We start from the raw sequence: 57,671 nt of genomic DNA, 5'->3' as shown, positions 1-57,671 counted from the left end.
CAGGAGTGGAGTCGCCAGTGGCCGGCGCAGGCGTCGCAGGCATGCCGCCCCCGCCTGCTCGCCTACGCTTACCTCCTGGGCGCGCCCGTGGACGAAGCTCTGTTCCTCCGCTTTGAACGGCTGCGTCTGGCCCGGACGGTCTTCGGCCCCGAGATCGTGGACCGTGAGGTCGATACCGTCTACCAGCTGCTGCGCGGCTGGGGCTACTGCTTGGACACGGCGGGCAACCGCTCGGTGCGCACCCTGATCGTGCATGCAATGCTCCTCAATCGCAGCCCGTTGTTGGCGGATATGGACGCGGCGTTGCTGGATCGGTTGCGTCAGGCGGTGCGTTCGACCGGGAGGGCTTCCGGTGATCTGCACTCGCTGCAGCGGGCGTTGGCGGCGCTGGGCCGGTGCGAGCCGCCCGTCGCGCGCAATGAGACGCTGCTGGCGGGGCTGCGGGCCCAGCGGTGGACGGATGTGCCGGCGCCGTGGGCCGAGATGGTCTGCCGGTGGTTCGACACCTCCACGCTGAGTCGCAACGTTCGCATGGCCTACCGCCAGGATCTCGCCCGTATCGGCCGGTGGCTGGCCGCCGAACATCCGCAGATCAGCGAGCCCACCCAGTGGACGAGGGCGACCTGCGCGGCCTGGGTGGCGACGGTGGACCGGATGCAGATCGGCGACTACGTCGAACGCACCGCCACCCGTGGTGTGTTCGGAGATCCGATGTCCCCCTCCACCAAGGACAGTGCGCTCACCGCCAGTCGCGCCTTCTTCCGCGACCTTCAGGAATGGGAGTGGATCCCGCGCCGGTTCGATCCAGGACGTGCGTTGGAGACGCCCCGCAGCATTCGCGCACTGCTGGGTCCCAACCCCCGCGTGATCGCAGACGAGGTGTGGGCCAAGCTGCTGTGGGCTGGCATCAACCTCGCCTCCGAGGACCTGCCCACTACCAGCAGCGGCCCGCGCTATCCCCTCGAACTCTCCCGAGCCGTGGCGCTGACCTGGCTGTTCAGCGGCCAACGCAGCGACGAGATCCGTCGCCTGCGCACCGGCTGCGTCCGCTGGCAGCACGACGGCACGGACGTCAGCCCGGACGCCGCCAACGTCCTCGCCCGCGACGCCATCTGCCTGCTGGACGTTCCCACCCACAAGACCGGTATCAGCTTCACGAAGCCCGTCGACCCGCTCCTCGGGCAGGCCGTCGAGGTCTGGCAGGCCATCCGCCCCGAGCAGCCGGTGATGCTGGACACCAAGACCGGTGAGCGCGTGCATTTCCTGTTCGCCCACCGCGCCAACCGCGTCTCCAAGGACTACATCAACCGCACGATCATCCCGGCGCTGTGCACGAAGGCCGGGGTCCCCACCAGCGACGTCCGCGGCAAAATCACCAGCCACCGGGCCCGCAGCACCATCGCCAGCCAGCTCTACAACGCCAAGGAACCGATGAGCCTGTTCGAACTGCAGGCATGGCTCGGACACCGGTCACCCACCTCCACCCAGTTCTACGCGAAGATCACCCCCAAGACGCTGGCCAAGGCATACAGCGAGGCCGGCTACTTCGCACGGAACGTGCGCACCATCGAGGTCCTCGTCGACCGCGACGCCGTCGCCTCCGGGAGGGCGGCCACCGGCGAGCCTTGGCAGTACTACGACCTGGGCCACGGCTGGTGCACCTACTCATTTTTCGAACAGTGCCAGCACCGGATGGCCTGCGCCCGCTGCGACTTCTACACCCCCAAAGGCTCCAGCAAGGCCCAACTCCTCGAAGCCAAGGAGAACCTCCAGAGCATGCTCGCCTCCATCCCCCTGACTGAGGACGAACGCGCCGCGGTCGACGACGGCCAAGCCGCCATCGATGCACTCCTGGCCAGGCTCACCGACATCCCCACACCCGCAGGCCCCACACCACGGGAACTCGGCCTCCCCGCCACCGTCACCATGCTGCCCGTCGTGGAGGTCCGCCACGGCAAACAGAACTGAATGCTTCGGCGGTGTACCGGCAGGGAGGCAGCGCGTCGCGGGCTTAGCCAGCGACAGCGACCAGTTCGTCGGCGTGCACGATGAGGTAGGCAGCGCATGCCTCGATGGCGGCCTGAATGAGGATGCTCCACCTTGCTGCTGGTCCCGGGCAGCTGCTGCGGCGTGCTGATGGAGCGGTCGGTCGGTCCCGTGTGGCGCCGAGTATGGTCTCCGCTGCGCCAGTAGAAGACAGCCATCGGGCGGGAGGTACTTGGTTCACAACGGTCCAACTGTGCCGCGCTGCAGAGATGGTTGTTGTTACTCCTGCAGGTCCGTGTGCAGGTCAATCAGTTTGTTGATGTCGGCGCGCAGCTGATCCGCCCTCTCGCGGTAGGTGTTCACCGTTTCCATGGTCAACTGGTAGCTAGGCGGGCTGCTTCCGCCGGGGACTTGGGCTGCGTAGGGGTCGGCGGCAGTCCAGGGAGCGTATCCCTTTTTGCGATCTTCGAGGACTTTGATGGATTCGGCGATGACCATCCATCGGGAGTCACCGGTGTTTTGGTGCAGCCAGGTCGCGATGCTTGAAGGCGAGCGGACATGGAACGGTACTTGTAGGCGGCGGCGGACCGTTTTGAACTCCTTCTTCAGGTCCGCCCAAGCCTTATCCAACAGATAAAGGTGCGCCCGCTGTTGCTTGAAGTATGCATCGCCGGGATAGCGAGGTTCCTTTTCGGGGCGCCATCGTCCGACCGGAGCAGGTCGCCAGTCCGACTCGGGCACGCTGGCCAGGACGACAGACGACCCACCTTCACTATTTTTCTGAGTCTGATCGATTTTGGTCGAGATGCCAGGCAATTTGGTGCTGTAGCGCTCGGCTTCCCCGCTCACTTCAGCAGGCGCCGCCGTAGTGGCGGCACGGTTCGGGAAACAGAGGGAGTCCGCCACCGTATTTTGGGCGAACTGTTGGGGCGCCGGGCTTCCCCTTTCCAGCAGCCGCTTACGCACCCGCTGCCACGCATGGGTGACGCTCAACTCCGGCCCTACGCCAGGGATTCCGTTTTCAAGGATCTTGATCAGTTCGCCCGTGGCCTCCGGATAGGTGGCACCGGGCAGTGCGAAGGACTGCCGGTTGTGCGGGGCGGACGTAAGTACTACGTCCCCGTAGTCCTCCGACGGGTCGCTGCCCGGAGTGGCCGGTTCGCCTAAGGCTCGGGCCAGTTCGTCACGCGTGGCCTGGCCATGAGGACTCATCGCGCCGGCCAAGCCGCTGTAGCAGCAGTCCAGCACGGTCAGACGGTAACGTGCCGACGCGCCGGCTGTCCGGAGGACGCGACGCAGGTCCCGGTATGCAACCGTTCCGACTTGCGGGTAGTTGGGGTCGGCGCCCGCCAGGCACAGGTAGAGGTTCTCCCCTTCTTGGTCCCGGAGGCCGTGTCCGGCGAAGTAGACGACCAGAGTGTCCCTCGTCGCTTCCGCGGCGTCGCGGACCGCGCTCAAGATGCCGTCTGCGGACGCTTGGGCATCGAGCACTGTGATATGGCTTTTAGGAAGGCCCCAGAGGTCGCGCAGCAGCTTGGAGAGCCGCCTGGTTCCGTGGGATGCGGCGGGTAGTGATGTCATGCCGGTGTAGGTGTCCAGTCCGACTAGCACTGCCCGGCTTGCCCGCGGATCAGGAATCACCGTCAGCTCCGCTGTTGGAAAGAGTTCCCCCCGCGGGCCCTGGCGCCTGACCGGAGAGACCGGTGCCCATTAGCAGGTGTGTGATCTGGGCTGCTTCCTCGGCGGATCCCGCCTCGACCACCATTCGCGAGTCGCCGTGTTCGACGACCAACCGCACCGCCGACTGAACACGGGGAGGCAGCGAAGCTCGGAACGTTTTGTGTGAGTACACCAGCGATGCCGCAGAGAACCCACTGTTCAATACCAGAGCGAGCCACTCGACCAGGCCGGCGGACATCGCGCCGTCATCTGCTTCTGAGCGGATCCGACTGATCTCCACGTGCGGGCCCACCGAGCGGTCCTGGACAAGCCACCGCGCGAAGGCTTCCGTTAATTGCGGTGCATCCTCATTTTGCACGCTGCCTGCAACTTCAACACGAATGCGCACACTCACCCCCACGTCGGGCTTCCGTCAAGCGGATGCCGTTTGAACTGTACTGGCTGATCAGTGCACGTTCCACCAGATGACGCATGGCATTTCCGTCGGCAAGGGGGTGAGGAGCGAAGGTGGGGCGGATCGGGCAAGTCGACGTGGGCGGCAGGGAGTCGAGAGCAGCGTCGGTGGTGGACTGAGTCCACCTCACAGGGGGGCACCTCCATTTCCCATCTCGACCGTACAAGCTTCGATCACGTGGCTGACCACCACCGCCACGCGCCTTGGCCTGTGACGAAGGGCGAGCCGTCCTTCGTGAACATGGTCGCCCTGCTCCGCTGAGTCATGATCGCGAGCTGGCTTTCCGCCGCCGACCTGGCTCCGCCCACCGCAGACGAGAGGTCTCACACCGGGGCCGAAGCCAGTGCCGCGCACCCAACCGCATGACCTACGAAACCCGCGAGAGTCGAAGTTCCAGATTTCACGCACACACCCGAGTGGCCCTTGACAAACCTGATTCCACATGATGCCGAGGTCGTCGTGGTGCAGATCCCAGCCGAGGTCGCGTAGCGGGTCGAGGCCGGGGTCACCGACCGCGGTGGAGCGGGCCAGGTGGCGTGAGGCGACGTAGACGTCGCCGTCGATGGTGTCGTGGTCGTCGTGAGGCACTGAATCCTGGGGAGGAGGCGGGTCAGTTGGGGGGCTGCAGGGTGGCGGTGAGGTCGGTGGGCCGGCCGGTGTAGTGCAGGGTGCGCAGGCCCAGGTGGCGGGCGGCGTGGCAGTTGTCGGCCCGGTCGTCCACGAAGAGGACGCGGTGGGGGTCGGCGCCGGTGGCGTTCATCGCGTGCTGGTAGGCGGCCGGGTCCGGTTTGCAGACCTGGAGCCGGGCCGAGTAGAAGGCGTGGGTCATCAGGCGGCGCCACGGGTGGCGGTCGAGGACGTCGCTGAGGTGGCGGGGTGCGTTCGACAGCAGGACCAGCGGCAAACCGGACTCGTGGGTGTGGTGGAGAACATCGACGACGCGTTCGTCGGTGGACGTCCACATGTCGGTGTCGGCGTCGCGGAGTTCGCGCAGCCGGCGGGCGCCGGGGTGGTGGCCGAGGACCGTGGCCCAGTACGCGAGGTCGCTGAGCTGGCCGGCGTCGTAGGCGGAGCGGGCGTTCCAGAAGGCGTTCTGGAAGGCGGGGAGGTCGTCGGGCCACAAGGCGGTGTGGGCCAGGCGGAGCCACTGGTCGGTGGTGGGTTGCAGGCCGATGACGCCGTTGTAGTCGAGGATGACGGCGTCCAGGCCCGTCTGGGCGGCGGCAGGGGTCAAGGGGTGGTGTTCTCCAGGGCGCGATGGGCGAGGGCGGCGACGGCGGCTGCGAGGAGGGCAGGCAGCAGCAGGGCCGTGGGCAGGGTTGTGGCGCTGGCCAGGGCACCGATGAGGGCCGGTCCGGCGAGGAGGCCGAGGTAGCCGGTGGCGGTGACCGTGGCCACGGCCCTGGGGCCTCCGGCTCCGGCCGCGGTGATGAGCGAGGGGACGGTGGTGGACAGGCCGAGTCCGAAGACCGCCCACCCGGCCAGCGCCAGCGGGGTACTGCTCCCGATGACGCCGATGGTCAGTCCGGCCGTGGCGAGAACGGCACCGGCCCGTACCACCGTCGGGGCGCCGAAGGCGGCAGTGAGCCGATCACCGGTCAGCCGTCCCGCGGCCATAGCCGCGCTGTACAGAGCGAACGCTGTGGCGCTCGCGGCCGTCGGGGCGCCCAGGGTGTGCAAGTGCACGGCGGCCCAGTCGGCGGCGGCTCCCTCCCCCAGCAGGCTCGCAGCGGCCAGCGCGGCCAGAAGCCAGAGCTTTCCCGGCGACGGAACCAGGGGCAGCTTCCCGGCGTCGGCGCGCATTGCGGGGCGGTCTGCGCCGCTCAGGCGTCGGGTGACCGGCACCGCAGCGACCGCGACGACGGCCAGGAGGGCGCCTGTTGCGGTGAAGAGAGTGCTGTGCGGGGCCCGGGCGGTGAGGGCGGCCAGGGCGGCGCCTGCCAGGGCGCCGAGGGAGTAGGCAGCATGAAGACCAGACATGATGGGCCGGCCGAAGGCGTTCTGGCAGCGCACAGCCGCGGTGTTGGCGGCAACATCCAGGATGCCGTGTGCGAGACCGAAGGCGGGAGCCGCCGCCAGCAACGCGGACAGGCTCTCGCCTTGGCCCACCAGGACGAGGCATCCGGTCAGGGCAAGGGATCCAGTGGTGAGCAGCGTCGGGAGCCGCTCTGGGCGGGCGTAGCGGCCTCCGAGCTGAAGTCCGGCGACCATGCCGACGGCGGCGGCCAGCAGGACCAGGGCCAGCCCTGCGGTGCTGAGGTGGGCAGCCTGCTGCACGGCGGGCATCCGTGCGCCCCACACCGCCATGATGGCCCCGAGGCCGAGGAAGTACCCGGTCAGCAGCACCCGGCTGTGCCGGTCGGCCGCAGACACCACGCTCACGCCGCGGTGCTGCGAGTGCCGGGGGTCCGGTCGAGGACCGCGGTGACGCCACGAGCGGCCCGCTCGGCGCGTGCACGCGCCTCCTTGCCGGTGGTGGCGGTGGCGACGAGGTAACCGAGCCGCCCCGTGTACAGGTTTCCTCCGTCGGTGGGGAGGAGGAGCTGGTCGCCGGGGCGGCGCTGGAACTGCAGCCGGTCCAGCCACGTCGGTCGGGGCCGGTCGTAAGTGAGGTGGGTGAGGGTCCCGGAGGTGTCCGGGTAGAGGAGCCGGATGGCGGCGGCCGAGGACCTGGTGGGCGTGAGGTCGGGGGCACGGCCGCAGGCAATGTCGGCTGCGGCACCGACCAGGTCGATGCCGGTGGCGAGACGCACGAGGTGGCCGATCATGTCTCCGGCCAGGCGGGCGTTGACCTCGATGAGACGGGGTCTGCCGTCGACGAGGCGCATCTCTATGTGGCTGACGCCGTCGGTGATGCCGAGGGCGTTGATCGCCGCCAGGGCGGCCGGCGCGACGGTCTCCAGGAGCGGGTCGGCGGCGTCCACGCTGTGGGCCAGCTGCTCGAAGTGCGGCGGAGGGCTGAGGGTCTTGCGGTTGACCGCGACCACCGTGGTGTTGCCGCGGTAGGTGACGCACTCGACGGAGATCTCCGGCCCGTCGAGGAACTCCTCGACGAGGACGCTGGTGCTCTCGGTCCCCTGACCGGCCGTCCGTTCGGCTGCCCGGTAAGCGGCCGTGAGCTGATCACGGTCGTCGACGCGGCGCACGCCGATGGCACCCGCGTGTGAGGCAGGCTTCAGCACCACGGGGTAGCCGATCCGTTCGGCGGCGGCTTCGGCCTCCTGGCGGGTGCGCACGCTCACCGAGGCGGCCGAGGGCACGCCGTGGCGGGCGAACAGCGACCGAGCGGTGGCCTTGTTGCGACACCCCTGCATCACTTCGGGTGCGGTGGTGGGCAGGCCGAGCTGGCGGGCGAGGCGGGCGGTCGGGACCACGTTCCACTCGTCCCAGGTCATGACACCGGAGAGGTCGTGGCGTCCGGCCAGGGCCCGGCCCCCTGCCAGCAGTGCGGCAGGATCGCTGAGGTCCACGACGGCGTGATCGGTGATGTGCGGCTTCTCCCACGACGGTTCGGTGCCGGTGAGCAGCACGACGTCGTAGGCGGCGGCGACCTGCTCCAGGCAGTAGCCGCGGTAGTTCTTGTCTCCGGGAGCGACGACGAGCACGACGGGACGAGCGGACAAGGGGGGGTTCTCCGTATCGGGGGACGGCAGGGCAGGAATAGGGGGTGTCTCAGGCGGCGCGGCGACGGCGCAGCTCGAACGCGCTGGCCCAGTGGGGGTGGTCGTCGATCAGACGGCGGGCGTAGAGAGCGGTGAAGTTGTTGTTCAGTCTGGCGACGCCGTACGGGAGTTGGCGTCGCAGGTCCTCGAAGAGGTCCTTGAGGCTGATCCGAGCGGCTCCGGCGGCCAGGCGGCGAGCGGCCATGCGTTCCAGAACGCGGTATACGTGCGGGTTGCGGGCGTCGAAGGCGTGGAACTGCTCGGTGATGGTGCGGCCGGTCGCTCGGTGCGACCCGAGGGCGGCGATGGTCATAAGGGTTCTCCACGGGCTGGGGACACCTGGGTCAGGTGCGCAGGGCGGGGTCGGTGCGCAGGCGGGCGAAGGCGCAGAACAGGCCGAGGGTTTGCAGGGCGGCGCAGGCGGTGATGAGGTGGCCCAGCGCGTCGGGCGGGGTGAGCGCGGTGAGCACGCCGGCGACCGGGAAGGGCAGCAGGAGGATGAGGATGGTGGCCGACAGAGTGCTGCCGAACGCCTCTGGGGGGATCAGTCGGGAGCGCAGGGTGCGCAGGACGACCGCTAGGCCGCCATCGGCGGCCATCAGGACCGCGACCATGACCAGGTAGGACAGGTAGTCGGGGGCCAGGGCGGCGGCGAGACAGGCGAGCGAAGCAATGGCGGAGCAGGCGACTCCCACGGGCCACAGGCCCAGGCGGTCCAACGCGAACCGGCAGATGGTCACGGCCACCAGGGTGGCCGCCGCTGCGGCGGACCACACCAGGCCAACGGCTGTGGTGGACTGCCCGAAGTGCTGGACGACAATCACGGGACCGGCGGCTTGGAGAAGGCCGATCGACAGGTTGGACAAGGTCAGCCCGGCCACCAGCCAGCCGAGCGCGGGGAGCGCGCGGATGGTGCGCCACCCCGTGACGAGCCCGGCGCCGGGCCGCCCCTTGGGTGCGCGGGCCGGGGCGACGGGCGAGGGCGGTGTGTGCAGGGCGAGCAGCGCGGCGAGCAGCGAGAGCACGGTGACCACTGCGAGCATCGATGGCGGCCCGGTGAGCAGCAGCACGCCGGCGAGCGCCGGTCCGGCCAGGGTCGCGGTCTGGTCGATGCCGAGCAGGACGGCCTGGACACGGTGGGCCTGGGGTCCGGCTCGGCGGCCGGCGGCGGCTCCGGCGGTCTCGGTCGCGATGTAGCTGAACTCGGTGAGCACGCCGGTCGCCGCCGCCAGCACCATCACGGTCACGCTCGCCATGGCACCGGACGGGTAGAGGTACAGCAGGACCGCGCCGACGGCGAGAACCATCGCCCGTCCCAGGGAGGCGAGGTGGAAGACCACCGCGGCGCCGCGCCGGTCGACGATCGATCCGGCCCACCCGAACGCTGCCAGGCGCGGGATCCACTCCAGCGCGAAGGTCGCCCCTGTCAGCGCGGCGGAGCCAGTCGTGGCCAGAACGAGCAACGGGATGCCGTAGGTGGACATCGCGAACGCCAACGCGTCGGCCGTGCGTGGCAGGTAGATGCTGCTTATCAGCCCGGCCGTGTGGCGTGCGTGGCGGGGTGTGACCGCTGCGCTCACGCGGCCCGCTCAGACTCGGGCACCCTGGGCACCTGGGGGTGGTCGGCCAGCCACTGGATCAGGAGCGTGCGGGCACTGGCCAGGTCCGCCTCAGTGTCCGCATTGGGGCCCATGTCGGGCAGGGGTCCGGGGCGGTCGGCGTTCTCGGGGGTGAGCGATGGTGTCAGCAGGCCGAGGGCATGGTGGACACGGCTGCTGAAGTCGCAGACGGCGGCGGGGACCGAGTGGCGCCGCGCCCACCGGGCTAGCGCGTCGTACAGGTCGGCCAGCTCCGTTCCGGAGTCTGTGAGTTCCAGACCGGCGCCGGGCGCGACCCGGACGAGGCCGTGGGCGCGGGCCGTGTCGGATGCACTGCGCAGTTGGTGCGCGGAAAGGTCGGGCAGGGTGCCGGCGAGCCGTCGCGGCGGTATGGCGCCGTTGTCGTCGATCTCGGTGACCAGGCGGATCAGGGAGGGCGAGGCCAGCAGGTCGACTGCGTGACGTGCTTCGGCAGGGGTGAAGGAGGTGCTCATCGGCGCGGGCCTCCCGCCGGGAGGGCCGCGGTCGGGCGGCCGGCGGCGTGCGAGAAGAGGTCGCGGTGGTGCCACGCCGGGGGCGACCCCACCGCCCGAGCGGGTGGCAGCGCCGGGCGTGACTGGCTGCTGACCCACGGCCTCGGCTTGCTCTTGGCCTGCGCTTGCCCCCAGACGGGGTGGTGGGCCGCCTGGTCGAGGGGCTGTCCGGCGGCCCAGGCGGACAGTGTGCCGAGGACGGGGCCCAGGGCGTCGCCGGCGGCGGACAGCCGGTAGGGCCGGCCGTTTCCCTCGGTGTCGGCCAGGCCGTCGGCAACGAGCTGGCGCAGCGGTGGATAGATGTTCGTCCAGTCGCTGCTGGGCATCACGATCCGGGCCAGCACCCGGCCGCTGACCTCGTTGCGTGACTTGAGCACCCACAGGATGGCGGCGGCGTGGCGCCGGGTGAGCAGGGTGAGGCTGTCCTCGATCTGCTCGATCGCGGGGAGCGGGCGGTCGGCCTTTTCCAGGTGTTCCTCGGCCCAGGTGACGATCATCGGCAGGACCGGCAGCAGGGCAGTGGCTCGCTCGGTGTGGCCGTAGGTCACGTGCCGTGCGGTGTGTTCGGTGCGTTCGACGAGTCCGGCGTCGCACAGCGCCTTGAGCTTGGGGTGGAGCTGGCCGTTCTGCAGCCAGGACACCTTGGCCGCTAGCTCGCTGTAGCGCAGCGGCGGTCCGGAAAGGGCCAGCAGGATCCTGACGTTCCAGCGCGGGGTGATCATGGCGAGGGCCTCAGTGACCCGGGCGATGTCGGCGTCGGTGTCCGGGGGCAGAGCGGTGGTGGCCAAGGGAGAAACTCCTGGGTGAATGAAGAAGGGGGTCGCCGCGGGTCAGCGGCTGCGCGCCGGACTCGGGGGCACAAGAGGGGGCGCCGGAGCAGGCGGCGAGGAAGTCGGCGGCGTCGGGGCTGGAACGCGGGCCAGGCTCTGCAGGACGGCGGTAACCGATGTGGCCTGGGCCTCGCGGACGGCGACGGCTTCGGCGAGCCGGCGGGTGCCGTCGAGGAGGTGGGAGACCTCCTGCGGGCCGATCTGCCGCTCAGGGTCGAGGGCCCGGGTGAGGTGGTCGCGGTGGAAGTCGATGCTGCGCTCGGCCAGGGCGAGGCTGTCGTGCATGCCGAGCAGGGCGGAGAGCATGCCGGGTGGCTGCTCCTGTGCGTGGGCTTCGAGGTCGGCGAGCGGTGCGCCGTACAGGTCCTCGATCCGCCCGGCTATGTCGGTGGACGTCAGGCGGGGCAATCGGGGGCTTTCACGGTCGGCGGCTCCAGGCCGCCCCGGCACGCTGGGGTGCCGGGGCGGCAGACGGGGGCAGGGTGGCGGTGGCCCTGAGCTGCGCCGTGCGGACAGGCCGGGCCTGCCGGTCAGGTGGCGACATGGTGCGCAGCAGCTCGCCCAGGGCGGCGCGGTAGCCGTCGCGGGCCTCCAGTGCCGCTTCCAGCCATTGCGCGTCGAAGCGGAGCGTGTCCGCCGACAGTTCGCCCATGTCGCGGGCGGGGTCCATGTCGGCGTGGACGCGGTCGCGTACGCGGGCGACCTGCTCCTCGGTGAGCGCCAGGAACGAGCGCAGCTCCAGAGCGCGGGCGAGCGCGGGTGGAGCATCGTGGCTGGACGCCACCTCGTACAGCTCGGGTACCGGGTTCCCGAAGACCTTCTGCAGGTCGGTGTCCATGGTGCTGGCCTTGTCCCGGCTCATCGGGCGGACCGTGCCGGCCGCCACGCCGACGCCGGCGCGGGTGTCCCTGCCGGGCGGTGGGGGGCGCTGGTCTGCACCGCCGGGCCGCTTCGGGCCCGGAGGCGGGCCAGGCGCTCAGCAGCGAGGTCCTTCTTCCCCGGAGCGGCCGGGCCGAGGAGCCAACGTACGACCATGGCCCGGCCGTCGCGGGCGGTGACGGCGGCGTTCACCCGGAGGGCGAGGCCCATCGTCGGGTCGTCGACCTCGCTGGGCTGGGTCTCAAGGGCTGCGAGGAGGTCGTCCTCCGTGCGCTCCAGCACGGACTGGGCCTCGACGAGAAGGCCGTGCCACTTGACGACGTCGGTGGCGTCGGGGTTCGCGGTCGGAGCGGCGGCGACCACGGCCTTCAACTGGTCCATGCCCATGTCGAAGCGGGCCTCGATCCGTTCAGTGAGCACGCCCACGACATCCGCAGACTCATCGGATATGCCGTCGGTCAAAAGGGATCTCCTACTCTGGAAAGGCCGATGCCTGGGAATGCGAGGGGCGGCTGTACTCGGCACCCCCGCCACTGAGCGAGACGTGCTGGATCCGGTCAGTCCAGGCACATGCGGACATCTCGGTAGACGTAGGTGCCGGAGACCCAGCCCTTTACGCCGGTCGTCTTGTCTGTGATGTAGAGCCAGTTGCCGCTCTTCTTGGCCACGCTGAACTTGTGGCTCTTGTAGAGCACGCCGAGTGCGGTGGACTTCGAGCTGGCCTTGGACCGGATGGTCACGGCCTTGGCGTGCACCGTGTACGGGAGCGGCGGGAGGTTGTGGCAGCTCACGGCGGGGATGGCGGTTGCTGCGGTGGGTACGGTCGCGGCGCTGGCCGAGGTGGCGGACAGCGCCGGCAGAGCGAGCGCGCCGAGCATCGCCGCGGATATAACAATTCGGGTGGAGCGCATGCGGAAGAAACCTCCGTGAAGGCACAGGGAATGCGGGGAAGGCGCCGCGGGAGTCGTCCCGGCGGCTGTATAAGAGTCCGGAGAGTCGCCGGTTTGGCTAACCGGCGATCGTCGGCTATGTTGCGCCGCCCGCGACTGGAATAGCGCTCAGCGCGAACGGCCTGGCGGGCGCGGGGCAGGGGCCTTCGCCACACCTGCCGGGCGGCTGGCGGCGGCTGCTGAGCGGGACGGTGGGAGTGGGCCGGCCTTGCCGGTGAGGCGGTCCTCGCACCACTGCAGGGCTTCGCCCACCGTGTCGAAGCCGCTCTCGCGCAGGGTGTGTGTCCAGGCGTCGGTGTCGACCTCCTCGACCACGACGCGAAACGGTGACGGGGCGCGCTCGTCCATGGCGCGCAGGACCACGACGACGACCATGTCTTCCGGGTCGTCACGGGTGTAGGAGTAGCCCATGGCGTAGTGGTCGCCGTCTTCGGCGAGGCGTCGCTCCAGTGCTCGCGTGGCCTCGTCCGCCGGTGGCGGGCCCAACTCGGGGTCGAGGCCGATGGCATCGTGCGGGCAGCCGCGGTGGATGAGCCAGGACTGCGCCATCGCGGGCAGCGGCAGCGGTGCCTGCTCGAAGTTGAAGGTCTGCTGTTCGTAGTCCCGTTGCAGATGCACGGCGAGCAGCTGGGGTGTGCCGGGGTGTCCCCAGGTGGCAGTGCGGTCGAACATAACGTAGTAGCTGTGCGGCCCGTCGTGGTGCTGGGCGAGAGGGACAAGCATGTCCTCGCGGACGGCGACCTTGCGGTAGAAGTCGAGGTACCTCTCCTCGTCGGAGTCGAGGTCGTCCAATGCGAAGTCGACGTGGGAGATGGTTTTCCGGGCCGGCGCCGGTTCGGTGGGGGACAACAAGAGCCTTTCGGGAAGGGTCGAGTTCAGCGCCGCTTCGCGGGAGTGGACGCCGAGGCGCCGGGGCGAGCCGGACTCTTCGGCGCATGGATCGTGGGCGTCCGGCGGGCATCGAGCAGGGCGGCTCGTCCGGCGTCGGTGAGGGAGACGGACTGGCCGGCGTGCACCGGGTGGCTGGTGTCCCGGACGATCAGCCCGGCGCGTTCCAGCTTCTGCATCTGGGGATAGGGGATGCGAGTGCCGGAGGAGGCGGTCACGGACAGTCGGCCTGTCAGCAGATGTTCGTGGAGCTTGGCACCGCCGGCGATGGCGAGCAGTGCCGCCCGGTCGTCGGTCGAGAGCCGTCCTCCGTCGGGTGTCGATGCTGCGGCGGCGGCCTCGATGGGCTCCACGGCGGCGAGCACCTTTTGGGCTGCGGTATCGCGCGCGTCGGCGGCTTCCTCCAGCTGGTCCACGGTGCGGTCGATACGTACGAAGAGGGCGCCGTCGACAGGGAACTCACCACTCGTGAGGCGGTTGAGCAGCTTGAGGTAGAAGGTGACGCCGATCTGCGCGTTGGCCAGCGTGCGGTGCCGGTCGACCAGCTGGGCGTGCGGTTCGTCGAGGACGCCGCGGTCGCGGTAGGCCCACAGGGTGTCGATGTCGTGGCCGGTGACCGCTTCGATGCGGTGATCGAGCTGCGTGACCGCACGCCGGGCGGACGGCGCGGGTTGAGGGGGCAAGGGTGACGCTCCGTGCGTTCAGCGGGTGGGATGGTGCGCGGGGTTGAGTGCGGGACGGGGCAGACCCGGCAGTCCGGTAGGCGGCGGACCGGGCCGGGGCACGGGAGCACGGGTGGTCAGCTGCGGGGAACGCGAGCGGGCCGCGTGCGTCCGCGCGCTCAGCGGCCGGCGGGTCATCCCCAGGCGGCGGCCGACCTCGTCGTAGACGTCGTTGCCCGCACGCGGCCGGATCGCGACCACGTGGATCTCCTTGGGGTGGGCGGATTCCGCAGGCGCCGGGCGGACGCCGTAGACGACGCGCCAGTCCTTGCGGCGGTCCACGAACAGCTTCCGGTACCCCTCCAGGTCACCGTCGAGGCGCTGTCCGAAGCGCTGTGCGTTCACGACTTCCTGCAGGTAGGCGAGGGTGAGGTCACGGATATCGCTGGGGGCCTGGAGGAGATCGGTCAGCGCGCGAGGGTCGAAGCTCAGGGCGAAGGCGGGCTGTCCCGTTCCCGCGGTCATGACGTTGGCTCGTCCGGCTCGGTGGCTTCCTCCGTGGCCGTCGTCTCGGTGCGCACGGACGGCGGCGGGCCGGGCAGGAGACGGTGCGCAGGCCGGTCGGGGGAGGTCATGCAGGCCGACAGCGGTCCGCCCGGCGCGCGAATCGCGGCGACGGCGTGGGTGAGGAAGTCGCGGTGCCACACGAACAGCCCGGAGAGCCCGGCTTCGGGGTCCTTGTGCTGCTGGTAGGCGAGCCACAGGGCGTGGAGCCAAGCCACGACGTCGTCGTGTTCCTGCCACTGCAGGCACCAGGGCGCCGCGGTGGTGACCTCCGCCCCGTAGACGGGGAGGAAGAAGTCATCGACCCAGTCCGAGAGGGCGTCGAGTTCGTCTTCCCGTTCCTCCCCGTCGAGTTCCAGGATCGGGCGGGGCTCGGGCGGAGCGGCGGCCGGAGGCCCGCCGAGTCCCGGCATGCCGAACGCGGCAAACGGTGATCCGCCCGGTGCCGGGGCGGATGCGAGGTGGTCGAGCTGCTGAGCCTGTTGCGCCGACTGCTCCATGAGCCGCCGCACGCTCGCTTCGATTCCCTCCAACTGCGGATCCGGAATGCGAACCGGCTCCAACCCTCCTTCGTCAGAGGGCTTTGCGGTTTCGGACATTGAAAGTTCGGCCTCCTACGAAACACGGGATAAGAGAAGGGCGAAAGCGTCCTTGAACGGACCGAGCAGCGAATCGCACGTCCGCTGCGGCGGTGCTCCGCCAGCGGCTCAGCAGGGAGCCGGTTGCGCTGGCGGCAGGAGAGGACGCGGCTCAGGTTGCGAGAACCACGTCATCCTTGCTGAGGGTGGCGCGGATCGTCTCGGTGAGCCGGTCGGCCGCGATCGACGCGTAGTGCTCGGTCTTCTCCACGCCGATGAAGTCCCGGCCTTCCAGCAGGGCGGCGACGCCCGTGGAGCCGGAGCCGGCGCAGAAGTCGAGGATTGTGCCGCCTTCGGGGCTGATCTTGACCAGCTCGCGCATCATCTCGACCGGCTTCTGCGTGATGTGCTGGCGCTTGGACCCCGAGGGCTGCGAGGCCGAGTACATACCCGGCAGGTAGACCGGGTTGCGGGAGCCGTCGATCGGCCCCTTGGACGCCCAGACGATGAATTCGCAGTTCTGCGTGAACCGGCCCTTCTGGGGCCTGGCCTGCGGCTTGTGCCAGGCCAGCACACCCCGCCACAGCCACCCGGCCGCCTGGATCGCGTCCGTGGTCGTGGGGAGCTGGCGCCAGTCGGTGAACAGCAGCGCGGTCCCGCCGGTCTTCGTCAGCCGGTGGGCCTCGGTCATGATCTGGGTGAGCCAGAAGCCGTAGGAGCGCTGGTCCATGTTCTCGCCGGTGAAGTCGGCGAGGTCGTTCTTGGAATCGGCGGAGGTGTACTTCTGCTTCGCGGAGCGCGTGGTGCGCTCCTTCGCGGTCCGGCCGCCGCTGTTGTACGGCGGGTCGGTGATGACGGAGTCGACGCAGCCGTCCGGCAGGCCGGAGAGAACGGCCAGAGCGTCGCCCTGGTGCAGGGAAAAAGGCAAAGAGGAACCCCTATTCGGGTGCGAAAACACGGAGGGAAACCCCGCCTCGCGCAGAAGTCCTCACGGGCCGGAAATGGGCATGCAGAAGCCCAGGGCCGCAAACCGAGGAAGGCGAGGGGAGTCCAAAAACTGTAGAGGCGAAAGCGCCGACGACCAAGAAGCGCCCGGCCGGGGTATCGGTTTCCGGCACCTTACGCCGACTTTTTGGTCAACCGCCGAACCGGGCCTACTGTTTTTGAACCGCCCGGCGCATACCGCCGCTGGTTACTCCCCTGCCGCACGTCATGGAGGTACCCCCTGCCCCGGCACACCTAGCTCACGGCACGGCCACACGGCGCGAGCGGCAACTCGCCCGCATTGGCCCGTCTCCGATCGCCCACCCCGGCCGCCGCGCCCTTCCACCACACGCCTCGCGCACGCGGCACGCCGGACACCGCACCCCAAGGACATGTTCATGACGTCTCGCTGCCCGCCCATGCCCGAAACCGCTGACCGGCGAGCGGTCCGCTCGCGTTGAAGGGGCTCGCCGCCGGCATCGGCGTCGTCTTCCTCTCCCCGATCCTGATCGCCGGCACCGGCATGATGCTGGCTTCCTCCGCCGACGCTGTGCAGAGCAACGGTTCCTTCAGCGGCTGCCTGACCGGCATCGACAGCAACAAGGTCGCCGAACAGGTCACCAAGATCCTCGACGGCGCCTCCGGCAAGGACATGCACGTTGAGGGATTGGACCTGCCCGCCGAGCAGGTCCCCAACGCCCAGACGATCGTGGCCACCGGCATCTCCCTCAACGTCCCCAAGAAGGGACAGATCATCGCGCTCGCCACGGCGATGCAGGAGAGCCGGCTGCGCAACCTGGGCTACGGCGACCGTGACTCCCTCGGCCTGTTCCAGCAGCGGCCCTCCCAGGGCTGGGGCAGCGCCCAGCAGATCCGCGATCCGGTCTACGCCTCCGAGCAGTTCTACAAGCACTTGCTCAAGGTGGACGGCTGGCAGCAGATGACTGTCACCCAGGCCGCGCAAGCCGTGCAGAAGTCTGGTCTTCCGGACGCGTACGCGCAGTGGGAGAACCTGGCCACCGCGCTGCAGAGCGCCATCGCCAAGACCTTCCCCGGCGCCGGCGACGCGGACGGCAAGGACACGACCCAGGGCGAGAAGCCGTCGACGAGCACGACCGGCTGTGCGCCGGGCCAGGACGGTTCCGGCTTCGGCCGCATCCCCGAAGGGAGCGTCCCCAAGGGCTACTCGATCCCCAAGGACGCCGACCCCAAGGCCCGCAAGGCCATCGAGTGGGCGATGCACCAACTCGGCACGCTCTACCAGTGGGGCGGATCCTGCACCAACGCGCACGGCCCCGACCCCATGGGCCGCTGCGACTGCTCCAGCCTGATGCAGCAGGCGTACGCCCATGCCGGCATCACGCTCACCCGCACCACGTACACGCAGGTGGGCGAAGGCAAGGCGGTCTCCCTCGCTCACCTCAAGCCCGGCGACCTGATCTTCAGCCGCGGCACCGCCGCACGGCCCGAACACGTCGGCATGTACATGGGCGAGGGCCTCGTCATCGAGGCGCCGCGCACCACCAAACCGGTCCGGATCACCCCGATCAAGGACTGGGACATTCTCGCCGCCCGCCGCGTCCTCTGACCCCGGTCAGCCCCCAGGCCCGCGAGCCGCCGTCGCCAGGACCTCGCCAATGGCCCGCCCGATAGCCGGGCGCGGAGGCCAACCCCCTCCGCGCCCGCCGTCTCGCCCGACGAACCGCCCAGCAGGACGAGTCGAACGGCCCACTCCCTATCTCCCCACCTCCCGGAGCATCCACGTGACCATCCCCTCCCGCGTCCGGCGCGCCCTCGCGGCCAGCTCGATCGGCCTCGCAGTTGCCGCCGGCGGCCTGGCCAGCGCATCCACAGCCCAGGCGTACGACACCGGCCACACGACGATCTCGTGCAAGGCGGTCAAGGTCCACAAGGATCCGTCGAAGAAGTCCGCCGTCGTGGGCATCGCCTACCGGCAGGACAAGGTCGCCTATAACCAGTTCGCGTAAAAGCGCGCAGAGAAGACCTGGTACACCCGCGGCACGGTGACCCGGAAGTCCGACGGCAAGAAGATCCACGGATACATGATCTACGACTGCGCCAACCCGTACGAGTCGAACCCGGCACCAAAGCCGCCGATTCCGAAGTAGCGCACCCCGGCAGCCCTCCCTGGCCCCGAGCGGAGAAGGCGGCTTCGAAGCCGCGCCCCGGCCCGAGGAGTGGACTCTTCCCGCCTCTGCCCGCCCCAGGTCCGGGCAAGCCGCCGCCGCGGCCAATCTCGCGCCCCGAGCGCATGTCCCCCTCCGCTTCGCTTTTCCCGCCGGCCCTCACCTGGCCCGCGTATGCAAGGAGCCCGCCTCACCTATGTCCGTCCCTCTCACAGACCGCGTCATACAGCTCGCCTACGACCCAGGAATCTCGCCCAAGGGCGGCGGGTTGCCTGGCCTCGCCGTGCTGAAGAACGTGGTCAATTCGATCAATATGTTCGGGATCATCGCCGTCGTCGGCGCCCTCGCCGTCTCGCTCGGCGTATGGGCCTGGGGCCACCACACTGGCGGCCACCAGGCCGAGGCCAACGGAAAGAAGGGCGCCGTCGTCGCCGCGGGCGCCGCCCTCGGTCTGGGTGCCGCCAACGGCATCGTGGCCTTCTTCTCCGGCCTGGGGTCGCAGGTCCACTGATGCGAAACCGCTTCCCTTCCCTTTCGCTGTCCTCATACGGCACGGGATGGTCTGCCACCCGTCGCATCGCAATCGTCGCTGTTGCCGTCGCCGGCCTGCTCGCCCTCGCCGTGATCGTCGCCCTGATGACCGGCGGCGGCAACGGCCACCATGCGCCGGACAGTGCCGCGCCCGCCCCGACCGGCAGCCCGTCCTCCTCCGAGGCCGCCCCGAAGCCTTCCTCCGGATCCGGATCGGTGCCCCAGCCTCCGCAGATCGCCGAACCGGTCGCCTACGCAAAGGCGGCGGCCCAGATGCTGTGGTCCTACGACACCCGAGACACCAGCCGCGCCGAGCAGCTCGCCGGCATGCGGGCTTGGATGACCACCGAGACCAAGTACGCCGACTGGGCCTCGGTCGCCGGCCAGGTCCCCGACCCGGTGCTGTGGTCGCGGATGGCCGACCAGGACCAGCACGCCACCGCTCACATCACCGAGGGCCACTACCCCTCCGCGTTCAAGCAGGCGCTGGCCGAGGACCCGTCGGCGATCACCGAGGCGTACGTCTACGTGGTCACCGTCAACGGCAAGCAGACCCTCAGCTGGAAGAAGGGCGGTGGCGGAGCCGAGGAACGAGCCGTGACCCTCGCCGTCCAGTGCCGCCCAAACCACGACTGCACCCTGGCCGCCTTCGCCCCCAGCGTCACGCAGTGACCCGCACCTGAGACAAGAAAGGAGGCGTAAGTCCCCGTGGGTTTCTGTGACATCCCCCTGGCCGGCAAGCTGTGTGCCGTCGGCGACGCCGTCGATTTCGCCTCGGACCCCGGCAAGGCCATCGGTGACTGGATGGCGAAGTCGGCCGGTGAACTGGCAGCGGCTTCAGCTGATCTGGCCGCCGAGGCGGTCAACACCACCACGAGGGTGGACCTCAACGCCGGATGGTTCCGCGACAACTACGAGATGTTGCTGCCGCTGGGCCTGGTTCTGCTGGTCGCCACTTTCTGCGCGCAACTCGTCCGGGCCGCCATACGCCGCGACGGACAAGCACTGACACAAGCATTCACCGGCACCATGAGCGGTGTCCTGTTCGCCTTCTGCGCCATCGCCCTGACCACAGTCGCCATCGAAGTGGTCGATGCGCTCTCCGACGGACTGTTCCGCGCCGCGAAGCTGGATATCGCCTCCGCCGTACGGCGCATCGTGAAGGTCAACCAGATCCCCGGTCTGGCCGGCCTCGGCTGGCTCGTGGCGGTCGTCGCCGGTCTGGGTGCCGCCATCGGCGCCGTCCTGTACTGGTGCGTAATGATGGTCCGCAAGGTCGGCATCCTCGTCATGGTCACGTTGGCCGTCTTCGCCTCCGCCGGCGGCGGCTGGGAAGTCGCCCGACGTTGGCGCAAGGGCTGGATCGAAGCCACCGCCACCCTCGTCGTCTCCAAGCTCCTGATGACCGTCATCTTCGTCCTCGGTATCGCCGCCATGGGCAAGACCGAAGCCAATGACGGTATCGCCGCGCTCGCCGACGTCATGTCCGGCATCGTGATCATGGTCCTGGTGCTGCTGTGCCCGTACGCCGTCTTCAAATTCGTGCACTGGGCAGCCGACGGCACCGACGGCGAGTCCATCCACCGTGCCGGTGGCGCCGGGGCCCAGATCGCCAAGGCCCACGCCGGGAAGGCCGCCCGCAAGGCCGCCGCAGCCGCGGCCACCGCCGGAACCGGAGGCGCCGCAGCCGGAGCAGGTGGCGCTGCCGCCATGGGGAGTGCCGCACCGCAAGGCCCCGACGGCGGCGGATTCCCCGGCGACGTCGCCACCAACCCGACTGGCGGCGGCGAAGGCAAGGACGGTTCGCAGGGCGGTGGTACGGGAGGCTCGCCCGGCGGCGATGCCGTCAAGTCCGGCCTGGAGAAGGCCGTCCAGCCCGCGCCGACCAGCGTGTCCGACGACACCAGCGGCCAGGTGGGAGGCGCCCCAGGTTCTGGCGGATCCGGCGCGAATGCCGCGTCGGGCCAGGGCGGCGGGTGGCAGGCCACTCCGCCGACGACGACACCTCCTCCGCAGGGCGCGCCCCCGTCCTCCGGCTCGCAGGATGCCGCGTCGAGCGGGTCTGCTCCGCCGCCTCCGACCGGTCTCTGATCCCTGTCCGACGCCCGGGGGCGGGACGTGCACGCCACCTCCCGCCCCCGGACTCCACCCGCGCCTCCAGGACCGCCCCCATGACTGATCTTTCTGTCGCTCCGGTCACGGTGAAGTTCCCGCACCGGAGCCGCCGCGGCATTCTCCTCGGCCTCTCCCTGCCCCAGCTCGTCCTCGTCTCCTGCACGCTGGCCCTGCTGCTGATGACGGTGATCTCCACCGGACTGCTCGGCGCCGTTGCCCTGGCGCCGCTGTGGGCGGCATCCGGTGCACTGGTCGCGATCCGCCGGCACGGCCGCTCCCTGATCGACTGGGCGCCCATCGTCACCCGGTACGCGCACCGCCGCCGTACCGGCCAGATACTCTGGCTCGCCCGGCCAGTTACCCGGCCCCGGCAGGACGGCGTCCTGCACCTTCCCGGCACCGCCGCTTCCCTCAAGGTCGTCACCCCCGGCGATTCCGCCAACGGAGCTGCGGCCGTCCACGACCCGCACCAGCAGACCCTGACCGCCATCGCCCGCGTCACCTCCCGGGCTTTCGCTCTTCTCGACCCGGCCACCCAGAACCACAACGTGAGCAGCTGGGGGCGCGCGCTGGCGGGTATCGCCCGCACCGGGCACGTCGCCACTGTGCAGGTGCTGGAGCGCACCGTGCCCGACAGCGGTGACACGCTCACCCGCCATTGGACCCAGAACGGGCAGCCCCAGGCCCCCGTCGCCGGACAGGTCTACTCCGAACTGGTCGCCTCGGCCGGACCGGCCGCCGCACCGCACGAGACCTACCTCGCCATCTCCCTCGACCTCAAGGCCGCCCGGCGCCTAATCAACCAGGCCGGCGGAGGGCTGCCCGGGGCGTTCACCGTCATGCAGCAGACCACCGCGTCCATCGCCCAGGCCGCCCGCAACGCCGGCCTGATGGTCACCGGATGGCTGAGCGCGCGGGAGATCGCCGCCGTCATCCGCACCGCCTACGACCCCAAGGCGCTCGCCGCGCTCCAGCAGTGGTCCGAGACCGGCCGTGCCGCGGCCGACCCTGCAGCAGCCGGTCCCGTCGTGCAGTTCGAGGAGTACGACCGCCTCGCCACCGACAGCGCGCGGCACGCAACGTACTGGGTGGAGAACTGGCCAAGGACCGAGATGGGGGCCGGGTTCCTGCACGGGATCATGTTCACGGCCGGCGTGCGCCGCACACTGTCCCTTATCTACGTGCCGCAAGGGCTCGAGTCGGCACTGCGGGACGTCCAGCGCAAAAAGGCGGCAATCATCGCCGACGCCAACGAGCGCGCCCGCCGCGGCCAGGTCGACTCCGAAGAAGACTCCGTCGAGTACGCCGACGTCAAGATCCGCGAGCGCCAGCTCATCGCCGGGCACGCCGACGTGGCCCTGACCGGCCTGGTCACTGTCACCGCCGAGACCGACGCCCTCCTGGACGCCGCCTGCGCTCAGATCGAGACGCACGCCGTCACCTCCGGAGTCGATCTCCGCAGGCTCAACTACCAGCAGCCGGACGCCTTCGCCCTCTCCGCGCTCCCGCTCGCCCGCACCGCCCTGTGAACCACCAGCGCCCGGGCGCACCCTGGGCCACTGCCCCTGGCTCACCAGCGACGGCCCCCCTCACCACCCTGCCGACCGGCAGGAAGGACCACCACCTTTGACCTCCTCCACGCGTCCCGACGACGCGCACCCCTACCTCCGCGCCGCGAGCGCCGGCATCCGCCACCACGCGCGAGCCCTGGCGCCGTCGGACGCTGACCCGCCCAGGCCCGTGGACCGTGCGCACCTCGACGTCCTGCACGCCCACCTCGCCGCTCTGCTCCAGCTTCTGGACCGGCTCGCCGACCGCGCCCGGCCCCCGCACCCAGCCGCCGGACGTCACCTGGCCACCGCCCACACCAGGCTCTGGCAAGCCACCACCGAAGTCCACGCCGCCTTCCACCTGCTGCCCGGCATGACCGAGGCCACTGCCAGGACGAGCGCCTGTCATCCGGAGCGGCTTCCCGAGAGCCCGCCCGTGCTGACGATCTGCCAACGCCACCTCGCCGCCGGACACGTCGTCCGCCGCAAGACCACCCCCACCGACCTCCGCCCGCACACCACGGCCTGCGTGCGATGAGCACCACCCGCAGAATCGAGGGCCCCCGATGAGCCACCGCCCCGCCCGCCGCGCGTCCGCCAGCCCGCTGTTCACCCCCCACGGCACTGACCGCGCCAGCCGCAAGGCTGCCCGCCGCCAGCTCGCCGAGGCCGCCGCCAAGGCCCGCGCGGAAGCCAGCGCCCACCAGAGCGAAAGCACACGCGCTGAGCAGGAGATGCCCGCCCCGCTCTACCCACCGGGCGGGCGCCCAGGGCCCGCCTCCGCCCGCGGGAACCGGCTGAAACTTCCCGCCCACCGCATGACCACCGCCGTCGCGGCCGGCGCCTATCCCTTCCTCGCCGAAGGCGGACTCGGCGCCGAAGGCATCTACATCGGCCGCGACGTCCACGCCGAAGCATCCTTCGTCTTCGACCCGTTCGCCCTGTACGGCAAGGTCGAGGGCTTCACCAACCCCAACCTGCTCCTCGCCGGCGTGATCGGCCAGGGCAAGAGCGCGCTGGCCAAATCCTTCGCGCTGCGCTCGGTCGCCTTCGGATACCGCGTCTACGTCCCGTGCGACCCGAAGGGCGAGTGGACTCCGGTGGCCGAAGCCCTCGGCGGCCGGTCCGTCGCCCTCGGGCCCGGACTGCCCGGACGCCTGAACCCCCTGGACGCAGCCCCGCGCCCGGACAGCGTGGCCGAGGCCGACTGGGTCGGCGAGATCCGCAAGCGGCGCCTGCTCCTGCTCGGCTCCCTGGCCCGGACTGTACTGGGCCGGGACCTGATGCCCATGGAGCACACCGCCCTGGACGTCGCCCTCGACGCCGCCGTCACCCGCGCCGCCGACACACACCGCACCCCGCTCCTCGGCGACATCGCCGCCACCCTCAACAACCCTCACGCGCTCGACGAGGCCGCCGGGATGATGTCGGGGCAACTCGGTGACGCAGCCCGCGACCTGGCCCACGCTATGCGGCGCCTGGTCCACGGCGACCTGGCCGGCATGTTCGACGCCCCCTCCACCGTCGCCTTCGACCCCAACGCGCCGATGCTCACTATCGACCTGTCCCGCCTCGGCGGCAGCGGAGACGACACCGCCCTCGTCCTCGCGATGACCTGCGCGAGCGCCTGGATGGAATCCGCGCTCTCCGACCCGAACGGCGGCCGGCGCTGGATCGTGTACGACGAGGCATGGCGCCTGATGCGGCACGTCGGCCTCCTCCAGCGCATGCAGGCCCAGTGGAAGCTCTCCCGCGGCCTCGGCATCGCCAACCTCATGGTGATCCACCGGCTGTCCGACCTGCTCACCGCCGGCGACGCCGGATCACAGGGCCGCGCCCTGGCCGAGGGCCTCCTGGCGGACTGCTCCACCCGGATCATCTACCGCCAGGAGACCGACCAGCTCCACGCCGCGGCCTCCCTGCTCGGCCTGACCTCCGTCGAGATGGACGCCATCGCGCACCTGAACCGGGGGCGCGGCCTGTGGAAGGTGGCCGCCCGGTCCTTCATCGTGCAGCACCTCCTGCACAGCCACGAACTGGCGCTCTTCGACACCGACGCCCGCATGCACTGACCAATAGGACCATGAACCCCGACTTCACGCGCGACCTGATCCCGCGCGACGACGCCCTGCACCTCATCCACGCACTCCACGCCGTGAAGGACAAACTGCACGACGCCGCCCAGCGGTGGGAGCTACTCGACGAGAACGGGCACGTTCCGGCCGCGCCGTCCTACACCGCGCTGCTCCAGCACGCCACCGACGCGCAGGACCTCTCCCGCGAGGTCCTCCGGCTGGCCGACGCCTTCGCCCAGAGCCCCCACCGCACCACCCGGACCGGCCGGACCGTCCTGAAGCACCTCGCCTCGGCGGCGACCATCTCCAGCCACGCAGCCCCGCACTTCACCGAGACCGCGGAGAACGCCCTGGCCCTGCCCCGGACTGCCAACCCCACCGACCGGCACTACCTCATGAATCGCATGGTCATCGGCCACGCCTCAGCGCGCGCTTTTCTGCGGCGTGCCTCGGAGTCCCTTCGCGACGCAGCCAAGGAACTCGACGACCACCTCGGCGTCCAGCGCTTCCTTGCGCCTCTGACCCGCCGGGAGGGACCGCCGGAGCCTCCGCCGTCCCGGCCTGGCGGTCTCCACCGCTGACCGCGCCAAAGCCGTGAACTGATCGTGCAACTGACATCCGCCCCGGCGCAGTCCGCCCACAACGACCTGCAGCCCGCACCAGCCCGAAGGACTCCTGCATCATCCCCCGCGACCCAGACTTCGAGCTCTACGACAACGTCGGCCGCGACGCCGACCAGATCCATGCCGCCCGGTACAACCTCGCCACCCGCGGCGACCTGAAGCGGTGGGCACGACGCGACGCACAGCCCTTCCGCGCCGCGCACCCCCTACCCGACCAGCCCTGGCCAGCGCCGGACCTCACCCCGTACCTGGACGCCCTCGCCGCAGCCCGGACCCCGGCGGAGATCGACGCGGTCACCGACCACGTCCTGGACGCCACCGAACCCGCACTGCGCGCCCTGAGCGACTACCTCGTCGCCGCCGCCCGGTGGAAGCAGGAGAACCGCGACGGGGCCAAGGGATCGCCTTCGCACCTGCTGATGACAGCGGCCAGCCGGGCCCTGTCCGTCCTCGCTCTCGCCGACGAAGCCGGTCTGAACAGGCTGCGCGCCGCCTACGACCCGGCCCCCGCCCCCGCCCCCACAGCGTCGGCCAACGCATCGCGTGGAGCTACCGCGAGCCTGCCGCCCGCTCCCCCCTCCACCGGCCCCGCGCCTCGCCGTTAGCTCTCCGTCTGCCGTGTCCGTGCGCGCCCTGACCCACTGCACTCCGGATCACCCCGACGGCCACAACCGTCGCCTCTCTGCCTGCCGACAGGAAGGATCACACCCTTTGACCTCTCCCCCGCGCCCCGACGACCCGCACCCCTACCTCCGGGCCGCATGCGGCGCCAGCCGCAGGAGGAGCGATGGCCGCTGACGAGACGACCGCCCCGGGACCCCGCCCGGTACCGCTCGCGCCGCTTCCCGACCACCGCGACGTGCACTCGCCGTGGTGGCATGAGCTGTGGCGACGCCACGCACACATCACCACGCCGCTTCGGGCACGCGGACTGCCCTGCGACATCGAATTCGGCCTCAGCGCCTACGTGCGCGTCTCGCTCCCCGACGACAGCTACCTGGTCATCAGTCCGCCGCACGATCCGCCCTCCGAGCGACAGCCCCGAGACCCGGAGGGCTGGATCGCCACTCGCGAGCACCCCGATGACCACATGACGGTCACCGACGAGACCGCCGGCGAACTGGGCATGCCGTGGGGCTACATCCTGCATCCGCAGGGCATCGAAGTGATCAGCATGGCTCACACCGGCGCAGGCCCCCACGTCGCCCGGGACACCGACCCAAGTACCCCCTTCAGCGACCACCCGGCGAACTGGCCCGCCATCACCACACGCCGGAGGCCCACCACCTCGCGCGCCACGCGCCCGCCGCGGCCCGCTGCCGGAGCTGCGTCGACCGGGCCCCGCACGGCTGCCCGCCGCTGACCCGCACCGCCTCTCATTGCCGGAGACTTCCCTGCCCTCTCCCCTGATTACGGTCGTCATCGCCACCCGCCTGCGCGACGACCGCCTCGACTATCTAACCGCCATGCACGCAAGCCTCACCCGGCAGTCCGTGCCGTGGGAGGCCGTGATCGCGCTCGACGGCGCCTCACCCGAACGCCTGCCGGCGCCGCTCGCGCAGGATCCCCGCATCCGCACATTGGATTTGCCCCGGCCGGTGGGCGCCGCCTGCGCCCGCAACCTCGCTCTCACTCAGGTCCGCACCCCCTACGTCAACTGGGCAGACGATGACGACGAGTTCACCGACGACGCGATGTCCGTACGGCTGAACGCCCTGGAATCCACCGGGGTCGGCTGGTGCGCGGGCTGGAGCGAGGACCAGTTCCCCGACGGTTCGACCACCCTGTGGCGCTGCCCCACTCCCCCCGGCCGGCACGAGGCCGGCGACGTATGGACCTATTGGAAGTCGCCGACGGACACGATCCCCATGGGGCCGACCACGATCCTCGCCCGCACCGACCTCGTGCGTGCCGCGCCGATGGGCGGTCTCGTTCAGGGTGAAGACTACTGCGCGGCCCTCGGCGTCACCGCGCTCGCGCCCGGAATCCTGCTGCCGGTCCCTGTGTACCGGTATCGCAAGCACCCCGGGCAGATGACGGCCCAGGTCGGGTACGAGCAACTGGAGGCAGCGGCCCGGGAGCACGCCTGGGCGTACGGACGCAGCCTGCGTGCCGTCCTGCGCGGTGGCGAGGACCTGGTCCGCGTCTGAGGCGCAGATCATCCTGTCGCACAGCCGGGAGTCACCGCGCCAGCCCGCCCCCTGGCCGCCGCCCGGCCCGCGTACCGCAGCCGCTGACCGTTCCACCCCGACAACGTCTGGAAACTCCCGCCCCTTTGCAGCCCGGCACCCACTTCTCCTTCGGAGACCACAAGGAACACGGCTTCGTCGCCTCCTTCACCTCCTCCATGCCCCAGCACCTCGCCCACTGGTTCCTGGAGCGCGAGCAATTCGAGCCCGTCCCCGATGAACCGGGCCTGTACCGCCTCAGCGAGCCCGAGCGCGATGGTCCCCGACGCACCCGCCAGGCCGTCCACGACCTGCGCCGTCGAAGCTACATCGTGCAGGCCGACATCCGCCTCGATCCGACCCTCTCCACCGGCCCTCGGCGCCCTGTCCGGTCCAACGAACTGCAGGAGCGCCGCAGCCGGCTCGCCCAGGCCGCCGCCGGCCGAACGACGCAGCGCTTCACGCCACCCACCACCTCCCCTCCGTCGGCCCGGCCGATCCCGCCGAAGCCCACCTACGCTCCCACCGTCCACCTGACGGCCGCAGCCGGCGGGCGGTCCCGATGACCCACACGAACAGTCCGGCCCCCGACAGCCCCTTGCCGACAGCATCTGCACTGGCCAGCAATGCACGCGACTTCCGGCTGCGGATGGCAGTCATCGACTGCGAGACCGATGCCGCCCTCGACAGGACACGCGACCGCCACGGCCGCACCGTCCACGCAGACGCCGCCGCAGCCGCACAAGCCCACCGTGACCAGGCGGCGTTGGAGGCGTACACCCACCTCGCCCCCCACGCCGAGGCTCTCCTCGATGCCGCCCGGCTCGCGCTCGACGCGTTGCCGCCCGCCCGGCACCTGACCGGGTGGCGGGCCGTCCTGGACGGCCTGGCCTCTTCCGCCGCCGAAATCCGCAGGGCCCTCGACCGGCCCGCCGCGCCCGGTTCCCCCGCCGAACGCGCCCAGCACGCGGCCCTGTGGCCGCACCTCACCGCCTGGGCGGACCACAGCCCGATCGCCAGCAACCTCGCCGACCAGCGCGACGGCCAGCACCACAAGGCTCCGCTGACCGACGAGGAACAGCAGCAGTGGACCGACAGGGCCCGAGCCGCGCAGACACGCGGCGCGCTGGAGCTGACCGAGTCGTGGTACGCCGCCGACGGACAGCCGATCACCCTCGCTTACCTCGTCGAGGACGACGACTCCACCGTGGTCGCGCTGCGCGGCGACCCGGGCGTACCGGGCTGGCAGGTGATCGGGCACTTCGCCCACGAGTACGAGGCGGGCAAGGCCCTGCCCGCTCCGGTCCCGCCCGGCGTGCTGCGCTCGGACATCTCCCGGTTCAACCGCCCGGCACCGGCCCCGGAACTGTCCCTGCAGGACCTCATCCGCGACGTCGTCGAAGGCCACAGTGCCGGTGACGCATCGAGCGCTCTCCTGGGAGCCGTCCAGCGCGGCTACGCCGCCGGCCCGATGGTCCGCCTGCAGGAACTCCTGGAGACGAGTGCTCAGTTCGCCAGCGCCCTGGAAACCCTGCAAGGCCGGCAGATCGCCGCCCGCCTCTCAGCGCTGGGCCGGCAGATCGAGTTCCTCACCCGCGAAGTCGAAGAAGCTGCCGAAGACCTCGGGGCGACCGTCGCCGTCCTGCCCCCGCACCGCACCCCCGTGCTGCGCACCCGCCCGCGCCCGGCCGTGGACACCACCCCGCCCACGCCGCCGCCCCGCGCCAGCATGACCGCCCGCCACCGATAGGAGATCCGCTTTGCCCGAAGCACCAGCAGAGCCGTTCATGCCGATCCGGCACACCATCACCGGCGAGATCACCACCACCGGCTACAACGCCGCCGCCCGGCGGATCCTGCTCCAAGACGGCTTCGAAGAGACGCCAGGCTGTGCCTGCCGAGCCACGGAACCCGATACGGCGCGGACGCACGGGCCTGCTCGGCAGCCAGCGAGCTGCTCGTGCCCGGCCATCCCGTGCACCTGGACCGAGCCCTCGGCCGGCCGGTGAGCGCCGACGGTACGCCCCGGTTGGACCGGTCGCCGATCTCGGCACAGTCCGTGATCCGCTCCGAGAGCAGCCAGCCTCTCCAGCGCAACGCCCACCCCGCCCACACCCGCACCCGCACCTGTTGAAGGGGTCTCGTTTTGACCACACCCGGGCCTACCAGACCAGCGCGCACCAAGGGCGGCGAACTACGGGCCAAGGTGGCCCGACTGCTGGCCGACCGGCCGGCGGACAAGCTCACCATCGGGGACATGGCCAGGCAGCTGGGCCACTCCCACGGCGCCGTCCGCAACGCCGCCCTCACCCTGGTGCGACGCGGCGAGGCCGACCAAAGCGGGACCGGACAACCGCAGTTCCGCGCGAACGCGAAAACCGCCGCAGCCGCACAGAGGGCTGTGATCAGCCCACCGGGCACCCACTCTCCCCGCGTCCAGGCGGCCACGGCCCGTACGGCCTACACCGCAGCAGCCGCGCCCAGGCAGACCGGCCCAATCCGCCGCGCGGGGGGCCAGCTCTACCACCCCCGGGAGCTGGCCGATCTGCCCGACGTCGAGGCGTTGAATCGCTTGCGCGACGCCGACGTGCCGGTGCTGCTCTACGGCCCTCCGGGCACCGGCAAGACGAGTCTGGTCGAGGCGGCGTTCCCGGACCTGCTCACCGTCGCCGGTGACGGCGACACCACGGTCGGCGACTTGATCGGCGAGTACACACAGGACGACGCGGGAGCCTACGTTTTCCAGTACGGTCCGCTGGTCACCGCGATGACCGAGGGCCGCGCCCTGCTGATCGACGATGCCACCTTGATCTCACCGAAGGTCCTGGCGGCGCTGTATCCCGCGATGGACGGGCGCAGGCAGATCCAGGTCAAGGCCCACAAGGGCGAGACCATCAAAGCCGAGCCGGGCTTCTACGTGGTGGCGGGCCACAATCCCGGCGTCCACGGCGCGGTGTTGACGGAAGCGCTCGCGAGCCGGTTCAGCGTGCAGATCCAGATCGGCACGGACTACGACCTCGCCCTGGCCTTGAGGATCGATGCCCGGGTGGTCCGGGTCGCCCGACACCTCGCCCACCAGGTCGAACTCGGCGAACTGGGCTGGGCCCCCCAACTGCGGGAACTGCTCAGCTACCAGAAGACCGAGGCCGTCCTCGGCACCAAAGCCGCGCTCGCGAACCTCGTCGGCATCGCCCCTGAGGAGGATCGCGACACCGTCGCCGCCGCCATCATCAAGACTGTCGGCGTCAAGAAGATCGCGCCCCTCACCCTCGGCAAGCAGCTCCCCGCCTCACCCGCCCGGCAGCCCCCGGGCAGCACCGGCTCCGCACACCGGGGCCGCCAGCGATGAGCGCCCACCACCACGTCCAGTCCCCCGCCACCACGCCGGACGACGACGCCGACCTCGCACGCTGGGACGACGACGGCGCACCGCCCGCGCAACCCCGCTCCTCCCCAGCCGCGTGGCTGCGCGTGGGAGCCGAACTCGGCGACCGGCTGGTCGCCCTCTCCGGCCGCCAGGACCTCCTCGTCACCTGCCGCCCCGGCACACGCAGCGGCGCACCGGCCGCGTACTTCCCCACGCTGGGAGAGGTCGAGTTCGACGCCCGCCTGTTCGCCCCCCTCCAGCCCCACGAGATCCATCCGCGGATCGTGGGCGACGAGGAGCGGTATCCCGCCGCCTGGGGCGTGTTCGTCCACGAGGCCGCACACGCGGCCCACTCCGTCTGGACACAGCCTGCCGGAGCGGACCCCCGCGCCGTCGAGGCCGCGCTCCTACTGGAGGAGAGCCGCGTCGAAGGCGCACACCTGATCACGCGGCCCACGGACCGCACGTACCTGCGCACCAGTGCCCGAACCCTGGTCATGCCCGACATCGCCCACCTCACCCTCCAGGGCATCGAGCAGGCCGCCGCCGTGGCAGCCCTGATCCTCGGCCGCCGTGACGTCGGCATCCTGGACGCCGGCGAGACCCGGGCCGTCGCCGATCTGTGCGAAAAGGTGCTGGGCGCCAACCTGCTGACCACCCTCACCCGCATCTGGACCGCAGCTCACCAGTGCGCCGACCACGACGCCACGACCATGCTCGCGCGCGGTCAAGAATGGTGCGAAGCTCTGGACGCCGCGGCCCCCGCCCTGCCCGTGCCGGCGGGCCTCTCCGATCTGCTGTCCAGCGCGGTGGCGGTCGTCTTGGACAGCACGGCAGCCACCGACGCGGCCGACCTCGCGGCACAGGACGCAGCGGCCAACGCCATGGCGTCACGGTCCAAGGCGCAGGCTCAGGACCGCGCCCAGCGAGCCGCTCAGCGACGCAAAGCCGCCGCCACCGCCAAGTCGGTCTTCAACGCCGCCCGTGGCACCGTCAACCCCGACGGCACACCGGCGCCCCGTAGCAACCCGGTCACCGGCACCCGCAGGCCCACCGCCGCCGAGCAGAAGGCCGCCGCCCGCCTGAGCCGCGCCCTGCGGGCCGCCGCCTACCGCGAGCGGACCGAGGAGCGGACCACCAGCCCCACCCCACCCGGCCGCCTCAACATGCGCGCGGCCCTCGCCCGCGACGCTCAACGCGCGGCCGGGTCGGTGCCCACCGCAGAACCGTTCACCCACACCCGCCGCCGGAACTCCCCCACCCCACCACTGCGTGTGGGGATCGCCGTCGACGTCTCCGGCTCCATGCGCGCCGCCTGCAAGCCCGTCGCGTCCGCCGCCTGGATCGTGGCACGCGCAGCAGCCCTGACCAACCCCGACTCCCGTACCGCCACCATCGCCTACGACAGGCACCTGACCGCACTGACCCGACCCACCCACCGAGCACCAGAGCGCGTGACGACGTTCGATGCCACCGGCGGCCACCACAACCTCGCCAACGCCATCGACGCACTCGACCACGGCCTCGAACTCAGCCGCCCCGGCGCCGGCCGCCTCCTCGTGATCGTCACCGACGCCCACTACGGCAGCGCCGAAACCGGTCAAGCCGTCACCCGCATCAAGCAGCTCACGACCGCCGGCTGCGCCGTACTACAGCTCACCCTCACCGCGGAATCCCACCACTTGCCGGGGACCACCTTGCTGCACCTGCCCCAGCCCTCCAGCGCTCCCGCCGCCATCGCCACGGCGGCCACAGACGCCATCCGCAGGACCCGCTGAGACGACGCAGAAGGCGGAAGCGTCCCCGAGACCACCCAACCGTCAACGACAGGCGCTTGATTTGAAGCCCCAGACCAGCAGCCCGACCTCGAACGTAACGCCCATCAAACGGAATTCCCCGGGGGTGCCTACGCACTGGACCGTGGAACACTCCTGCTCCCACCGGGTAGATCATGACCTGTCCAACCGCCCCGCCGACAAGCGGGCAGGCTTCGCCCGTTGGCTCGCGTCGAAGGACTGCACCGACTGCTGGAAGGCGGCGCGCGACGCTGACTCCGAGTCCAAGGAGGAGTGGCTCGCGGCGAAGCGCGCCGAGGAGCGGGAGGCAGCCGCTGCCTGGGCGACGCAGTTCGAGATGCCGCCGCTGGAGGGCCCGGAGAAGGCCCTGGACTGGGGTGAGCGCTCCCGCCATCAGCTGATGACGGCCGCGCACACCGCCCTGGTCATAGAGGGCAGTTGGGACGAGGCTGACTGGGCGGAGCTGGAGGAGAAGGCCCGCTCCATCACCCGAGCCGGATGGTGGATCGACCAGCGCGACGCCGAAGGCACTGACCTGCTCGAACTCCTCAACGCAGCCACCGAGGCGGACCGCGGGACGGAGAACCCCTTCCGCTGACGGCAAGCGGGACCACGCGGATTTGCATGCCTGTCACCCGAATGGGCGGGCGGCCCCTGACCGGCCGACCGCCTTGGCTGCGGCTTCCTCAGCAGCAGGCCCAGGCACGGACCTGCGGGGACAGATCAGGATCCGCGTGCGCGAGCAGAAAAGCCCCGGAAACAGTCACCCGCCATGAGAAACAGTTTGTGACGGCACAAAAAACCCTACCGGTCACCCAAATGCAGGACCTTCTAAAAATCTCCCCGCGCGCCACTTCCAGCGGATGCAAAAGATTGAGCAGCTCCAAAAAGTCGTGCGATCAAAGTTACGCATCGAATGATTCGCCTGATTCGCGGCACGGAAGTGAAGCAAATAGATTGATCCACCCCCCCCCGAAGAAAAGTACATTTGAGTGGTAGGGTCTTAAAAGTCATCCACAACGGCGGCGGAGCCTGCCACTCCGCAAAGATCAGCAGACTCCGCCGGGGTAAGACGTGGATGCCGCGCAGGAGTCCGCCATGCACGGCGGGCTCCTGTGCACAATCCCTGGTCAGAACCACTAGGACCTGATCGCGTGCACGATGTTCACAACGACCAGGCCCCACCGAACCTTGCGGAACGCGGCCTCCCACTTCCGTGCTCGTTCCTCACTGCGGCGACGTAGGCGCTGTGCGCGCCGCGCCCCTCCGGTCGGCTCCTGCCCAGGTTCTAACACGTCTCATCACCCCCTTCCGGTCTAGTTCGGGAAAAGGGTGTACTGCGGGGCTCAACCTATCATCCCGGGAGAGCCTCAAGGGGAGTTCGACGACACGTTCATCGAATGACAGCGGCCCTAAACTATAGTTCACCGCCGGGCGACTGACCGATGCTCTGGGCTGCCAACCTTCACATAAATACCAGCACTAAACCGGATTCGCAGGTCAGGCCGGTTCCACTGGGCGGGAAAGAGCGCCGGTCGCCTTGTTCGTCAAATCCGTGCAGCCCCGTCGAACGCCCGCAAGTGGACTGTGTCACGCCTCTGCGGGTATCCCTGGCGCCGCGTCAGCTCTGTTGCGGGCCGCTGAGTGCGCGCCGTCCGGCGGCCGGAAGGGGAGCAAGCCACTGCTGAGCAGGCCGAGAAGCCGAGCACCGGCCACCGGAGGTCGAGATCGGCTTGGAGGAGCCAGCGAGAGCAGCTTCCTGACCTGCCCAAACTCCGTGACGCAGCCACCGAGGCGGACCGCGGGACGGAGAACCCGTTCCGCTGACGGCGGGGCAACATAGCCGGGAAACGCCCGTTAGCCAAACCGGCGTTCCTCCGGACTATTGATGCTCCCACCCCGACAGCCATCGCGTGGAAGGAACCGCGTGCTCCCTCCGTCCTGGGACCATCAACCCACCCCCGTCACCGCCCCCACCCCCGACCCGCTCACTCCCACCCGTGACGTCACCCACGCCCACTTCCAGGCCGGGGACACCGTCGTCGTCCTCAAGGGGGTGGTCGCCGGGGAATTGTGGGGAGACTCGATGCGCGTCGTCGCCCCCTCCTGGCACACCCCCACCGACGAGGACGGATGGCGCCTGCGTGATCCCACCGGCGGTGCTCAGTCCTACGTCACCGCTCACCCCCGCTACCTCGTGCACCTCTCGCGCCGCTGCCCGGACTGCCTGATCTACCTGCGGGCCATGGAAGACGCCCTCCTTGCGCGGTTCGCCGACCGCGACGAGCTGATCGACTGCGGCTGGTACACCACCACCGCCCTGGGCCAGCTCGTGCACACCGCAGACACCAGGGGCAGCCGATGACTCCCTCCTCGAATCGCCCCGACCGTGCCGCTGCGCTCCACAAGGCCAGGGCCCGAGCCACCGGAACTCCGGACGATCCTTCCTGGCCGCTGCGCCTGGCCGAAGACCTCCGCGGCATCCGGGCCGACTGGAAAACCTCAGCCGAGGTGTGCGCGGACACTGCCTGGGCGGCACGGTCAGCCGGTCGCAGCGTCCTGGGGCTGCTGTCCCCGGAGGATGTCCTCGCAGCGGACCGTGATCCGATCATCACCCGCGCCTTGGCGCATCTGTACCTGAGCGCCCTGCGGTTCGACTTCCGCTGCCCCACCCTCCAGCGCCTCGTCGAACAGCTCGCGCAGACCGCGCGTCAGCCGCTGGACTGCTACACCCGTGCCCTGTACGCCTTCGCGCTGCTGGGCCAGTCCCGCCCCGAGGGCCTGACAGCCATGGACGAGGTCCTCGCCGAGGCCGAGGAACACCCCAAAACCCTGCACGTCCTGCTGCACGGACTGTGGCTCGGCCAAGACCTGCACCAGGGCGCGCGGAGCGTCTCCTGGCCCTCAGCTCCCGGCCCGCCCTCGCCACCGGCTCCGACCCGATCGTCCTCTTCCGCGTGGCGGGTGCCCTGCGCCGGCTGGGCCAGTACGACGAAGGGCTGGGCGCCATCGACAGGGCAATCGACTGTCTGCCGCCGGGAGACAGCTCGGTTCACGCCGACTGGTCCGCGAGCGCTCCCTGATCTGTGCAGCCCGCGACCTTCACCAGCACCGGTCACCCACCCGCACGTCGAGCGGGGTGCCGTCATGATCCCCCGCCTGCACCCAAGGGCCCACTCGCCGCGCGAACCGCTCGCCGAGGCGCTCGGGCGGCCCCCTTCCCCGAACGAGGGCCTGACGGAGTACACCGTGGTCGCCCACTGGCCGGGCCTGGACTACTACACCCCGGACGACGAGTAGAGAACCTGGACGTCCATTGAGTGGGCCGAGCACCTCGAAGACCCGTACCTGGAGCATCCGTTCGCTGCCAGCACGGACGACGACCGGCACGCGATCCTCCACCTCGACATCCGGCTCCACCCAGACGACCGGGAGCTGACCGGCCCCGAGTGGTCCGAAGCCGCCCACCGGCTCGCGCGGGCCGCCGGTATCGAGGTGCCCGGTGCCACGGAGCACGGTTGTCGTTGGATCGCCGTCCACGCCCAGCCCGGACGCCTGGATCTGCTCGCCAACCTGATCCACCTCGACGGCACCTGGCACACCCCGCCCACCGACATGCTGCAGCGCCTTGCCGGTGAAGCGCGCCGCATCGAGCAGGACCTGAACCTGATCCCCGCCCGCACCGGCCCCACAAAGCGGCCCGCTGCCCGAACGGTCCCCGCTGCTTCCGCGCAGCGCGGGCGTCCTCACGCGCTCGCTGACGAGCAGGCCGGCCCGCTGGCCACGGTCCGCGGACTGGTCGAGCACACCGCGTACCGGATCGCCCGCCAGCCTGGGGCCGCCGGCACGGACACGGCGCACCGTCTGGAGCTGATCGCCCGCCGACTCCACGCGATTCAGCAGGACCTGGACACCACTGCGGCCTGCCTGGTCAAGCCCCGGGTCGCCGCCGCGCCGGCCGCGACCCGGCGCACCGCCCACCGATCTTTGTAGGAGAAACGTCTCCTTGCCCCGCACCACCGACCGCTTCCTGGACATCCGCCGTGACCCTCACTCCGGCGAACTCCTCGCCCGCGGGGGCGACGCTGAGGCACACAGCATTCTCCAGCGCGCGGGATTCGTCGCTGTCGTCCGCCTCCACGAGAGCTACCACCGCGCCCCCGCCGGCCTGACCGAGGACGACGAGTCCCGTCTGGCCACCGATGCCGTAGGGCGCCTGCGGGCCCTCGGGTACCACGTCGACTGCGACGAGCCCTTCGACACCGAAGCCCGCCCCGCCCGCTATCCCACGCTCGGCGCCTCGGTCTCCCACCTCGCCGAACGCCTCCGCAAGGCCACCGACACCGCCGAGGCAGCCGACATCCTCACCGAACTAACCGCGCCCCACGACGGCATCCTCGCCGGGTTCGAGGAAACCCTCGGCGCCCTGGCGGAGTTCTTCGACGGACTCGGCAACGCGACCGATCCGCACACCGCCCGGCGCCTGCGCTACCTCGCCGACGAATACATCCGCGTCATCCACTCCGACCTCGCGCACACCCGCGAACGGCTGGCCGACCGGCACGCCCCCCACCCCGGCCGCCGCCCCTGCGCCGAGCAGGTGCCCGACCACGAGCCCGAACGCTCCGCCGTGTGCGCCTGCCCACCCCCGCCGCGTGCACTGCCGGCCCCGGCACCGCCGCCCGTCGGTGCCACCCGCCTGCGCCGCTGAGCCCCTGCAACTGCCCAAGGACACCATGCACGACCACGACACCTCCGAGCACCTCGCCTCCTACGCCGACGTCCTCGCCGGTGAACTCCCCGACACCTGGACCAGCACGCACCTGACAGCCGATGCCAAAGACGACCTCGCCGAACTCTCCAACCGGATCTGGGACCTGGACCTGGTCGCCGCCTCCCTCGCCGAGCACCCGCTGACGCAGGCAGCCGTCCTCAGCCGCCCCGACGGCGCCAAGCTCGCCCTCCTGGACCGGCACGACGGACGCGACGGCTTCCTCATCGCCGCCGTCGCCCCGCGCGCCCTGCCCGACGAGGCGTACCGGGCTGTCCCCGAACCCAACGGCATCGCCCTGGCAGACGACCCCTTCCTGAGCGCCGAGCAGGTCGCCGGCGACCTGCTCGCCCGCTACGACCGTGCGCTCGCACAGGTCCGGCACAACGCCCTGGGCGGCATCCAGCCCTCCCAGCCGGACCGGATCGTCCTGACCTGGCAGCCGGACGGCAGCGTCGCCACCGCCCCCGCCGACGACCGGGCCGGCACGATCCTCGTCGCCCACGGCTTTATCCAGGACCCGCACAGCGGCATCTACCGCCTGAGTGGTGACGACACCCAGGTCCAGGCCCGCGCCCTGCGTGAGATCGGCCCGCAGCTCGACGCACTCGGCATCGGCACCGCCCTCCAACACCCCGCAGCCCGGACCGCGCCCACCTCCGCCCCGGCATCCACCCCGCCGGTACCGGCCGGCACCCGTACGCCAGCCACCAGGTCTCGGTAAAGCAGGCGGAGGCCACCTCGGACTCCCCGCCTTGCTCCTGACCGGTCGACGAAGCCACCTACCGGCACCGGCGCGCTCCGCACCGGCCCGCCGCACCCCCCGCAAGACGCCCGGGCGGCCCCGGCACCCCGCCAGGGCCGCCCAGCACACAGCCCGACTCACGGAGCAACCCGTAGCGCCCCGCAAACCCCCACCGATCAGCAACCGGCTCGAGCCCAGACTCGCCACAGCCCTCTTCCGCCGCTATCTGCGCGCCTGCATTCCGACCGGCCCCGACCACGCCTCCCCGCTGACCGGCGCCCGCCCGGAGGCCGTCCTCGCCGAGACCCAGCGCGTCGGGCAGCGCCACCACCACTAACCGTCCCCCCACCCGGAGGAGCATGTCCCACCCCGCCCCCTACCCGGTGAGACTGGCCGACGAGATCACCCGCCAGCTCGGCCAGCTCACCGACCACCTCTCGCAGCTACCCCCGCCCCAGGCCGCACAGGTCATCGCCCGCGTTCTCGACCCGGACAGCGGAGTCCTCGGCGGCGTCACCCACCTCGTCGCCACCGGAAGCGTGTTCGCCAAGGCCCAGGCAGAGCGCGGCGCGCTCCCCGCACAGGTGTGGCTCGCTCTGGGCCGCGCCTCGAACGAACTGCACGACATCACCCTCGACCTGGACGAACACAAGGACACCCTCCAGCGCGTCGGCACCCAGCCCGCCACCACCGCGGCAAAACCCCCAGCGCCCGCACCACTCGTCGTCCGGCGGCACCGGTGAAGAAAAAACAGTGGCAAGGATGGGGGCCGGGCGAGCAGGCCGAGCAGCACTACCTCGTCCAGCCCCGTGCCCTGGCCGGCGGCGGCGACGTCCGGCACGTCTCGGAGTTCCTGCGTGCCTCGGGCTGGCGGGACAAGTCCAAGACCGGTGGCCCCTTGTTCATGGAGAGCCCGGACCGGACCGTCCGCGTCGCCTACGACCCTTACGTCCTTCCCGGCGGCTGGACCATCCACGGCCGGGCAGACGGTGCCAGCGGCGAGTGGTCGGCGCACCTGGGCCGTCAGGCCCCGGTGGAGATCGTCGCCGGCCTGACCGACGCCCTCGCCCGTCCCCGCTCTGCACACGCCCCCAACGTCTGGGCTCCGCTGCAGGAGCAGAACTGGCACGCGCGTTTCGAGGGCGAAAACTACGTGGCGACCAGCCCCGATGGCACCGCCTGGATGCAGTACCGCCAGAACCCCGACGGGGCGGCGATGTGGTGGAGCGGAGCGCAGGACAAGCAGGGCAACGGCTGGACGGCCCACTTCACGCCGAACACCCCGACGCACCTCGTGCAAGCCTTCTCCACCGAACTCGCCAGCCCCGACCCCGTGATGCGCCCGCGCGGACGCGCACCCCACAGCGCGCAGATCCGCACCTGGTCGGTATCCGTCAAGCCCTCCCAACTCAGCGCCTGGCAGCAGGCCCGCATCACGGCCGCCCGAGCCGCCACCTGGGCCCGCAATAGCGCCCGAAGCGCCCGGCCGCGCACCACCGCCCGTCCCTACGCCTCCGCCGGCGGCGCACGAACCCGCCGCTGACCACCACATCCACCACCCCGAGGAGCCCGATGTCCGCACTCACCCCGGACACCATCCGCGCCGCGACCGACACCCTTTGCCGTCTCACCGAATACCTGCGCGAGAGCCCCGACCCCCAGGAGGCGCTCGCTCTCGTCGAGCCCCTCCTCGACGAATACACCGGCCTGCCCATCCAGCTCGGCGACACCCTGCGCGCCCTCGCCCGCGCCGTACAGAGCCACCCGGACACACCGCGCAGCGAGAAGATCAGCGATCTGGTCACCGAGCTGCGTGCCGCGGCGTGGGTGCAGACCGACCAGTACATGCTCCACTACGTCCTGGACGAGCTGCGCAAGGTGATCGTCAGCGCCGCCTCGAGTGAGCCGGGGTGCGGTCGGTGCCGCTGAGCGAACGGCAGCTCACCGGGTTCGCCGACAAGCATGCCTGGCGGATCCCCTTCGACTCCAGCCCCCGCCACCTCGCCGGCCCCGGGGATGCCCGCCACGTCACCCACGGCTTGGCCGCCGCCGGATGGAGTGCCGTCTCCGACCCTTTGAGTGCCGAGATCGTCCTGCGCAGTCCCGACCTTCGCCACAGCCTCCAGTTCGACCCGCAGTCCGCCCCCTCTGCGTGGTGGCGGCTGCGGGCCGAGCCCACCGACACCGAGCCCGGCTGGTACGCCGAGTTCGGTGAACTCGTGCCCGCCGAGGTCCTCGCCGGCTTCACCGACGCCCCTCATCGCCCCGCCGCCACAATAGCCAGACCCGTGGCAGCCGGTGACCTCGGCGGGCTGGCACCGCGACTCGGACGGTACGGCGCGCTCGCCGGATGCCATGTGCCACATCGAACTGCGCCCGCTGAGCGAATTCAGTGGCCGCTCGTCCTGGCACGTGGAGACCTGCGAGCCCGGCGACGGGCAGTTCCCCGGCCCGCGCATCTGGCACGCCTACTTCGACGAGGACGTCCCCGCCCACCTCGTCGGAGCGTTCCTCACCACGCTGGCCGACCGCAGCCCGCTCCAGCGCGGCATGTACGACCGCACCGGCCACTACAGCGCCGTGCAGGAGCCCAGCCCGCTGCGCCCGCAGCAGGTGGTCGACGCCCACACCGCCCGTATCAAGTCGCTCCGTGCCCGGGCAGGCTCCGCCCGCAGGCAGCAGACGAAATCCGCGACGACCCCGGCGCAGGCCCACACCGCCCAGCCGGCTCCTCGCCGCTAAATCGACAGGACCCCCTCCCCATTTCCACCGATCACCGCGCCCACCGCGCCCTCCTCCGTCACCTCGACCATTACGTAAGCGACAGCAAGAAGATCCTCGACGCCTGGGACGCCTACTCCGACGAGCACACCGACCTCGACGGATGGCCCTACGACGACCACGCCTACGGAAGGCGCGCGAGCCAGCGCGACGCCGACACCGCCGAGGCATTCGAGCCGCTCCGTTACGGCGCCCGTCACCTGCTGGCCACGGCCGAGACTCAACTGGCCCAGCTCCCGGAGACCAACGTGCAGAGCCGCTGGGTCTACCAGCTGGGCGTCCTGCGCGACGCCCTCGACCGACTCGACGAACTGCACGAGCAATGGCTGGTCACCCGCGACGCCCTCCCCGCCACCGCCAAGCCCGGCACCCCGGACTTCGACGACGTACTCGCAGAACATCACGCCGAATCGTGGAGCTACCTCGACGACTGGGCCACCCACGGCAAGACGCTGCGCGAGATCAACACGGCCGCCCGCAAAGCCCCTTCACCCCTGGCTCCCACACCTGCCCCGGCCACCGCGCCCGACCGGCGAGCTGCGGCACGGAAGTGAGCATGCCCCAGACCCCCGAAACCGTCGAGGTCGACTTCATCACGCCGCGCCACCTGGCCGGCGGCGGTGACCCCGCCTGGATCACCGTCCCCCTGCACCGTGCCTGCGGCTGGAGCCACGGCAACGACCCCCTGATGCCCCGCGTCCTGCTCTCCAGCCCGGACCAGAAGGCCCTCCTGCGCCTGGAACCCGACCCCGACGGACAGTGGTGGACCCTCAACCATGCGGCGGAGGCGGACCGGCCCGCCTGGTACGCGAGTTTCGGCGCCCGCACCCCGGTGGAACTCATCGCCGCCTTCACCGACGCCCTGACCGACCCGGCCCCAGCGGCGAGCGCACCCTGCGATCCGTACGAACCGCTCCGGCAGAGCGCGTGGCAGCCCCCAGCCATCAGGGCTGACGGCCTCGTGTCGCCCGACGGAACGGCCCACGTGCAGCGCCTGGGAACCGCGCAGGAGCCGGGAGCCTGGTTCGTCACCGCCTCCCTCGGCCCGGCTCGAAACCCGGTGTGGCAGGCCCGCTTCGGCGAACACACCCCTGCACGACTGGTAGCCGCGTTCACCACCGCTCACCGATCCGCACCCCGCAGCGCGTACCGGCAGCTTGCTCACTCTTCCGACCCGCGCCCCGGACGTCGTCACCCGCCGCACGACGGACGTCCTCGCCGTGCACGTCGCCGCCGCCCTGGAAGACCGCGTCCACGCCCTCGCGGCGCGCCGCACCGTCCCGCCGGCAACTCCAGGCCCGCCGCGCCAGCCACCGGCCAGGAACAACCGCAGCCGCTGAATGCCCCGCCCCCGCCCGGAAGGCACGTAACTCTTTGCCCCCCACCTCCCCCAACAGTTCCACCGACGGGTACGACATCGTCCTGCGCCTCCTGATCGGCGTCGCAGCCGTCGTCGTCCCCCTGTCCCACCTCGCCTGGCTGTCGGGCAACACCACCGCCTCCCTCACCGGAGGCGGCTGGGCGCCGTACCAGCCGACCAACGCCCTGCTCCACCCCAAGCAGGTCTGGCCCCACGCGGGAGAAACGTCCCTGCTGATCGGTGCCCGCATCGTCCCGGTCATCCTGCTCCTGGCCCTCGGGACAGTGGCGGGCGTGCTGTGGGCTCGGCACAAGAACCGCAGCGGCGGCCGGAAGAAGAAGATCACCGGTATGGCCAAGGCTCGAGACATCGAACCGCTGATGGCCAAGGCGATCACCGACAAGGCCCGCTCCCTGCGACCGAGCCTGAAGGACGCCAAGCACATCGAGGCTCGCGACACCGGCATCCTCCTCGGCAACCTGCAGGGCACCAAGCACGAGATCCGCATGGGCTACGAGGACGTGGCCGTCGCCATCATGGCGCCCCGCTCGGGCAAGACCACCTCGCTGGCGATCCCCTCCATCCTCGCCGCGCCCGGCCCGGTCCTGCTGACCTCGAACAAGGCCGCCGGCGACGCCTACACCGCCACCCTCGACGCCCGCGCCGCGGTGGGACGGGTGTGGTCGATGGACCCGCAGCAGATCGCGCACGCCGCACGCGAGATGTGGTGGAACCCCTTGGCGGATGCCAAGACCCTCGACGGCGCCGGCCGCCTGGCCGGCCACTTCCTCGCCGCCTCCGTGGATGCCTCCCAGCAGGGTGACTTCTGGTCCAAGGCCGGATCCAACATCCTCAGCCAGCTCTTTCTCGCCGCCGCGCTGGATAAGCGGCCGATCACTGACGTGATGCAGTGGCTGGCCTTCCCCGCCGACCGCACCCCGCTCGACATCCTGCGCGACCACGGATTTACCGCGGTCGCCGCCCAGCTCAAGGGCACCGTGGAAGGCCCGCCGGAAACCCGGGACGGCATCTACGAGACGGCCCGCCAGTACGCCGCCGCCCTCCTCAACAGCGAGATCGCCGCCTGGGTCACCCCACAGAAGGACGTCCCCGAGTTCCGCCCGTCCCAGTTCGTCACCTCCACCGACACGCTGTTTCTGCTGTCCAAGGACGGCGGAGGCGGAGCCTCGGCGCTGATCGCGGCGTGCGCGGATTCGGTGATGCGGGCCGCGACCGCACAGGCCGAACACGCTGGCGGACGACTCGACCCGCCCATGCTCGCGATCCTCGACGAGGCCGCCAACGTGTGCAAGATCTCCGATCTTCCGGATCTGTATTCACACCTCGGGTCGCGCGGGATCATCCCGATCACGATCCTGCAGTCCTACCGCCAGGGCCAGAAGGTCTGGGGGGACGCCGGCATGGACGCCATGTGGTCCGCCTCGACCGTCAAGGTCATCGGCTCCGGCATCGACGATCCCGACTTCGCGGACAAGCTGTCCCGCCTGATCGGCGACCACGACGTCGAGACCACCTCGACCTCGCACTCGGAGTCCGGCAAGTCGACCTCGGTGTCGATGCGACAGCAGCGGATCCTGCCCGCCGACGAGATCCGCGCCCTCCCCAAGGGCACAGCGCTCTGCTTCGCCACCGGTATGCGCGCCGCCATGCTCGACCTGCGCCCGTGGTACCAAGAGCCCGGCGCGGCAGAACTGTCCGCGGCGTCCGACCGCGCGTCGCAGGCGATCACCGCCCGGGCCATCGCGAAGCACGCGCCGATACAGTCCGACTTCGGGCTGGCCACGTGATACTCGACCTCTTCGCGGGGCCGGGCGGCTGGAGCAGGGCGCTGCACGTCCTCGGCGTGCGCGACATCGGGCTGGAATGGGACGAGTGGGCGTGCAAGACCCGAGCTGCGGCTGGGCAGTTGACCATCCGCACCGACGTGGCCATGTATCCGACCTGGCCCTTCATCGGCCGCACCCGCGGAATGATCGCTTCCCCTCCGTGCCAAGCGTGGAGCATGGCCGGCAAGCGCCTCGGCCTGCTCGACCAGCCGCTGGTGCACGCGGCGGTCGAGGACCTGGCCGCCGGACGCGACTCCCGCGAACGCCTCCTCGCCGCATGCCGCGACGAGCGCTCCCTGCTGGCAGCCGAGCCGATGCGCTATCTGCACGCCCTGAACACGGTCGGCGAGCCCGACTGGGTCGCCATGGAGGAAGTGCCGCACGTCCTGCCGTTGTGGAAGCAGTACGCGGCCGTCCTGCGCCGGTGGGGTTTCTCCGTCTGGTACGGAATCCTCAACGCGGCCGACTTCGGCGTCCCGCAGACCAGGAAGCGGGCGATACTCCTGGCCTCCCGCGTCCGCACCGCGCAGCCTCCTACCCCCACACACTCCCAAATCGCCGAACCGGATTCGCTGTTCGGTCGAGGCCGCGCCCGCTGGGTCAGCATGGCCGAGGCCCTGGGATGGGGCGCGACAGACCGGCCCGTCCCCACCGTCTGCGCGGGCGGTGGACCCGGCGGTGGACCCGAACCGTTCCCGTCGGGCTCCCGCAAGACGCTGTCAGACGCCCGTGAGCGCGGCACCTGGATGCCACGGCCGGACGGAGTGTGCCTGCAGTCCCGCCGCGAAGGCGCCGGTTGGGCGGCCCGGCACGGCACACGCGAGAACCGAGCCGCCGATGCTCCGGCGCCGACGTTCACCGCCGAGGCGCACCGCTGGTCCTGGTCCCTGCGCAGCAACAACCAGGCAAACGCCACTGTCCGTCCACTGTCCGAGCCGGCTGGCACGCTGTTCTTCGGGCACCGCGCGAACGAGTGTACTTGGATCGCCGAGCCCGCCTCGCCGCCGGCCATGGATGTCGACGCGCCAGCGGTTCCCGAGCCGATCCGGATCACCGCCCGCGAGGCGGGCATCCTGCAGACCTTCCCCGCCGACTATCCCTGGGCCGGCAACAAGGGCCAGCAGTTTTCCCAGATCGGCAACGCCGTGCCCCCGCTGCTCGCCGGCCACCTCCTCGCCCCGCACCTCGGCGTCACCCTCGACTCCGACGACTTCACCCTCGCCGCCTGATGCCCCACGCCCCCGAACCCGACGAAGGCGGCCTCGACGCCATCGCACCGCCCCAGCCGGTGTTCCACGTCGAGCAAGCCCTCCTCGGGGCCCTCCTCCTCGACCCGCACCGTCTCAGCGACGTGACCGGCATCGCCGCCGACTCGTTCTCCACCGCCGCGCACGTCGCCCTGTACGCCGCGATCACCACCCTGCCGCCGCCCGACCCCGCCGAGCACGCGAAGAACACCAAGTGGCTCGACCGCGTGCTCGCCACAGGCCAGGAGCAGGCACGCGGACTCACCGCCTCCTACCTGCACACCCTCGTCCAGGTCTGCCCCTGGCCCCGCCACGCGCCTGCCTACGCGCGGATGGTCGAGGCCGAACATGCCCGTCGCCGTCTACAAACGGCCGCCGAACGCCTCGTCCAGACCGTCCACGATGTCTCCCTCCCGCACCCCGTCCAGGCGGTGCTCGCCGAGGCCGACGCGCTCGCCGCGGTCGTGGACGACATCGCAGCCCGCTTCCCGCCGCGCGCAGGCGTGCTGCCCCGCACCGCGGCACCATCACCTCCCGTCGCGCCCGACTACACGGAGGCGGTCGAGGAGGAGCAGATGCTGCTCGCGACCGCCACCGCCAACCCCGCCGACATCGAGTCCGTCCGGTGGCTGCTACCCAACGACCTCACGCTGCCCTTGCACGCCGGCCTGTGGCAGTGCCTGACCGCCCTGGCACGCCGCCGCGAGGCCGTCGACCCCGTCACCGTCCTGTGGGAGGCCCAACAGCGCGGCCTGCTCGACGACGGAAGCGAACCGGGCGAGGTGCTCCACCTGCTGGCCGAACCGGCCGGTTCCGTGGAGCACTGGAGCGAGCGCGCACTGCAGCGCTCCCTCCTGGCCACCGCCGATCGCACCGGCCGGCGCATCGAGGCGTACGCCGGCGACACGGCGAACACCCCGTTCCAGCTCGTCGTCGGCGCCCGCCGCTCCCTCGCCGACATCGGCGCCGTCCACGCCCGCTGGCAGCACGCCACCGGAACGGTCCCGACGCCGCAACCGCGACCGGCTCCCACCACCCGTGCCGGCCCGCCAACAACGACGGCCGCGTACACCGGCCGCGCCGCGCGAGCAACCCGATAGCACCCCGCACAAGCCGGTGGCCGGACCCGAAGGCCCGGCCACCGGCAGGAGAGACGCCACCCCAACGTGACTCCCACCATCGACGCCCACGTTCGCCTCGACACCCACCCCACCCATCCAAGCGCCGTGACTGCCGTCCTGACCGGCGCCCAGGCCCACGTTGCCCACCTGAGTCTGGAGGCAGCCGACTGGGCCGTCATCGCCGACAACCTCCTGGTCCTGGTCCGCACCGACCACGAGGAGCCCTACTGGGCCAAGCACGCAGCCAAGCACCTGTCCGCCGACGGAATCACCGTGGAGACCACCCCTCGGCTCCAGGCGGCCATGAACGAGGAATGGACCTGGGCGAAGTAATCGATGCCGTGGTGCACCCGCAGCGAAATCCGTGAGGTCTCCAATCAGGCGCAGAAGATCCACGACGACATCCGCCACGGCCAGCTCCTCATCCACGCCCACGCCCACGACGGCCACACCACCGTCGCGGTCGGCACCTACCTCCACCGCAACGGCAAGTCCGTCTACCTCCACGGCGAGGACCACCTGCGCCAGGTCACCGACACCTTCGACTCACTCGCTGGGGCCCTGCTCGCCTTCGAGAAGGTCCACGGCGCCGAGATGCGCCCCCGGCCCGGCACCCCTGACCGACACCGAACGCGCCGCTGCCGGGGCCCGCGCCCCGCACCTTCCTTACCGCCGCCGCTGAATGCGGGGCTTTACGCACGCTGACCGGTCCGGCCCACGACCTCGAGTGATCACGGCTCGGGGTCTGCGTCGCAGCGGCTGATTGCCTGATCCGTCCCCCTCAGTTGTGTGTCCCGGTAGCCTGCTACCTGCTGATCAGCAGGTAGGGAGATACATCAGTCATGTACGAGCGCGGGATGCGGGTACGGCTCCGAGATCGTTTGTGGGAGGTCGAGGCTGTCCGTGGCGCGGGCAGCGAGGCATTCCTCGATCTACGCCGGGCTGATGAGCGCCCCGGGCCGCGCCACCTGACGGTGCTTGCCGGCAAGGAGCCGACGATCAGCCTGGAGGCGGCCACCGAGCTGCGCTTCGAGCCGGGCAACGCCGTCCTGCTCAATGAACTTCATGACGCGCTTGCCCTCACTATGGCCCACGGCCGCGGAGATCTTCTGGCGGTCGAGCATGGCCGGATCGATGTGGAGCCCTACCAGCTGGTTCCCGTCCTCGTCGGCATGCGCCAGCCGCGCGTACGTCTGCTGGTCGCGGATGACGTCGGTCTGGGCAAGACCATCGAGGCCGGCCTCGTGCTGATGGAACTGGCCCGCCGTGGCCGCGCGGACCGCGTGTTGATCGCCTGCCCGGCAGGTCTCCAAGACCAGTGGGTCGAGGAGATGCGTTTCCGCTTCAACCTCGACTTCGCCAAGGTCGACAGCAAGAAGTGGCTGGAGGTCCGCCGGGACAATCCGACCACAGTCAGTCCGTGGACTGCCATCCCGTACGCGGTGTCATCGATCGACTACCTGAAGAACAATGTCGGGGCCATTCAGGCTGCGCCCCCGTTCGATGTGGTGATCATCGACGAGGCCCATCACGTCGCCCGCGCCTATGCGGGAGAGGGGCGCTCCAGCGCCACCGACCGCAGCCGCCTGGCCCGCGCACTGGCCGACCACAGCCGAGAACTGCTCCTGCTGTCGGCAACGCCGCACAACGGATACCAGGAGTCGTTCGCCAGCCTGCTCCAGCTCCTGTCGCCGCACCTGGCCGCCGATGACGGACGGCTGGATCCCGAACTCGTCCAGCCGTACATCGTGCGCCGGCTCAAGGGCGACGTCACCCGCGGCGAACCACCTCAGCCGATCAGCCGACGCCTGCCGCCGCAGCCCATCGAGGTCCGCCCGACCAGCCGGGAGAAGGAGATCCACCAGCGGCTGCGCGGGCACAGCAAGCGCATGCTGCACGCGCTGCGCGGCACCGACTCCTACTATGTGCAGGCATTCGCCCTGGAGGTGCTGCGCAAGCGCGCCCTGTCCAGCCCCTATGCGCTCTTGCAGAGCCTGCGCCGCCGAGCGGAGAACCTCGGCATCCCGCCAGTCGAGCACACCGGTCGGCAGCGCATGGACGTACTGCAGCAGTACCGCGGGGACACCGCACTGCCGGAAGCAGACCTGCAGACCGCCGAGGAACTGGCGTTGGAGGGCGTAGCCGCACACCTCCCGGAGGACCATCTGCGCGAGGAGCAGCGCCTGGTCCGCCGGCTCCTGGACATGGTCGAGGCCCTCAGCCCCGGCGATGACAGCAAGCTCACCCGGCTGCAGGGCTGGCTGGAAGGCTTCCGCGCCGGGCGGCGCGGGGAGAGGGTCATCCTCTTCACCGAGTACCGCGACACCCTGGACTACCTGGAGAAGAACCTGGGCCACGGGCCGCTGCTGCGGATCGACGGCACCATCCCCTTGGGGAAGCGACGCGCGGTGCTGGAGCGGTTCGCCGCCACGCCTGGAGCAATCCTGCTGGCCACCGATGCCGCCGGAGAAGGTCTCAACCTGCAGGACGCCTGCCACGTAGTGGTCCACTACGAACTGCCCTGGAACCCGAACCGGCTGGAACAGCGCAACGGCCGCGTCGACCGCTACGGCCAGCCGCACGTCGTCGAGATCAGCTACCTGTACCTCGCCGAGACCCGCGACGAGGAAATCCTCCAGCGGCTGCGCGACAAGCTCTTCACCATCACCAAGCAGCTCGGCTCCAGCAGCGACGTCCTGGGCGTTGCCGGCCGCAGCGACGTGATCGACGGTCTCCTGGAAGACATCGACGCTGAGGAACTGGAGCAACGCCTGGAACGGGCAGTCCAGCAGGTCCGTGACTATCTCGAGCGCAGCGGCGCCCTCGTACTCATGCAAAGCATGAAGAACGAGAAACAGATCGAGAGCGAGACCGCTGCCGCCCGCGAACAGGCCGGCTGGCTCCTGCCGGACTTCGACGAGTTCCGGCAGCTGGTGGCCTCCATGGTGAGGCAGTGCGGCGGCTCCGTCACGGGCAACGGCGACATCGTGACCATCGAGCCCGGCCCTCTCCTCAAGCAGTACCCGCTCGTCCCCCAAGAGGGATTTCAAGCCACCTTCAACCGCTCCGTCGCACTCGAGCCCGAGCACCACGGAATTGCCTTCCTCACGCCCGCCCACCCCCTGGTGCGGGCGGTCCTCCAGCGCGTCCGCACCCGCTTGTACGACGAGAACGCCGCCAACCGCGTCGCCGTGCGCCCCGTGGTTGATGGCCACGGAGGGTGGCTGTTCACTTACGTCGGCCGGATCACCTCCGACGACGGGCGTGTCCTGGAAGAGCCCCTGGTGCCCGTCTTCGTCCCTCGCAGCGCCGATGGCACACCCGCCGCGCCCAGCCAGGACCCCAGCGCCGACCTGCGCCGCCTGCGCCAGCGCCCCGCGCCCTCCGGCAGCCTCGACATCATCGACAAGGCCCGTCGAGAGCTGGCTCCTGGATTCGACGCCGCCGCCCTGCTCAGCCAGCAAGAAGCCTCCCGCCGCATCGCCGTCCGCGCCGAAGCCTTGCGAGAACACTTGACCGCCCAATCCCAACGCCTACACGCCGACCTCGACCGCTGGCACACCGCAGAACTGGCCGAGGCCGAAAGGCGCTTCGCCACAAGTGCCGGTGACACCGTCCAGCTCGGCCTCTTCGCCGACACTGGACACGGCGCCTTCCACACCGTCGACGAAGCCCGGGCCGCCGTCGATGACGAGTTCAACCGACGCCGCAAGGCCCTCAGCCGCGGCTACCAGGTCGCCGATGTCACCGACGGTGAACCAGTCGGCTGCATCGTGTGCGTGGAGGTGCCCGCATGCTGAACATCACCGTCGCCGGCACCACCCTGTCCACGTACTACCTCTCCGACCCCGCACTGTTCCTGCGCGAACAACGCGGCCGGGTCGGAGCCGACGATGCTACAGAGGGCATCCGCCACGCCAAGCGTGAGCTGCGCCGTCTGGTCGCCGATATCGACGAGACCAGCACCCCCGGGGAAACCCGCAAGCGCATGCTCACCTGGCTCTCGTACTTCGGCTGGACCTTCACCGGCAGCCTCCCTGCTATAGAGGAACCCGTCCCCGGCCGCGCCAGTGCCCCCGACGGCCAACCCGGCACGGCCGACCTCGTCTCCGTACTCATCACCCCACCCGGACAGCACCTGGATGCCTCCCCCACGGGCCGCCGCGCAGGCAAGCTGCGACCGCAGCGTCAGGCCGAAGTGTGCGCCCGCGAGCACCGGCTCCCCGCCGTCCTGCTGAGCAACGGCAGCGAACTGCGAGTCATCCGACGAGACCCCGGACTCGGCGGCGAAGCCAGCTACCTCTCAGTGGATCTCGCCGGCCTGGCCGAACTCGGTGACGAGCACGAATGGCGCGTCCTATGGGCCCTGTTGCGGCCCGAAGCCTTCGCCCCCGACCACACTGGCGAAATCCTGTGGAAGCGGGTCGAGGATGCCAGCTCCGACGCTGCCACCGCCGTTAGTGAAAACCTCTCTGGCGGCGTACGCACCGCCATCAGTGCCATCGCCAACGGTGCCCTCCACCACTGGCGGCAACACCAGTGGCCCATCCCCAAACCGCGCGACCTCTTCGCCGACGCCCTCAAGATCGCGTATCGGCTGCTGTTCGTCGCCTATGCGGAGGACCGCGGCCTCCTCCCCGTGGGGACCCCCTCCTACGACCGCGGCTACTCTCTGCGCGTCCTCCGACGGGAGATCCTCACTGAAGCGGGTTGGGCACCTGACGGCGCTTTCCTGTGGAACTCTCTCCGAGCCTCGTGGTCTCTGCTACGTGATGGCATTGACGCCGGCGAACTACAGATCACCGGCTTCAACGGTGGCCTTTTCGACCCCGCCAAGTGCCCACTACTCGACGACCCGGCCCTGGCCCTAGGCGACACCTTCATTCGAGATGCAATTGACGCCCTCTCGTGGACCGAGGCTGAACGCTCAACCAGTAAAATGGCCGTGGGCCGACGGGCAGTCAACTACCGCGAACTGGGTGTCGAGCAGCTTGGCAGCATCTACGAGGGTCTGCTCTCCTTCGAACCAGAAATCGCCGACGCGCCCAAGGTTTTGGCACGTATCGGCCGAGGCCAATCAGCCATTGTGCAGGTACTCGATGCCGAGCAGCTTCCTCGGGGTGCCGAAATCCTTGAGTCCTACGATCCCGGCAGCTTTTACCTCTTCGAAGCCAGCGGTCAGCGGAAGGGCTCCGGCTCCTACTACACCGCCCGTCCCCTGGCCCACTTCGTCGTCGGTGAGACCCTCCGCCCCTTGGTCCAGGACGCCGCTCCCGAAGACATCCTCAATCTGCGGATCTGCGACCCCGCCATGGGATCGGGTGCCTTCCTCGTCCCCACCGTGCACCAACTAACCGAGGCTTATGGCGAAGCCTTGGCACGGGAAGGTGAACTACTCGACCACAAACTGGACGACTTCGAGCGTGCCGCCTATCGCCGCCTGATCGTCGAACGCTGCATCTACGGCGTCGACCTCAATCCCATGGCCGTTGAGCTTGCCAAGGTCTCGCTCTGGCTCACCACTGCAGCAGCAGGCAAACCCCTGTCCTTCCTCGATGCGCACCTACGCTGCGGCAATGCGGTAGTCGGAGCCGAGTTCGGCAGTTGGTCCGGCGTCCCTACACCCGCGCAAGGGGGACGCGTCCAGCGTGCTTCTGCAGCAGCCAGCGATCTTCAAGACGCCCTGTTCGCAGTAGAGGAGCCCGACCTCTCCTCGCTCGTCCGCGTGCGCCAGGCCCTGGCGTCCGGCCCTTCGGAAGACCGCCTCCAGGTACGGGCAAAGGAAAAGCGCTTCGAACGGCTCCTGGAAGGTGATGACTTCACCAGACTGCAGGCGCTCGGTGACTGGTGGATCGCACCGTTCTTCTTCCCCAACGAGCTAAGAGGCAACAGCGGGCAATGGCTTGCAGCTCATGATGCCGTCAAGCAAGGAGAACCGCTCCGAGAGCATCTCGCTGACCTCCCGAGTCAGGTCCGATCTCAGATCAAGCCCTTCCATTGGGAAGTCGAGTTCCCCGAGGTGTTCTTTGACGCCAAGGGGGAGCGCCGCCCGGATGCAGGCTTCGACGCGATGATCGGAAACCCTCCCTGGGAGGGCATCACCTTCAAGGCTGCGGAATTTTACGGGCGATTCGATCCTTCTTATTCCTTGATCAAGAAAAAAGAAGAGAAGCTGCAACGCCAGCGTGAACTCAACCAACGGCCGGACGTGAATGCCTCTAAGGCCGAAGCAGACGACATGCTCACCGGCGTCAAAAACTTCATCAAGGGTTCCGGACTTTACCGGATGCTGTACTCCCACGGGACTACGTTCAATTTTTACCGCACCTTCTTGGAACGCGAGCTAAGCTTGCTTTGCCCACAAGGGCGCATTGGCGTTGTAATTGACTCTGGCGTCATCTCCGACGCCGCCACCGCCGAACATCGCCGAGAATTGCTCAATCACTGCACCATCGATCAATTCGTACTGTGTGACAACACCAAGGGGATTTTCCCTATCCACAAGAGCGAGCAGTTCCTTCTACTTGTAGCCGGAAGGGGAGGAAAGACAGACCCGCTACCCTTCACCAGCAGCGTTGATCAACTCGATCACCTGCTCGACCTTGAGAGTCGCACGCTCCCGATTACGCGCGACACCATCGAAGCACTGGCACCGGACACGCTGGCCATCCCCGACACGCGCGATCCGGCACTGTTGGGGGTATTTTCAACCATCTACGCCGGTCGGCCGTACCTGCTCGACGATATGCCTCAGGGAGGCTGGAAGATCGACTGGGGCCGAGAGTTTGATCTGCACGACGACCGTCGATACTTCTCGACCAATGCGACCGGAGCTCCACTTCTCGAAGGTAAGCACACTCACCAATACACCCACAACTTCGCAGCCCCCACATATCGACTCGACGAGGCTTCAGGAGACGATGCACTTGTAAACCGCGCACGGAAACGGGCGGGCAAGAAAAGTATCAGTGGACTCAAGCGCACCACCGGCGAACATCACCTCAGGGGGTCCGGGCCTCGCACTGGCGTGCTCGAAGTGCCCATTGACTATTACCGCCCCTGTTTCCGCGAGATCGCCAGGCCAACGGATGAACGCACCCTCATTGCTTCAATCATCCCTCCCGGTTACTCACTGACCCGCAAGCTTCACTTCTTCTATCGGTCTACCTTCGATCACGGGGTGAACGGATATTGCACGACGCTGAGCGCGGAAGCCATGGTCTATATCGTTGGCCTACTCAACAGTCTTACGTTGGATTTCGTTGTGCGCCGGAAAGTTTCAAGCACCGTCAGCAAGTCCGTTATGTCGACGTTGCCAATCGCTGATGTGCCGCTTAACCATGGGCCTGGCGCAGAGATCGTTCGGCTCTCGGCTCGACTTACCTGCCGCGGTCCTGAGTTCCAGGAGCTGGCAGAGGTCCTCCGTGTCGACTGCGCACCTCTCACGAAAGAGGAGGAATACGGCCTCCGTGCCGAGTTGGACGCCCGCGTGGCTCATCTCTACGGACTCATCGCCGCACAACTGGAGCTGATCCTGGCTGACTTCCGGCAGAGCGCGGACACCGAGGGCAGCCCAGTGCGTCCCAGCGAGGAGTACAAGGCGCTCGTCCGCGAGCACTTCGCGCGGTTGGCTGGCTGATCTTGACCGCCGGTCCAGGACGCATTGTCAGTGCCCGGCATTACGCTCGATTCAAGTCGCAGGCGGGCCACCTTCGGGAGGACCACCGCTACGGCCGAGCATCAACAACGGGTGTAGGAAGGGCGAGAGATGAATCCGCTGGAGCTGGCTGATCGGTTGCGTGAGGACTACCGGCGGTTCACCTGGACCACCTACCCCATCGCCGACTCTGAACTGCGTTCCCGCCTGGAGCGGCTGGTGGACGACGAGGCGCTGCTGTGGCGCGGCCCGTACCTGTCTGTCCAGCCGCGCTTCCAGCTGAACGCCACGCTGTCCGACCTCGCCGCTAGCATCGGGTTGCCACCGGAGGTCACAAGCGCCTTCCCTCGGCTGGAGCGACTGTTCACGCATCAGGTAACGGCGGTCACCCGAATCCGACAGGGCCTGAACACGCTGGTGGCCACCGGCACAGGCTCGGGCAAGACCGAGTCCTTTCTCATCCCGGTCATCGCGCACGCCTACGAGAACAGGCACCGTCCCGGGGTGAAGGCGATCGCGCTGTACCCGATGAATGCCCTGGTCAACGACCAGGAGGACCGCATCAAGGCGGCCTGCGAGGAGCTGGGGCTGACCTACGGGGTCTACACGGGGGCGACACCAACGCACGACCGGACCCGGATGCAGGAGATGCCCCCGGACATCCTGCTGACCAACTACTCCATGCTGGAGTACCTCCTGACCCGCCGGGAGGACCGGGCGCTCTTCCGGAACGGGGTACTGCGCCATCTGATCCTGGACGAGATCCACACCTACCAGGGCGCGCTGGGCACCGAAATCGCCGGCCTGGTGCGGCGGCTTCGCGGTCATGTCGCCGATGAAGGGCTGGTATGTGTCGGGCTGTCCGCGACCGTGAGCGCCGGTGGCGACCACGCGGTCGATCTGCAGCGCACCGCGGAGTTCGCGAGCAGCCTGTTCGCCGCCCCGTTCGATGTGGTTGGCATCATCGAAGAGACGGCCGTGCCCCAGCCGGAGCCGGACGTGAGCCTGATCGGCCCCGCACCGGACCGCGACCAGCTTCGCCAGGCCCTTGCCGACGGCGGGGACACCTCGCGACTGCGGGCCGTGCTGGGCGATCCACAGGCAAGCCCGGTCCTGGACCTGCTCCGGGCGCACCTGTCCGAGCCCAGCACGGTCGATGAGCTGATGGATCTTCTCGCGAGTCTGCCGCAGCGGCAGGGGGCCGACCGAGAAGCGCTGGAAGACGAAGTAGCCGGCTGGCTGCTGCTCGGGGCAGACACCCACACCCCGGAGGGCCCGCCCGTCCTGGAGGCCAAGGTCCACCTGTTCCTGCGGAGCCTGCCCACGCCAGTGCGCTGTGCCGGGGAAGCCGAGCATCTGCTGCTGGACGGTGCAACGACGTGCAGCCACAAAGACTGCGGCGCGAAAGCCACAACACCGTTGGGGGTATGCCTGGGCTGTGGTCAGGACTACGACCTGGAGCGGGACGACCCCGACGGTCCGGTCGCTCGCTATGTGGCCCGCCGCCTGACGGCCGATGAACCGCTCCAGGTCCCTCAGACTGGTGACCGCAACTGGTACCCAGCACGCCGCTGCGCGAGCTGCGGCAAGGACGCCAACGGTGCCACGTGCCTGGGATGTGGAGCGACGACCCGCGAGGTCATTGTCGCTGTGCCGGAGCCCGATCGGCCGCTGACGCGGTGCCCGGTGTGCGGGTATCTGCGCTCGCACGGCGCGGTGCAGGAGTTCACTGCCCGTACTGCCGCCGCGGTCACGGCCGCCGCGTTCAGCCTGCACACCGGTCTGGCGGCGCAGAGCGATGATGAAATGCTGCGGCGTCTGCTGATCTTCGCCGACTCGCGGCAGGACACCGCCTTCCAGGCGGGCTACTTGCGCGACCGGTCTCGGGCCGTGCAGGTGCGCCGCCTGATCGTGGAGAGCATCTACGACCGCGTCCGTCAGGAGGAGCCGCCCGCGAGTTTCAACAGCCTCGTCGAGGATGTCTTCCGGCGCGGCCAGGACTCCGGCCTCTACGAGGACCCGGCGGGCAAGGACGCGCGCCGCAGGGCCCTGCGCGTGTGTGAGTGGGATCTGCTCGGTGAACTCGCCAGCGATGAGCGCCGGCCGCCGACCCTGGAACGCCTCGGACTGGTCACGATCGGCTACCCGGGTCTGGAAGCACTGGGTGATGACGCACTCAAGCCGCTCACCGACGCTCTGGGCGCGGACGCCGCTGCGGCGCGCTGGCTGCTGGCCCGCATGCTCGATCTCGTCCGCACCCGGGGTGGGCTCGGCCACGACCTGCTCCAGAAGCGCCTGGACGCCAAGACGGAGGCCGAGCTCGTCGAGGCCGGCGCCACCATGGGGGTGGGACAGTCCGTCACCGGCTACGGCGAGACCAGCGTCAGGGTACCGGGGGCCAATCCCTTGGCCATGAGCTACAAGGGCGCCGCGGGCCGCCTGGTGCGGACCGCTTTCCCGAGTGTGACCAGCTCAGATGCGATCGAGCGCGGCGTACGCAAGGCCGTTGACTTGCTGACCGAGCACGATCTGCTGAAGGGCACCCAGGTGGGCAGCGGCCGGCAGCGGGTCGTGCTGCGCCAGGTTCCGCCCCAGGCCGTGGAGATCAGGCCCGCCAGCCAGACCACTTACCGGTGCCGTGCCTGCCGGGCGGTGCAGCCCGGCCCCTCGCCGCGGAACAAGTGCGCCACGTTCAACTGCAAGGGCACCATGGAGCTGTGGCGGGGCGACCCGGATGACCACGAGCGGCTGCTGGCCGCCAGCGATGCTCCTCTGGTCATCAAGGCCGAGGAGCACTCCGGGCAGGTGCCGCTGGAGGACCGCGAGCAGATTGAGGAGCGGTTCAAGGAGGGCGACCTCAACCTGCTGGTGTGCACCATGACGCTGGAGCTGGGCGTGGACCTTGGCCAGCTCCTCGCCGTCATCCTGCGCAACGTGCCCCCGCGTCCGAGCAACTACGCCCAGCGTGCCGGCCGAGCCGGGCGGAGGGAGGAGCGGGTCGCGCTCGTCGTCACCTTCGCCGGTGGCATGCCGCACGACAGCTACTACTACGCCCGGCCGGTGGAGATGATCCGCGGTGCCATCCGCCCGCCGGCGTTCCTGCTGGACAACCAGCGCGTGCTCAAGCGCCACGCCCGTGCCATGGCGCTGGAGCTGTGCGGGCAGGACCTCCCCCAGTGGATGCGGGGCCTCGTCACTGAGGACGCGGACGGAAACCTCCACGGCATCGACGAGGTGAAGACCGCTCTCGCCGAAGGGCGCGACCGCATCGCGGCCCAGATCCTCGCCGCCTTCCGCCTCGGCCTCGCCGATGGGGACCTTGGCTGGCTCACCGAAAACTGGGCATACGAGGTGGTCGACTCCTGGATCGACGACCTCGACGCGCACGTCGAGCCGTACCGCATCCGCCAGAAGGGCCTGCTGGAAGAGTGGATGCAGGCCGCCAGCAAGCCGGGGAACAAGGAAGCCTCCCGCGCCCTCACCAGCATCAACGCCAGCCTTGAGGCCATGCGCAGCGGCGAC

55 protein-coding genes and 2 pseudogenes (2 of these 57 only partly in view) are annotated in these 57,671 nt (G+C 69.9%); 38 read left to right on the top strand and 19 right to left on the bottom strand.

The features are described from left to right. A protein-coding gene (locus E4U91_RS28595) for a tyrosine-type recombinase/integrase (RefSeq protein ID WP_241678717.1) crosses the window boundary here: on the top strand, window positions 1-1,968 show its 3' portion. 252 nt of this gene lie to the left of the window's left edge; only the last 1,968 of its 2,220 coding nucleotides appear in the window; its start codon lies off the left edge, out of view; its stop codon occupies window positions 1,966-1,968. Between the two features lie 297 nt (window positions 1,969-2,265). Here E4U91_RS28595 and E4U91_RS28590 read toward each other — a convergent pair whose 3' ends face one another. From E4U91_RS28590 to E4U91_RS28500, 18 genes are all read right to left on the bottom strand, one after another. Then, on the bottom strand, window positions 2,266-3,627 hold the full coding sequence (locus tag E4U91_RS28590) for a caspase family protein (protein WP_137309484.1): 1,362 nt from the start codon (window positions 3,625-3,627) through the stop codon (window positions 2,266-2,268). Beyond that, on the bottom strand, window positions 3,617-4,066 hold the full coding sequence (locus E4U91_RS28585; RefSeq protein ID WP_137309483.1) for an effector-associated constant component EACC1: 450 nt from the start codon (window positions 4,064-4,066) through the stop codon (window positions 3,617-3,619). The genes E4U91_RS28590 and E4U91_RS28585 overlap by 11 nt, the downstream gene beginning before the upstream one ends. Before the next feature lie 664 nt (window positions 4,067-4,730). After that, window positions 4,731-5,354, bottom strand: a complete 624-nt coding sequence (locus E4U91_RS28575) for an HAD family hydrolase (RefSeq protein ID WP_137309481.1) — start codon at window positions 5,352-5,354, stop codon at window positions 4,731-4,733. Beyond that, window positions 5,351-6,502: an MFS transporter gene (locus tag E4U91_RS28570; protein ID WP_137309480.1), complete on the bottom strand. Its 1,152-nt coding sequence runs from the start codon at window positions 6,500-6,502 to the stop codon at window positions 5,351-5,353. Before E4U91_RS28570 ends, E4U91_RS28575 begins: the two co-directional genes overlap by 4 nt. After that, entirely contained in the window at window positions 6,499-7,743 is a 1,245-nt protein-coding gene (locus E4U91_RS28565; RefSeq protein ID WP_241678716.1) for an ATP-grasp domain-containing protein, read from the bottom strand. The genes E4U91_RS28570 and E4U91_RS28565 overlap by 4 nt, the downstream gene beginning before the upstream one ends. Window positions 7,744-7,792: 49 nt before the next feature. Further along, window positions 7,793-8,095, bottom strand: a complete 303-nt coding sequence (locus E4U91_RS28560) for a hypothetical protein (protein ID WP_137309479.1) — start codon at window positions 8,093-8,095, stop codon at window positions 7,793-7,795. A 31-nt stretch (window positions 8,096-8,126) separates the two neighbouring features. Beyond that, window positions 8,127-9,362: an MFS transporter gene (locus E4U91_RS28555; RefSeq protein ID WP_137309478.1), complete on the bottom strand. Its 1,236-nt coding sequence runs from the start codon at window positions 9,360-9,362 to the stop codon at window positions 8,127-8,129. Further along, window positions 9,359-9,874, bottom strand: coding sequence for a regulator (locus E4U91_RS28550; protein ID WP_137309477.1), 516 nt, complete (start codon window positions 9,872-9,874; stop codon window positions 9,359-9,361). Before E4U91_RS28550 ends, E4U91_RS28555 begins: the two co-directional genes overlap by 4 nt. Next, window positions 9,871-10,701, bottom strand: coding sequence for a winged helix-turn-helix transcriptional regulator (locus E4U91_RS28545; protein WP_137309476.1), 831 nt, complete (start codon window positions 10,699-10,701; stop codon window positions 9,871-9,873). The genes E4U91_RS28550 and E4U91_RS28545 overlap by 4 nt, the downstream gene beginning before the upstream one ends. 42 nt (window positions 10,702-10,743) lie before the next feature. Next, window positions 10,744-11,151 carry a hypothetical protein gene (locus tag E4U91_RS28540; protein ID WP_168218175.1) on the bottom strand — a complete coding sequence of 136 codons (408 nt, stop codon included), beginning with the start codon at window positions 11,149-11,151 and terminating at the stop codon, window positions 10,744-10,746. 10 nt (window positions 11,152-11,161) lie between these two features. Beyond that, window positions 11,162-11,605 (bottom strand): hypothetical protein, encoded by a 444-nt coding sequence (locus E4U91_RS28535; protein WP_137309475.1) that lies wholly within the window; start codon window positions 11,603-11,605, stop codon window positions 11,162-11,164. Further along, the gene (locus tag E4U91_RS28530; RefSeq protein WP_137309474.1) at window positions 11,602-12,084 is read right to left on the bottom strand and encodes a hypothetical protein; all 483 of its coding nucleotides are present in this window, start codon (window positions 12,082-12,084) and stop codon (window positions 11,602-11,604) included. The genes E4U91_RS28535 and E4U91_RS28530 overlap by 4 nt, the downstream gene beginning before the upstream one ends. 95 nt (window positions 12,085-12,179) lie before the next feature. After that, window positions 12,180-12,533: an SH3 domain-containing protein gene (locus tag E4U91_RS28525; protein WP_241678715.1), complete on the bottom strand. Its 354-nt coding sequence runs from the start codon at window positions 12,531-12,533 to the stop codon at window positions 12,180-12,182. A 147-nt stretch (window positions 12,534-12,680) separates the two neighbouring features. Beyond that, complete coding sequence (locus E4U91_RS28520; protein ID WP_137309473.1) at window positions 12,681-13,424, bottom strand: hypothetical protein; 744 nt, start codon at window positions 13,422-13,424, stop codon at window positions 12,681-12,683. 23 nt (window positions 13,425-13,447) lie between these two features. Continuing rightward, a complete protein-coding gene (locus E4U91_RS28515; protein ID WP_137309472.1) occupies window positions 13,448-14,143 on the bottom strand; it encodes a helix-turn-helix domain-containing protein in 696 nt (231 codons plus the stop codon). An 18-nt stretch (window positions 14,144-14,161) separates the two neighbouring features. Next, the gene (locus E4U91_RS28510) at window positions 14,162-14,647 is read right to left on the bottom strand and encodes a hypothetical protein (protein ID WP_137309471.1); all 486 of its coding nucleotides are present in this window, start codon (window positions 14,645-14,647) and stop codon (window positions 14,162-14,164) included. Continuing rightward, a complete protein-coding gene (locus tag E4U91_RS28505) occupies window positions 14,644-15,186 on the bottom strand; it encodes a DUF4913 domain-containing protein (RefSeq protein WP_168218284.1) in 543 nt (180 codons plus the stop codon). The genes E4U91_RS28510 and E4U91_RS28505 overlap by 4 nt, the downstream gene beginning before the upstream one ends. A gap of 250 nt (window positions 15,187-15,436) precedes the next feature. Beyond that, entirely contained in the window at window positions 15,437-16,192 is a 756-nt protein-coding gene (locus tag E4U91_RS28500; protein WP_137309469.1) for a DNA-methyltransferase, read from the bottom strand. 513 nt (window positions 16,193-16,705) lie between these two features. Between E4U91_RS28500 and E4U91_RS28495 the strand changes: the two genes are divergently transcribed. The 18 genes from E4U91_RS28495 (at window position 16,706) to E4U91_RS28405 (ending at window position 34,985) form a co-directional block, all read left to right on the top strand. Next, on the top strand, window positions 16,706-17,836 hold the full coding sequence (locus E4U91_RS28495) for a C40 family peptidase (protein ID WP_137309468.1): 1,131 nt from the start codon (window positions 16,706-16,708) through the stop codon (window positions 17,834-17,836). Between the two features lie 175 nt (window positions 17,837-18,011). After that, window positions 18,012-18,236 carry a hypothetical protein gene (locus E4U91_RS39155; protein ID WP_241678714.1) on the top strand — a complete coding sequence of 75 codons (225 nt, stop codon included), beginning with the start codon at window positions 18,012-18,014 and terminating at the stop codon, window positions 18,234-18,236. Window positions 18,237-18,591: 355 nt separating this feature from the next. Further along, the gene (locus E4U91_RS28485; RefSeq protein WP_137309467.1) at window positions 18,592-18,906 is read left to right on the top strand and encodes a DUF6112 family protein; all 315 of its coding nucleotides are present in this window, start codon (window positions 18,592-18,594) and stop codon (window positions 18,904-18,906) included. After that, the gene (locus E4U91_RS28480; RefSeq protein WP_137309466.1) at window positions 18,906-19,598 is read left to right on the top strand and encodes a hypothetical protein; all 693 of its coding nucleotides are present in this window, start codon (window positions 18,906-18,908) and stop codon (window positions 19,596-19,598) included. Before E4U91_RS28485 ends, E4U91_RS28480 begins: the two co-directional genes overlap by 1 nt. Before the next feature lie 36 nt (window positions 19,599-19,634). Next, window positions 19,635-21,017, top strand: coding sequence for an SCO6881 family protein (locus E4U91_RS28475; protein ID WP_137309465.1), 1,383 nt, complete (start codon window positions 19,635-19,637; stop codon window positions 21,015-21,017). An 80-nt stretch (window positions 21,018-21,097) separates the two neighbouring features. Beyond that, complete coding sequence (locus E4U91_RS28470; protein WP_137309464.1) at window positions 21,098-22,570, top strand: SCO6880 family protein; 1,473 nt, start codon at window positions 21,098-21,100, stop codon at window positions 22,568-22,570. Window positions 22,571-22,667: 97 nt separating this feature from the next. Further along, window positions 22,668-23,129 (top strand): DUF6238 family protein, encoded by a 462-nt coding sequence (locus E4U91_RS28465; RefSeq protein WP_137309463.1) that lies wholly within the window; start codon window positions 22,668-22,670, stop codon window positions 23,127-23,129. 28 nt (window positions 23,130-23,157) lie between these two features. Then, window positions 23,158-24,663 (top strand): VirB4 family type IV secretion system protein, encoded by a 1,506-nt coding sequence (locus E4U91_RS28460; RefSeq protein ID WP_137309462.1) that lies wholly within the window; start codon window positions 23,158-23,160, stop codon window positions 24,661-24,663. 11 nt (window positions 24,664-24,674) lie between these two features. Continuing rightward, a complete protein-coding gene (locus E4U91_RS28455; protein WP_174867872.1) occupies window positions 24,675-25,247 on the top strand; it encodes a hypothetical protein in 573 nt (190 codons plus the stop codon). Between the two features lie 829 nt (window positions 25,248-26,076). Then, window positions 26,077-26,652 carry a hypothetical protein gene (locus E4U91_RS39150; protein WP_241678713.1) on the top strand — a complete coding sequence of 192 codons (576 nt, stop codon included), beginning with the start codon at window positions 26,077-26,079 and terminating at the stop codon, window positions 26,650-26,652. 43 nt (window positions 26,653-26,695) lie between these two features. Further along, window positions 26,696-27,439, top strand: coding sequence for a glycosyltransferase family 2 protein (locus E4U91_RS28440; RefSeq protein WP_137311039.1), 744 nt, complete (start codon window positions 26,696-26,698; stop codon window positions 27,437-27,439). 125 nt (window positions 27,440-27,564) lie between these two features. Next, window positions 27,565-28,023, top strand: coding sequence for a hypothetical protein (locus tag E4U91_RS28435; RefSeq protein ID WP_137309461.1), 459 nt, complete (start codon window positions 27,565-27,567; stop codon window positions 28,021-28,023). Then, window positions 28,020-29,207 (top strand): hypothetical protein, encoded by a 1,188-nt coding sequence (locus tag E4U91_RS28430; RefSeq protein ID WP_137309460.1) that lies wholly within the window; start codon window positions 28,020-28,022, stop codon window positions 29,205-29,207. The genes E4U91_RS28435 and E4U91_RS28430 overlap by 4 nt, the downstream gene beginning before the upstream one ends. Window positions 29,208-29,244: 37 nt before the next feature. Continuing rightward, a complete protein-coding gene (locus E4U91_RS39145) occupies window positions 29,245-29,466 on the top strand; it encodes a hypothetical protein (protein WP_137311038.1) in 222 nt (73 codons plus the stop codon). 197 nt (window positions 29,467-29,663) lie between these two features. Next, entirely contained in the window at window positions 29,664-30,806 is a 1,143-nt protein-coding gene (locus tag E4U91_RS28420; protein ID WP_168218174.1) for an AAA family ATPase, read from the top strand. Next, window positions 30,803-32,602, top strand: a complete 1,800-nt coding sequence (locus E4U91_RS28415; RefSeq protein WP_137309458.1) for a vWA domain-containing protein — start codon at window positions 30,803-30,805, stop codon at window positions 32,600-32,602. Before E4U91_RS28420 ends, E4U91_RS28415 begins: the two co-directional genes overlap by 4 nt. Window positions 32,603-32,744: 142 nt before the next feature. After that, window positions 32,745-33,218, top strand: a complete 474-nt coding sequence (locus E4U91_RS28410) for a hypothetical protein (protein WP_137309457.1) — start codon at window positions 32,745-32,747, stop codon at window positions 33,216-33,218. A 1,329-nt stretch (window positions 33,219-34,547) separates the two neighbouring features. Then, entirely contained in the window at window positions 34,548-34,985 is a 438-nt protein-coding gene (locus E4U91_RS28405; protein ID WP_137309456.1) for a hypothetical protein, read from the top strand. Window positions 34,986-35,161: 176 nt separating this feature from the next. Here E4U91_RS28405 and E4U91_RS38190 read toward each other — a convergent pair whose 3' ends face one another. Further along, the gene (locus tag E4U91_RS38190) at window positions 35,162-35,470 is read right to left on the bottom strand and encodes a hypothetical protein (RefSeq protein ID WP_168218173.1); all 309 of its coding nucleotides are present in this window, start codon (window positions 35,468-35,470) and stop codon (window positions 35,162-35,164) included. 297 nt (window positions 35,471-35,767) lie between these two features. Between E4U91_RS38190 and E4U91_RS39810 the strand changes: the two genes are divergently transcribed. The 19 genes and pseudogenes from E4U91_RS39810 to E4U91_RS28320 all read left to right on the top strand — a co-directional run. Then, window positions 35,768-35,920 (top strand): hypothetical protein, encoded by a 153-nt coding sequence (locus tag E4U91_RS39810; protein ID WP_338326689.1) that lies wholly within the window; start codon window positions 35,768-35,770, stop codon window positions 35,918-35,920. A 195-nt stretch (window positions 35,921-36,115) separates the two neighbouring features. After that, on the top strand, window positions 36,116-36,613 hold the full coding sequence (locus E4U91_RS39805; RefSeq protein ID WP_338326688.1) for a hypothetical protein: 498 nt from the start codon (window positions 36,116-36,118) through the stop codon (window positions 36,611-36,613). 13 nt (window positions 36,614-36,626) lie between these two features. Next, a complete protein-coding gene (locus tag E4U91_RS28390) occupies window positions 36,627-37,331 on the top strand; it encodes a hypothetical protein (RefSeq protein WP_137309455.1) in 705 nt (234 codons plus the stop codon). 25 nt (window positions 37,332-37,356) lie between these two features. Next, window positions 37,357-38,115, top strand: coding sequence for a hypothetical protein (locus E4U91_RS28385; RefSeq protein ID WP_137309454.1), 759 nt, complete (start codon window positions 37,357-37,359; stop codon window positions 38,113-38,115). Window positions 38,116-38,495: 380 nt separating this feature from the next. Further along, entirely contained in the window at window positions 38,496-38,879 is a 384-nt protein-coding gene (locus E4U91_RS28380) for a hypothetical protein (protein WP_137309453.1), read from the top strand. Further along, window positions 38,876-39,679: an SPDY domain-containing protein gene (locus E4U91_RS28375; protein ID WP_137309452.1), complete on the top strand. Its 804-nt coding sequence runs from the start codon at window positions 38,876-38,878 to the stop codon at window positions 39,677-39,679. The genes E4U91_RS28380 and E4U91_RS28375 overlap by 4 nt, the downstream gene beginning before the upstream one ends. 29 nt (window positions 39,680-39,708) lie before the next feature. Further along, on the top strand, window positions 39,709-40,065 hold the full coding sequence (locus E4U91_RS28370; RefSeq protein WP_137309451.1) for a hypothetical protein: 357 nt from the start codon (window positions 39,709-39,711) through the stop codon (window positions 40,063-40,065). Continuing rightward, a pseudogene (locus E4U91_RS39800) lies at window positions 40,047-40,331 on the top strand (DUF317 domain-containing protein); the annotation flags it as partial. The gene E4U91_RS28370 and the pseudogene E4U91_RS39800, both read left to right, overlap by 19 nt. A 160-nt stretch (window positions 40,332-40,491) precedes the next feature. After that, window positions 40,492-40,878 (top strand): SPDY domain-containing protein, encoded by a 387-nt coding sequence (locus E4U91_RS39795; RefSeq protein ID WP_338326687.1) that lies wholly within the window; start codon window positions 40,492-40,494, stop codon window positions 40,876-40,878. A gap of 287 nt (window positions 40,879-41,165) precedes the next feature. Then, complete coding sequence (locus E4U91_RS39140; protein ID WP_241678712.1) at window positions 41,166-41,471, top strand: hypothetical protein; 306 nt, start codon at window positions 41,166-41,168, stop codon at window positions 41,469-41,471. Between the two features lie 2 nt (window positions 41,472-41,473). Next, a pseudogene (locus tag E4U91_RS28355) lies at window positions 41,474-42,257 on the top strand (SPDY domain-containing protein). Between the two features lie 34 nt (window positions 42,258-42,291). Further along, a complete protein-coding gene (locus tag E4U91_RS28350; RefSeq protein ID WP_137309450.1) occupies window positions 42,292-44,085 on the top strand; it encodes a type IV secretory system conjugative DNA transfer family protein in 1,794 nt (597 codons plus the stop codon). Further along, on the top strand, window positions 44,082-45,353 hold the full coding sequence (locus tag E4U91_RS28345) for a DNA cytosine methyltransferase (RefSeq protein ID WP_137309449.1): 1,272 nt from the start codon (window positions 44,082-44,084) through the stop codon (window positions 45,351-45,353). Before E4U91_RS28350 ends, E4U91_RS28345 begins: the two co-directional genes overlap by 4 nt. After that, window positions 45,353-46,471: a DnaB-like helicase N-terminal domain-containing protein gene (locus E4U91_RS28340; protein WP_137309448.1), complete on the top strand. Its 1,119-nt coding sequence runs from the start codon at window positions 45,353-45,355 to the stop codon at window positions 46,469-46,471. The genes E4U91_RS28345 and E4U91_RS28340 overlap by 1 nt, the downstream gene beginning before the upstream one ends. A gap of 126 nt (window positions 46,472-46,597) precedes the next feature. After that, entirely contained in the window at window positions 46,598-46,825 is a 228-nt protein-coding gene (locus E4U91_RS39135) for a hypothetical protein (protein ID WP_241678711.1), read from the top strand. 3 nt (window positions 46,826-46,828) lie between these two features. Continuing rightward, on the top strand, window positions 46,829-47,197 hold the full coding sequence (locus tag E4U91_RS39130) for a hypothetical protein (protein ID WP_241678710.1): 369 nt from the start codon (window positions 46,829-46,831) through the stop codon (window positions 47,195-47,197). A 137-nt stretch (window positions 47,198-47,334) separates the two neighbouring features. Then, window positions 47,335-50,292 (top strand): helicase-related protein, encoded by a 2,958-nt coding sequence (locus tag E4U91_RS28330; RefSeq protein WP_137309447.1) that lies wholly within the window; start codon window positions 47,335-47,337, stop codon window positions 50,290-50,292. Beyond that, window positions 50,286-54,131 (top strand): Eco57I restriction-modification methylase domain-containing protein, encoded by a 3,846-nt coding sequence (locus E4U91_RS28325; RefSeq protein ID WP_137309446.1) that lies wholly within the window; start codon window positions 50,286-50,288, stop codon window positions 54,129-54,131. The genes E4U91_RS28330 and E4U91_RS28325 overlap by 7 nt, the downstream gene beginning before the upstream one ends. Before the next feature lie 129 nt (window positions 54,132-54,260). Continuing rightward, a protein-coding gene (locus E4U91_RS28320; RefSeq protein ID WP_137309445.1) for a DEAD/DEAH box helicase crosses the window boundary here: on the top strand, window positions 54,261-57,671 show its 5' portion. Its footprint extends 1,521 nt past the window's final position; 3,411 of the gene's 4,932 nt are visible here — the first part of the coding sequence; the start codon lies at window positions 54,261-54,263; its stop codon lies off the right edge, out of view.

The sequence above is a fragment of the Streptomyces lasalocidi genome, from assembly GCF_005280215.1.
Taxonomy (GTDB): domain Bacteria; phylum Actinomycetota; class Actinomycetes; order Streptomycetales; family Streptomycetaceae; genus Streptomyces; species Streptomyces longwoodensis.
Note: the sequence above shows the minus strand (reverse complement) of the source record. Positions and strands in the feature narration are given on the sequence as shown.

Bases quoted from the DNA above. Each gene is read 5' to 3' on its own strand.
- E4U91_RS28560 (WP_137309479.1), bottom strand. From the start codon at position 8,095: ATGACCATCGCCGCCCTCGGGTCGCACCGAGCGACCGGCCGCACCATC.
- E4U91_RS28550 (WP_137309477.1), bottom strand. From the start codon at position 9,874: ATGAGCACCTCCTTCACCCCTGCCGAAGCACGTCACGCAGTCGACCTG.
- E4U91_RS28535 (WP_137309475.1), bottom strand. From the start codon at position 11,605: ATGAGCCGGGACAAGGCCAGCACCATGGACACCGACCTGCAGAAGGTC.
- E4U91_RS28525 (WP_241678715.1), bottom strand. From the start codon at position 12,533: ATGCGCTCCACCCGAATTGTTATATCCGCGGCGATGCTCGGCGCGCTC.
- E4U91_RS28510 (WP_137309471.1), bottom strand. From the start codon at position 14,647: ATGACCGCGGGAACGGGACAGCCCGCCTTCGCCCTGAGCTTCGACCCT.
- E4U91_RS28505 (WP_168218284.1), bottom strand. From the start codon at position 15,186: ATGGAGCAGTCGGCGCAACAGGCTCAGCAGCTCGACCACCTCGCATCC.
- E4U91_RS28485 (WP_137309467.1), top strand. From the start codon at position 18,592: ATGTCCGTCCCTCTCACAGACCGCGTCATACAGCTCGCCTACGACCCA.
- E4U91_RS28480 (WP_137309466.1), top strand. From the start codon at position 18,906: ATGCGAAACCGCTTCCCTTCCCTTTCGCTGTCCTCATACGGCACGGGA.
- E4U91_RS28470 (WP_137309464.1), top strand. From the start codon at position 21,098: ATGACTGATCTTTCTGTCGCTCCGGTCACGGTGAAGTTCCCGCACCGG.
- E4U91_RS28460 (WP_137309462.1), top strand. From the start codon at position 23,158: ATGAGCCACCGCCCCGCCCGCCGCGCGTCCGCCAGCCCGCTGTTCACC.
- E4U91_RS28455 (WP_174867872.1), top strand. From the start codon at position 24,675: ATGAACCCCGACTTCACGCGCGACCTGATCCCGCGCGACGACGCCCTG.
- E4U91_RS39150 (WP_241678713.1), top strand. From the start codon at position 26,077: ATGGCCGCTGACGAGACGACCGCCCCGGGACCCCGCCCGGTACCGCTC.
- E4U91_RS28430 (WP_137309460.1), top strand. From the start codon at position 28,020: ATGACCCACACGAACAGTCCGGCCCCCGACAGCCCCTTGCCGACAGCA.
- E4U91_RS39145 (WP_137311038.1), top strand. From the start codon at position 29,245: ATGCCGATCCGGCACACCATCACCGGCGAGATCACCACCACCGGCTAC.
- E4U91_RS28415 (WP_137309458.1), top strand. From the start codon at position 30,803: ATGAGCGCCCACCACCACGTCCAGTCCCCCGCCACCACGCCGGACGAC.
- E4U91_RS39810 (WP_338326689.1), top strand. From the start codon at position 35,768: ATGATCCCCCGCCTGCACCCAAGGGCCCACTCGCCGCGCGAACCGCTC.
- E4U91_RS28385 (WP_137309454.1), top strand. From the start codon at position 37,357: ATGCACGACCACGACACCTCCGAGCACCTCGCCTCCTACGCCGACGTC.
- E4U91_RS28380 (WP_137309453.1), top strand. From the start codon at position 38,496: ATGTCCCACCCCGCCCCCTACCCGGTGAGACTGGCCGACGAGATCACC.
- E4U91_RS28370 (WP_137309451.1), top strand. From the start codon at position 39,709: ATGTCCGCACTCACCCCGGACACCATCCGCGCCGCGACCGACACCCTT.
- E4U91_RS39795 (WP_338326687.1), top strand. From the start codon at position 40,492: ATGTGCCACATCGAACTGCGCCCGCTGAGCGAATTCAGTGGCCGCTCG.
- E4U91_RS28340 (WP_137309448.1), top strand. From the start codon at position 45,353: ATGCCCCACGCCCCCGAACCCGACGAAGGCGGCCTCGACGCCATCGCA.
- E4U91_RS39130 (WP_241678710.1), top strand. From the start codon at position 46,829: ATGCCGTGGTGCACCCGCAGCGAAATCCGTGAGGTCTCCAATCAGGCG.
- E4U91_RS28330 (WP_137309447.1), top strand. From the start codon at position 47,335: ATGTACGAGCGCGGGATGCGGGTACGGCTCCGAGATCGTTTGTGGGAG.
- E4U91_RS28325 (WP_137309446.1), top strand. From the start codon at position 50,286: ATGCTGAACATCACCGTCGCCGGCACCACCCTGTCCACGTACTACCTC.